General features: G+C 62.0%; 59 protein-coding genes and 1 riboswitch (2 of these 60 running past the window's edge). Of the genes, 41 read left to right on the plus strand and 18 right to left on the minus strand.

Going from position 1 to position 55,423, the window contains the following annotated elements; translation table 11 throughout:
• The 3 genes from V8J81_RS08685 to V8J81_RS08695 all read left to right on the plus strand — a co-directional run.
• Positions 1-377, plus strand: partial view of an RNA polymerase sigma factor gene (locus tag V8J81_RS08685; RefSeq protein WP_368475356.1) — the 3' portion only. 217 nt of this gene lie to the left of the window's left edge; only the last 377 of its 594 coding nucleotides appear in the window; its start codon lies beyond the left edge, outside the window; the stop codon is at positions 375-377.
• Positions 378-480: 103 nt separating this feature from the next.
• On the plus strand, positions 481-1,623 hold the full coding sequence (locus V8J81_RS08690; protein WP_368475357.1) for an aromatic ring-hydroxylating oxygenase subunit alpha: 1,143 nt from the start codon (positions 481-483) through the stop codon (positions 1,621-1,623).
• A 5-nt stretch (positions 1,624-1,628) separates the two neighbouring features.
• Positions 1,629-1,850, plus strand: coding sequence for a hypothetical protein (locus V8J81_RS08695; protein WP_368475358.1), 222 nt, complete (start codon positions 1,629-1,631; stop codon positions 1,848-1,850).
• A gap of 8 nt (positions 1,851-1,858) precedes the next feature.
• Here V8J81_RS08695 and V8J81_RS08700 read toward each other — a convergent pair whose 3' ends face one another.
• Complete coding sequence (locus V8J81_RS08700) at positions 1,859-2,476, minus strand: hypothetical protein (RefSeq protein ID WP_368475359.1); 618 nt, start codon at positions 2,474-2,476, stop codon at positions 1,859-1,861.
• The gene (locus V8J81_RS08705) at positions 2,460-2,978 is read right to left on the minus strand and encodes a lytic transglycosylase domain-containing protein (RefSeq protein ID WP_368477618.1); all 519 of its coding nucleotides are present in this window, start codon (positions 2,976-2,978) and stop codon (positions 2,460-2,462) included. The genes V8J81_RS08700 and V8J81_RS08705 overlap by 17 nt, the downstream gene beginning before the upstream one ends.
• Positions 2,979-3,212: 234 nt before the next feature.
• Between V8J81_RS08705 and ssb the strand changes: the two genes are divergently transcribed.
• The 4 genes from ssb to trpE all read left to right on the plus strand — a co-directional run bounded on the left by ssb (position 3,213) and on the right by trpE (position 8,470).
• On the plus strand, positions 3,213-3,725 hold the full coding sequence (gene ssb, locus V8J81_RS08710) for a single-stranded DNA-binding protein (protein WP_368475360.1): 513 nt from the start codon (positions 3,213-3,215) through the stop codon (positions 3,723-3,725).
• A gap of 113 nt (positions 3,726-3,838) precedes the next feature.
• Positions 3,839-5,029 (plus strand): aminotransferase, encoded by a 1,191-nt coding sequence (locus V8J81_RS08715; protein ID WP_368475361.1) that lies wholly within the window; start codon positions 3,839-3,841, stop codon positions 5,027-5,029.
• Between the two features lie 76 nt (positions 5,030-5,105).
• Positions 5,106-6,959, plus strand: a complete 1,854-nt coding sequence (locus V8J81_RS08720) for a peptidylprolyl isomerase (RefSeq protein ID WP_368475362.1) — start codon at positions 5,106-5,108, stop codon at positions 6,957-6,959.
• Entirely contained in the window at positions 6,959-8,470 is a 1,512-nt protein-coding gene (trpE, locus tag V8J81_RS08725; RefSeq protein ID WP_368475363.1) for an anthranilate synthase component I, read from the plus strand. The genes V8J81_RS08720 and trpE overlap by 1 nt, the downstream gene beginning before the upstream one ends.
• Before the next feature lie 171 nt (positions 8,471-8,641).
• Here the strand turns inward: trpE and V8J81_RS08730 are convergent, their stop codons facing one another.
• On the minus strand, positions 8,642-10,447 hold the full coding sequence (locus V8J81_RS08730; protein WP_368475364.1) for a divergent polysaccharide deacetylase family protein: 1,806 nt from the start codon (positions 10,445-10,447) through the stop codon (positions 8,642-8,644).
• Positions 10,448-10,598: 151 nt separating this feature from the next.
• Here V8J81_RS08730 and V8J81_RS08735 point away from each other — a divergent pair, with 151 nt between their 5' ends.
• The 7 genes from V8J81_RS08735 (at position 10,599) to lexA (ending at position 16,035) form a co-directional block, all read left to right on the plus strand.
• Positions 10,599-11,186 carry an anthranilate synthase component II gene (locus V8J81_RS08735; protein WP_368475365.1) on the plus strand — a complete coding sequence of 196 codons (588 nt, stop codon included), beginning with the start codon at positions 10,599-10,601 and terminating at the stop codon, positions 11,184-11,186.
• A complete protein-coding gene (gene trpD, locus V8J81_RS08740) occupies positions 11,183-12,208 on the plus strand; it encodes an anthranilate phosphoribosyltransferase (RefSeq protein WP_368475366.1) in 1,026 nt (341 codons plus the stop codon). Before V8J81_RS08735 ends, trpD begins: the two co-directional genes overlap by 4 nt.
• Complete coding sequence (locus V8J81_RS08745; protein WP_368475367.1) at positions 12,205-12,705, plus strand: DUF3592 domain-containing protein; 501 nt, start codon at positions 12,205-12,207, stop codon at positions 12,703-12,705. Before trpD ends, V8J81_RS08745 begins: the two co-directional genes overlap by 4 nt.
• A gap of 45 nt (positions 12,706-12,750) precedes the next feature.
• Positions 12,751-13,551: an indole-3-glycerol phosphate synthase TrpC gene (gene trpC / locus V8J81_RS08750; protein ID WP_368475368.1), complete on the plus strand. Its 801-nt coding sequence runs from the start codon at positions 12,751-12,753 to the stop codon at positions 13,549-13,551.
• Complete coding sequence (gene moaC / locus V8J81_RS08755; protein ID WP_368475369.1) at positions 13,551-14,030, plus strand: cyclic pyranopterin monophosphate synthase MoaC; 480 nt, start codon at positions 13,551-13,553, stop codon at positions 14,028-14,030. The genes trpC and moaC overlap by 1 nt, the downstream gene beginning before the upstream one ends.
• Complete coding sequence (locus V8J81_RS08760; RefSeq protein ID WP_368475370.1) at positions 14,027-15,226, plus strand: molybdopterin molybdotransferase MoeA; 1,200 nt, start codon at positions 14,027-14,029, stop codon at positions 15,224-15,226. Before moaC ends, V8J81_RS08760 begins: the two co-directional genes overlap by 4 nt.
• 113 nt (positions 15,227-15,339) lie before the next feature.
• Complete coding sequence (gene lexA, locus V8J81_RS08765; protein ID WP_368475371.1) at positions 15,340-16,035, plus strand: transcriptional repressor LexA; 696 nt, start codon at positions 15,340-15,342, stop codon at positions 16,033-16,035.
• A gap of 66 nt (positions 16,036-16,101) precedes the next feature.
• On the opposite strand, the gene V8J81_RS08770 is transcribed toward lexA, so the two are convergent.
• Positions 16,102-16,272, minus strand: a complete 171-nt coding sequence (locus V8J81_RS08770) for a hypothetical protein (protein WP_368475372.1) — start codon at positions 16,270-16,272, stop codon at positions 16,102-16,104.
• Positions 16,273-16,376: 104 nt separating this feature from the next.
• Here V8J81_RS08770 and V8J81_RS08775 point away from each other — a divergent pair, with 104 nt between their 5' ends.
• Both V8J81_RS08775 and V8J81_RS08780 read left to right on the plus strand, forming a co-directional pair.
• Entirely contained in the window at positions 16,377-17,009 is a 633-nt protein-coding gene (locus V8J81_RS08775) for a transglycosylase SLT domain-containing protein (RefSeq protein WP_368475373.1), read from the plus strand.
• A 90-nt stretch (positions 17,010-17,099) separates the two neighbouring features.
• Complete coding sequence (locus tag V8J81_RS08780) at positions 17,100-17,990, plus strand: transglycosylase SLT domain-containing protein (protein ID WP_368475374.1); 891 nt, start codon at positions 17,100-17,102, stop codon at positions 17,988-17,990.
• On the opposite strand, the gene V8J81_RS08785 is transcribed toward V8J81_RS08780, so the two are convergent.
• Positions 17,987-18,400 (minus strand): hypothetical protein, encoded by a 414-nt coding sequence (locus V8J81_RS08785; RefSeq protein WP_368475375.1) that lies wholly within the window; start codon positions 18,398-18,400, stop codon positions 17,987-17,989. The genes V8J81_RS08780 and V8J81_RS08785 overlap by 4 nt on opposite strands.
• Positions 18,401-18,570: 170 nt before the next feature.
• On the opposite strand from V8J81_RS08785, the gene V8J81_RS08790 reads away from it, so the two are divergent.
• Entirely contained in the window at positions 18,571-19,335 is a 765-nt protein-coding gene (locus tag V8J81_RS08790) for a heparan-alpha-glucosaminide N-acetyltransferase (protein ID WP_368475376.1), read from the plus strand.
• 14 nt (positions 19,336-19,349) lie between these two features.
• Here V8J81_RS08790 and pepN read toward each other — a convergent pair whose 3' ends face one another.
• Complete coding sequence (gene pepN / locus V8J81_RS08795) at positions 19,350-21,914, minus strand: aminopeptidase N (protein ID WP_368475377.1); 2,565 nt, start codon at positions 21,912-21,914, stop codon at positions 19,350-19,352.
• A gap of 102 nt (positions 21,915-22,016) precedes the next feature.
• Here pepN and V8J81_RS08800 point away from each other — a divergent pair, with 102 nt between their 5' ends.
• From V8J81_RS08800 to V8J81_RS08830, 7 genes are all read left to right on the plus strand, one after another.
• Positions 22,017-23,552: an FAD-binding domain-containing protein gene (locus tag V8J81_RS08800; protein ID WP_368475378.1), complete on the plus strand. Its 1,536-nt coding sequence runs from the start codon at positions 22,017-22,019 to the stop codon at positions 23,550-23,552.
• A gap of 146 nt (positions 23,553-23,698) precedes the next feature.
• The gene (locus tag V8J81_RS08805) at positions 23,699-24,223 is read left to right on the plus strand and encodes a hypothetical protein (protein ID WP_368475379.1); all 525 of its coding nucleotides are present in this window, start codon (positions 23,699-23,701) and stop codon (positions 24,221-24,223) included.
• Positions 24,224-24,314: 91 nt separating this feature from the next.
• Positions 24,315-25,826 (plus strand): Asp-tRNA(Asn)/Glu-tRNA(Gln) amidotransferase subunit GatB, encoded by a 1,512-nt coding sequence (gatB, locus tag V8J81_RS08810; protein WP_368475380.1) that lies wholly within the window; start codon positions 24,315-24,317, stop codon positions 25,824-25,826.
• Positions 25,827-26,120: 294 nt separating this feature from the next.
• Positions 26,121-26,834: a DNA helicase gene (locus tag V8J81_RS08815; RefSeq protein WP_368475381.1), complete on the plus strand. Its 714-nt coding sequence runs from the start codon at positions 26,121-26,123 to the stop codon at positions 26,832-26,834.
• Positions 26,835-26,957: 123 nt separating this feature from the next.
• Entirely contained in the window at positions 26,958-27,422 is a 465-nt protein-coding gene (locus V8J81_RS08820) for a GNAT family N-acetyltransferase (protein WP_368475382.1), read from the plus strand.
• Positions 27,423-27,572: 150 nt separating this feature from the next.
• A complete protein-coding gene (locus V8J81_RS08825; RefSeq protein WP_368475383.1) occupies positions 27,573-28,313 on the plus strand; it encodes a leishmanolysin-related zinc metalloendopeptidase in 741 nt (246 codons plus the stop codon).
• A 213-nt stretch (positions 28,314-28,526) separates the two neighbouring features.
• A complete protein-coding gene (locus V8J81_RS08830; protein ID WP_368475384.1) occupies positions 28,527-28,934 on the plus strand; it encodes a DUF4177 domain-containing protein in 408 nt (135 codons plus the stop codon).
• On the opposite strand, the gene V8J81_RS08835 is transcribed toward V8J81_RS08830, so the two are convergent.
• Complete coding sequence (locus V8J81_RS08835) at positions 28,896-29,156, minus strand: BolA family protein (protein WP_368475385.1); 261 nt, start codon at positions 29,154-29,156, stop codon at positions 28,896-28,898. The two genes, V8J81_RS08830 and V8J81_RS08835, sit on opposite strands and share 39 nt — an antisense overlap.
• A gap of 75 nt (positions 29,157-29,231) precedes the next feature.
• Here V8J81_RS08835 and V8J81_RS08840 point away from each other — a divergent pair, with 75 nt between their 5' ends.
• Genes V8J81_RS08840 through V8J81_RS08850 form a run of 3 tightly spaced genes read left to right on the plus strand, consistent with a single transcriptional unit; the run spans position 29,232 to position 32,125 of the window.
• The gene (locus V8J81_RS08840) at positions 29,232-29,867 is read left to right on the plus strand and encodes a J domain-containing protein (protein ID WP_339984315.1); all 636 of its coding nucleotides are present in this window, start codon (positions 29,232-29,234) and stop codon (positions 29,865-29,867) included.
• 4 nt (positions 29,868-29,871) lie between these two features.
• Entirely contained in the window at positions 29,872-30,897 is a 1,026-nt protein-coding gene (locus V8J81_RS08845) for a DUF1963 domain-containing protein (protein ID WP_368475386.1), read from the plus strand.
• A 40-nt stretch (positions 30,898-30,937) separates the two neighbouring features.
• Positions 30,938-32,125: a BaiN/RdsA family NAD(P)/FAD-dependent oxidoreductase gene (locus V8J81_RS08850; protein WP_368475387.1), complete on the plus strand. Its 1,188-nt coding sequence runs from the start codon at positions 30,938-30,940 to the stop codon at positions 32,123-32,125.
• Positions 32,126-32,183: 58 nt separating this feature from the next.
• On the opposite strand, the gene V8J81_RS08855 is transcribed toward V8J81_RS08850, so the two are convergent.
• Positions 32,184-33,632: a TrkH family potassium uptake protein gene (locus V8J81_RS08855; RefSeq protein WP_368475388.1), complete on the minus strand. Its 1,449-nt coding sequence runs from the start codon at positions 33,630-33,632 to the stop codon at positions 32,184-32,186.
• A gap of 185 nt (positions 33,633-33,817) precedes the next feature.
• Between V8J81_RS08855 and V8J81_RS08860 the strand changes: the two genes are divergently transcribed.
• From V8J81_RS08860 to V8J81_RS08870, 3 genes are all read left to right on the plus strand, one after another.
• Complete coding sequence (locus V8J81_RS08860) at positions 33,818-34,042, plus strand: hypothetical protein (protein ID WP_368475389.1); 225 nt, start codon at positions 33,818-33,820, stop codon at positions 34,040-34,042.
• 72 nt (positions 34,043-34,114) lie between these two features.
• Positions 34,115-34,435: a hypothetical protein gene (locus V8J81_RS08865; RefSeq protein ID WP_368475390.1), complete on the plus strand. Its 321-nt coding sequence runs from the start codon at positions 34,115-34,117 to the stop codon at positions 34,433-34,435.
• Between the two features lie 67 nt (positions 34,436-34,502).
• A complete protein-coding gene (locus V8J81_RS08870) occupies positions 34,503-34,811 on the plus strand; it encodes a hypothetical protein (RefSeq protein WP_368475391.1) in 309 nt (102 codons plus the stop codon).
• Positions 34,812-34,884: 73 nt separating this feature from the next.
• Here the strand turns inward: V8J81_RS08870 and folE2 are convergent, their stop codons facing one another.
• The 5 genes from folE2 to V8J81_RS08895 form a co-directional block, all read right to left on the minus strand.
• Positions 34,885-35,973 carry a GTP cyclohydrolase FolE2 gene (gene folE2 / locus V8J81_RS08875; protein WP_368475392.1) on the minus strand — a complete coding sequence of 363 codons (1,089 nt, stop codon included), beginning with the start codon at positions 35,971-35,973 and terminating at the stop codon, positions 34,885-34,887.
• 151 nt (positions 35,974-36,124) lie between these two features.
• Entirely contained in the window at positions 36,125-36,859 is a 735-nt protein-coding gene (locus V8J81_RS08880; protein ID WP_368475393.1) for a glutamine amidotransferase, read from the minus strand.
• Positions 36,856-37,350 (minus strand): GNAT family N-acetyltransferase, encoded by a 495-nt coding sequence (locus V8J81_RS08885; RefSeq protein ID WP_368475394.1) that lies wholly within the window; start codon positions 37,348-37,350, stop codon positions 36,856-36,858. The genes V8J81_RS08880 and V8J81_RS08885 overlap by 4 nt, the downstream gene beginning before the upstream one ends.
• Complete coding sequence (metZ, locus tag V8J81_RS08890) at positions 37,347-38,543, minus strand: O-succinylhomoserine sulfhydrylase (protein ID WP_368475395.1); 1,197 nt, start codon at positions 38,541-38,543, stop codon at positions 37,347-37,349. The genes V8J81_RS08885 and metZ overlap by 4 nt, the downstream gene beginning before the upstream one ends.
• A 56-nt stretch (positions 38,544-38,599) precedes the next feature.
• Positions 38,600-38,678, minus strand: a riboswitch (SAM riboswitch).
• Positions 38,679-38,715: 37 nt separating this feature from the next.
• Entirely contained in the window at positions 38,716-38,844 is a 129-nt protein-coding gene (locus V8J81_RS08895; RefSeq protein ID WP_368475396.1) for a hypothetical protein, read from the minus strand.
• A gap of 161 nt (positions 38,845-39,005) precedes the next feature.
• Here V8J81_RS08895 and V8J81_RS08900 point away from each other — a divergent pair, with 161 nt between their 5' ends.
• The 8 genes from V8J81_RS08900 to V8J81_RS08935 all read left to right on the plus strand — a co-directional run bounded on the left by V8J81_RS08900 (position 39,006) and on the right by V8J81_RS08935 (position 47,128).
• A complete protein-coding gene (locus V8J81_RS08900; protein ID WP_368475397.1) occupies positions 39,006-39,947 on the plus strand; it encodes a 5-bromo-4-chloroindolyl phosphate hydrolysis family protein in 942 nt (313 codons plus the stop codon).
• 5 nt (positions 39,948-39,952) lie between these two features.
• The gene (locus V8J81_RS08905; RefSeq protein WP_368475398.1) at positions 39,953-41,161 is read left to right on the plus strand and encodes a toxic anion resistance protein; all 1,209 of its coding nucleotides are present in this window, start codon (positions 39,953-39,955) and stop codon (positions 41,159-41,161) included.
• Positions 41,162-41,179: 18 nt separating this feature from the next.
• The gene (locus tag V8J81_RS08910; protein ID WP_368475399.1) at positions 41,180-42,115 is read left to right on the plus strand and encodes a DUF2927 domain-containing protein; all 936 of its coding nucleotides are present in this window, start codon (positions 41,180-41,182) and stop codon (positions 42,113-42,115) included.
• Positions 42,112-42,759: a DUF4241 domain-containing protein gene (locus V8J81_RS08915; RefSeq protein ID WP_368475400.1), complete on the plus strand. Its 648-nt coding sequence runs from the start codon at positions 42,112-42,114 to the stop codon at positions 42,757-42,759. Before V8J81_RS08910 ends, V8J81_RS08915 begins: the two co-directional genes overlap by 4 nt.
• Positions 42,756-43,364: a hypothetical protein gene (locus tag V8J81_RS08920; protein WP_368475401.1), complete on the plus strand. Its 609-nt coding sequence runs from the start codon at positions 42,756-42,758 to the stop codon at positions 43,362-43,364. The genes V8J81_RS08915 and V8J81_RS08920 overlap by 4 nt, the downstream gene beginning before the upstream one ends.
• Positions 43,361-43,990, plus strand: a complete 630-nt coding sequence (locus V8J81_RS08925; protein ID WP_368475402.1) for a hypothetical protein — start codon at positions 43,361-43,363, stop codon at positions 43,988-43,990. Before V8J81_RS08920 ends, V8J81_RS08925 begins: the two co-directional genes overlap by 4 nt.
• Positions 43,991-44,107: 117 nt before the next feature.
• Positions 44,108-45,223 carry an SPFH domain-containing protein gene (locus tag V8J81_RS08930; protein WP_368475403.1) on the plus strand — a complete coding sequence of 372 codons (1,116 nt, stop codon included), beginning with the start codon at positions 44,108-44,110 and terminating at the stop codon, positions 45,221-45,223.
• Positions 45,224-45,361: 138 nt separating this feature from the next.
• Positions 45,362-47,128 (plus strand): putative bifunctional diguanylate cyclase/phosphodiesterase, encoded by a 1,767-nt coding sequence (locus V8J81_RS08935; protein WP_368475404.1) that lies wholly within the window; start codon positions 45,362-45,364, stop codon positions 47,126-47,128.
• A gap of 75 nt (positions 47,129-47,203) precedes the next feature.
• Here the strand turns inward: V8J81_RS08935 and V8J81_RS08940 are convergent, their stop codons facing one another.
• Entirely contained in the window at positions 47,204-47,755 is a 552-nt protein-coding gene (locus tag V8J81_RS08940; RefSeq protein WP_368475405.1) for a cytochrome b, read from the minus strand.
• A 29-nt stretch (positions 47,756-47,784) separates the two neighbouring features.
• Between V8J81_RS08940 and V8J81_RS08945 the strand changes: the two genes are divergently transcribed.
• Positions 47,785-48,216 carry a hypothetical protein gene (locus tag V8J81_RS08945; protein WP_368475406.1) on the plus strand — a complete coding sequence of 144 codons (432 nt, stop codon included), beginning with the start codon at positions 47,785-47,787 and terminating at the stop codon, positions 48,214-48,216.
• Here the strand turns inward: V8J81_RS08945 and V8J81_RS08950 are convergent.
• The 4 genes from V8J81_RS08950 to V8J81_RS08965 form a co-directional block, all read right to left on the minus strand.
• Positions 48,213-50,351, minus strand: a complete 2,139-nt coding sequence (locus tag V8J81_RS08950; RefSeq protein ID WP_368475407.1) for a malate synthase G — start codon at positions 50,349-50,351, stop codon at positions 48,213-48,215. The two genes, V8J81_RS08945 and V8J81_RS08950, sit on opposite strands and share 4 nt — an antisense overlap.
• 83 nt (positions 50,352-50,434) lie before the next feature.
• On the minus strand, positions 50,435-50,557 hold the full coding sequence (locus tag V8J81_RS08955) for a DUF2256 domain-containing protein (RefSeq protein ID WP_368477619.1): 123 nt from the start codon (positions 50,555-50,557) through the stop codon (positions 50,435-50,437).
• Entirely contained in the window at positions 50,502-50,678 is a 177-nt protein-coding gene (locus V8J81_RS08960) for a hypothetical protein (protein ID WP_368477695.1), read from the minus strand. Before V8J81_RS08960 ends, V8J81_RS08955 begins: the two co-directional genes overlap by 56 nt.
• Positions 50,679-50,705: 27 nt before the next feature.
• Positions 50,706-52,841, minus strand: coding sequence for a ComEC/Rec2 family competence protein (locus V8J81_RS08965; RefSeq protein ID WP_368475408.1), 2,136 nt, complete (start codon positions 52,839-52,841; stop codon positions 50,706-50,708).
• A 108-nt stretch (positions 52,842-52,949) separates the two neighbouring features.
• On the opposite strand from V8J81_RS08965, the gene gltX reads away from it, so the two are divergent.
• Together gltX and gltA are read left to right on the plus strand one after the other, a co-directional pair.
• Complete coding sequence (gltX, locus tag V8J81_RS08970) at positions 52,950-54,365, plus strand: glutamate--tRNA ligase (protein WP_368475409.1); 1,416 nt, start codon at positions 52,950-52,952, stop codon at positions 54,363-54,365.
• Between the two features lie 80 nt (positions 54,366-54,445).
• Positions 54,446-55,423 carry the 5' portion of a citrate synthase gene (gene gltA, locus V8J81_RS08975; protein WP_368475410.1) on the plus strand. Its footprint extends 321 nt past the window's final position, so 978 of the gene's 1,299 nt are visible here — the first part of the coding sequence; its start codon is at positions 54,446-54,448; its stop codon lies beyond the right edge, outside the window.

The following is a 55,423-nucleotide window of genomic DNA, read 5'->3' on the forward strand; positions in this document are numbered from 1 at the left end:
ACGCCGCACCTATTGAAGACCTGCGAGCCTATGCTTTCGCCACGCTGCGCCACCGGGCCTTTGCGCGTTATTCCATCGCACGGCCTACGGAGGAGGCTGATGAGGAAATCGCCGCCCCCCGCGGCTCAGACGGGGTGACGCGGCTGGCTTGTGCCGAGGCGTTGGAGGCGCTGGCCGATCTGCCACAAGAACAGCAGGTTCTGCTGCGCCTGCGCGCGATGGACGGGCTGAGCTATGCCGAGATTGCGCGCAAGACCGGCCTGCCGCTTGGCACCGTCACCTCACGGCTGGCGCGCGGGCGGGCAACGCTGCGCGAAGTGCTCGACCTGCCGCCCGGTGCACCAGTGACGGACCTGTTGGGGGGAGAGCCGGGCTAGGCTCATGTCTTCATGGGCGTAAGAAATGTCGCCCATGGAAAAGCGGAACGGTGGATGGGGCGGCACCCTGTGCGCATAATTCGCTGCCGCAGGAGCCTTGCCCATGCCCGACGACCGGATGCGCCCCCTTGCCGATGTCATGGCCCCAATTGAGCGCGCCCATGGCCTGCCCAACGCCCATTATACCGACCCCGCCACCATCGCCATGGAAAACAAGGCAGTGCTGGAAACGACATGGGCAGCCCTTGCAGTAGGATCGGATGTACCGGAGCCGGGCGATGCGAAACCAATCGAGTTTCTCGGCCAGCCGCTCCTCCTGCTGCGCGACGATGACGGTGCAGTGCGGGTGTTCTTCAACATCTGCCGGCACCGGGGCATGATCCTTGTCTCGGAACCGCGCAAGATCGAAGGGGCGATCCGCTGCCCTTACCATTCATGGTGCTATTCTAAAGCGGGCCGCCTTGTGGCCACACCCCATGTCGGCGGGCCGGGCCAGAACGCCCATGACGGGATCGACAAGGCGACGCTTGGCCTGTCCGAAGTGCGCAGCCACATCTGGCGCGACGTGGTGTTCATCAACCTTTCAGGCGATGCCCCTGCCTTTGAAGAGGTTCATGCCGATTTAGTGCAACGGTGGGCCGAGTTCGACCAGCCGATCTACCATGGCGGAGCGGACAGCCAGTTCACGTTGGAGATCGAAACCAATTGGAAGCTCGCGGTCGAGAATTACTGCGAAAGCTACCACCTGCCTTGGGTGCATCCCGGCCTGAACAGCTATTCGCGGCTGGAAGATCACTACCATATCGAGCAGCCCGGCAAGTTCTCAGGCCAAGGCACCTACGTTTACCGCCAGCTGAAAGGGGAGAACGGCGCGATGTTCCCCGATTTCGCGGGCTTGAGCGACCATTGGGATGCGGGGGCTGAATATATCTCGGTCTTTCCGAACGTCCTGATGGGTGTGCATCGCGACCATGCCTTCGCAATTGTGCTGGAGCCTTTGGCGCACAACCGCACGCGTGAGCATATTCACCTGTATTATCCCGTAGCCGACACAGACGACGCGCTGCGCGCAGCCAACACCGCGCAGTGGAAGACCGTCTTTGAAGAGGACATCTTCGTGGTCGAAGGGATGCAGCGGGGCCGCGCGGCACAGGGCTTTGACGGCGGACGCTTTTCGCCCGCAATGGACGGACCGACGCATTTGTTCCACGCTTGGGTGGCGGGTCGGATCGAGGCTGCGGGCTGACTGGCTTGAAAAAGCCCGATCTGGATGCCGCGCTGCTGGCCGCCCATGAGGCTGGGGATCGGGCGCGGCTTGTGACGCTTTATGCAGAAGCAGCTGATGCGAATGCGCAGGCGGAGGCGTTCTACCTGACCCACGCCTATGTCTTTGCGCTGGAGGCCGGCGATGCACGTGCCCCTGCCCTGCGCGCCCGGCTTGTGGCGTTGGGGGCCGATACGCCGATTGCGTGAGGGACGCGCTAGCTGTCCCGGCTGGCCCATACGGATTGTCCGTACCGGAACAACCGCCAATTTATCAGGAGCATCCAGACCGCCCAAAGTGGCCAGAAGACGGACGTATAGTTCATAGGATGGCATCCGCGCGGGGCCTGCCAGCGGATTGCATCACGCAGAATGTCCCCGAACCCGTCATTGTTCGGCCCGGGCGCAATCGTCGCCGTTCCATCGCCCGGCCGGGTCATCGTGATCGTGCCACGGCTCTGGATCAGGTCGAGCATCCGATCGACACTCTCCTCAGTCGCGCGGTTTTGGAGGACGTCCGCTGCAAAGGCACAGGTATTGGCGGAGGAGAAGACAGTGAGCCCGTGCAGATCGAGCGTATCGGTATATTGCGACCAGACGCGGTCGCCGTAATCCTCAGGCGTGTCAGAGCACGCTTCGCCTTCGCAAATCTGAACCGTCACGGGATCAAAATCGATATTGCGGCTGCGATCCACGGCCCAGACCAGCATCAAAGTGGCGAGGCAACAAAAGGCGAGCCCTTCCACGAACCGCAAGGCGTTTGTCAGAGTGAAAGCGCTGTCGTCTTCCGGATCATCCTCCGGGCCGGGAGGCACCCCGTCAGCTGCGCGAGCCAAGGATCACGCGGACATAGTGCTGGGTTTCGGCATAGGGCGGCACGCCATCATGTTCCTCAACCGCGCCTGGGCCCGCATTGTAAGCGGCCAAAGCCAGACGCCAATTGCCAAAGCGGCGATATTGCTGCGCAAGGTAGCGCGCACCGCCATCAAGGTTGGCAACGGGGTCCAGCGGATCGACCCCCAACAGCGCCGCTGTGTCTGGCATAAGCTGCGCCAGGCCAAGCGCACCGGCATGGCTGACGGCCTCAGTGTTCCAGCCGCTTTCCTGCTGGACGAGGCGCAGGAACATATCCTCCGGAATGCCATGGCGCCGCGCGGCGGAGCGGGCAACCTCAAGAAACGGGCCGTCATAGCCGCCCTCGTAGTCCGGTAAGCCGCGTTCTGCATCACTCTCGGGACGCAGGCGGCTGGAGAATTCATATTGGGTGGCCGCCCGACCATCGAGCACGTTCATCATCCGGTCCAACCGGTCAAGCCCGCTTTGGGAATAGGCTGGCAGGGCAAGGAGAACAGCGGCAAGCGCAGGCGGCAGCAGACGAATACAAGACACGGGACAACATCAAGGCTGTGGATAATTGCGCATAACATAGCCCCTCGGGGCGCTTTGATCCAGACCGGCGGGAAATCCGCGCGGGATTAGGGTTTTCTTCACCAAGATGCGATGGTCTAACCGACGAAAGCGCTGCGGCCTGAATCACAGGGCCCGTGCAAGACTGATAGAGGGGGAATTCACATGGCAGGCTCGGTCAACAAGGTCATCCTGATCGGCAATCTGGGGCGCGACCCTGAAATCCGCAGCTTCCAGAACGGGGGCAAGGTGGCCAATTTCAGCGTCGCAACCTCTGAGACGTGGAAAGACCGCAATACCGGCGAGCGTCGCGAAAAGACCGAATGGCACAACGTGGCCATCTTCTCCGAAGGCTTGGTGCGGGTGGCAGAGCAATATCTGCGCAAAGGCTCCAAGGTCTATGTCGAGGGCAAGTTGCAGACCCGCAAATGGCAGGACCAGTCCGGCAATGATCGCTACACGACCGAGGTTGTCATTCAGGGCCTGAACGGCACCTTCACCATGCTCGACGGTCGCGATGGCGGCGGCGGCGGGGGTGGCGGCGGCTATGGTGGCGGCGGTGGCGGCTACGATGACCGTGGCGGCAGCTTTGGCGGCGATGATCGCGGTGGCCAGGGCGGCGGCGGCTTCGGCGGCGGCGGTGGAGGCTCGGATCTGGACGACGAGATCCCGTTCTAAGCCGGTTTTCCGCCTTTGCCGGCTGTGCGTGCGGCATGGCCCGGATGCCTCGGGCGGGAGTTTTTCCGGCAAGGTGAAAGGGGCCGCTGCGCCCTGATGATGGATCAATGCCCATGACTAAACCAATCAACCCGAGCTTCGCGGCCACCTTCCCGCCCCCGGTGATGGAGGCGCGGCGCTGGATCGCGGGGAAGGTTTTTCCCGCAGATCGCCCGTTGATGAACCTGAGCCAGGCGGCACCTGTTGACCCGCCACCTGAGCCCCTGATGCAGGCCATGGCGGACGCCGTTCTGTCGGATCCATCGGTGCACCTTTACGGCCCGGTGCTGGGGTTGGGCGCGTTGCGTGAAGAATTGGCGCATCAGTGGAGCGAGGGATATGGCGGGGCTGTGCGCACGGCGCAGGTGGCCATCACGGCAGGCTGCAATCAGGCGTTCACCTCTGTAATGTCGACGCTCGCGGGTGCAGGCGACGAAGTGATCCTGCCCCTGCCCTTCTACTTCAATCACCAGATGTGGCTGGATATGGGCGGCGTGCGTGGCGTGTACCTTCCCACCGGCGCGGACCTCTTGCCAGACCCCGAGCAGGCAGCAGGGCTGATCAACGAGCGGACCAAGGCCATTGTCCTCGTTTCGCCGAACAATCCGGCCGGCGTCGAGTACCCCGCGCCGTTGATGCGGGCCTTCTACGATCTGGCCAAAGCGCATGGGCTGGCCTTGATCGTCGATGAAACCTACCGCGATTTTCACTCGTCTGAAGGCGCGCCGCACGATCTGTTCACCGATCCAGACTGGGATGACACGCTGATCCACCTCTATTCCTTCTCCAAGGCGTACCGGCTGACCGGCCACCGCGTGGGCGCTGTCATGGCCTCCGAGGAACGCTTGACGGAGGTCGAAAAATTCCTCGACACGGTCGCCATTTGTCCGCCGCAGATTGGCCAGATCGGTGCTCTTTGGGGGATGCAGAACCTGGGCGACTGGCTCGCCGGGGAACGGCTGGAAATCCTCGCGCGCCGTGACGCGATACGCGCGGGGTTTCAGCGCTTGCCGGGCTGGGAGTTGCTCGGCTCAGGCGCGTATTTCGCCTATGTCCGCCATCCGTTTGAGGCCCCGTCAGACGTCGTGGCCAAGCGGCTGGTCGATGAAGCCAGCCTGTTGGTTCTGCCGGGCACGATGTTCGGCCCGCTCAAAGAACAGGGCGGCTCGGGTCAGGCCGAAGCGACCCTGCGCATTGCATTCGCCAATGCCGACGCGGCTGGCCTTGACGAAATGGTGACGCGGCTGGCCGCAATCACACCCTGAACCGCTTGCCCCCTGCCCGCCGATTGCTTATCGATCTGCGAACCAATCTGACCCGAACCTGAAGGGCCCTTGAGCAATGGCAAAAACCGCGGCGAAAAAAGTCGGCAATATCTTTGTCTGGATCCTGATGGGCCTGCTGTTTGTGGCGCTTGCGGGCTTTGGCATCGGTTCGTTCTCGGGCGGGGCCAGCCGGGTGGGCAGCGTCGGCGATGTTGAGATCACGGCGGACGATTATTATCGCGCACTCAACAACGAAATCCGCGCCCAGATTGCTGATACTGGTGAAGTTGTGACTTTCGCCCAATTGCGCGCGCGCGGTGTGGATGAACAGGTTCTGACCGGCCTGATCGCACGCGCGGCCCTGAACCACGAGGCGGCGCAAATGGGGATTTCCGTCGGCGACGAAGAGGTAGCCCGCCAGATACAACAGGTTCAGGCCTTCCAGGGCACATCCGGGAACTTCGACCGCGACACGTATGAATTCGTCCTCGCGCAGCAGGGCGCATCCCCGCGCGAATTCGAGGAAGACACCCGTGAAGACATTTCGCGCGCGCTGTTGCAGACCGCTGTTGTCGGCGGCCTGACACCCCCTGCGATCTTTGCCGAAACCATCGCCGCTTATCAGGGCGAGACACGCGATTTCACGCGCTTGACCGTAGGCCGTGGTGAGTTGGCCGAAGACCTTCCCGAACCAAGCGATGAAGACCTCGCCGCCTACTACGAGGAAAACCCGCAACGCTTCACCCGGCCCGAGGCACGCCGCATCACCTATGCCTGGATCACACCGGATCAGATCCTCGACGATGTGGACCTGGCCGAGGACGAATTGCGCGGCCTCTACGAGGATCGGTTGAGCCTTTACGTGCAACCCGAACGCCGCCTTCTGGAGCGTCTGGCCTTCGGCAGCGTGGAAGAGGCGCAGGCCGCCTTTGACGCCATCGCCGCAGAGGAGACGGACTTTGACACTCTGGTGGAAGAGCGTGACCTGACGCTTGAAGACGTCGATATTGGCGAAGTATCCGCCGATGATCTGGGCGCAGCAGCAGCCGAGGCGATCTTCTCGGACGATGAAAGCGAAATCATCGGGCCGGTCGAAACCGGGCTTGGCCCCACCCTTTTCCGCGTGAACGCCGTTCTCGAAGCCTCTGAAATCACGTTTGAAGAGGCGCGCGTCGACCTTGCCGCCGAGATGGCCGAAGATGCTGCCCGGCGTGAGATCGATGCAATGCGCGAAGAGATGGACGATATGCTCGCCAGCGGTGCCACGCTCGAGGAATTGTCCAACGACACGGCCATGTCGCTTGGCACCATCGACTATACCCTGGCGTCTGAGGACGGCATCGCAGCCTACGACAATTTCCGCGACGCGGCCGCGGAGGTTGAGGAAGGCGATTTCCCGATCCTTTTGGAGCTGTCGGACGGTGGCCTTTTCGCACTGCGTCTGGATGAAGTGGTGCCGCCCACCCTGCCCCCGCTTGAGGGGATTGAGGATGAGGTCGCCGAGGCCTGGACGATCAGCGCCCTGCGCGACGCCGTCGCGGCGCGGGCCACGGAATTACTCGGTCAGATGGCGACCGGCGCGACGCTGGAGGATCTCGGCGACACGGCTGAGGAACGCCTTATCCGGCGGCAGGATTTGCTGCCCGACCTGCCCCCCACCACTGTGGCACAAGTCTTCCAGATGGATGCTGTAGGCGATGTGGTGATGATCCCCGGCGCGGAAGCCGCCCATGTGATCCGTCTGGATGCGATCAACTCCGCAACCCGCGACGGGCCGGATACGTCGATCCTGTTGCTGATCCTGGAGCAGACGATCTCGCAGAGCATCGCGACGGACATCTTCGAGGCCTATGGCCAGGCCACGCAGGCCGAGGCCGGGTTTACGACGAATTCCGGGGTGATCAACTCAGTCCATGCAGCCTTCCCCTGATGGCAGAACTGAGCGACTTTGAAGCGTTCCGCGAAGGCTGGGAGCTCGGCGAAAACCAACTGGTGCACGCCCGTCTTGCGGCCGATCTGGATACGCCTGTCTCTGTCATGCTGAAGCTGACAGACGCGGGGCGGGATGCCTTCATTCTGGAATCTGTCACCGGCGGAGAAGTCCGCGGGCGCTACTCGATCGTCGGAATGAAGCCCGACTTGATCTGGCGTTGCAGGGGTGAGACGTCTGAGATCAACCGCGCCGCCCGCTATGATCGCGAAACGTTCGAGCCCTGCGTGGAGGCTCCCCTTGATGCGATCCGCGCACTTTTGGCGGAGTCGGCGATTGATATGCCGGATGACCTGCCTGCCGCCGCCGCGGGCCTGTTTGGCTATCTGGGATACGACATGATCCGGCTCGTCGAACATCTGCCAGACGTGAACCCCGACCCGCTTGGACTGCCCGATGCGGTTTTGATGCGCCCCTCGGTCATTGCTGTACTGGACGGTGTGAAAGGTGAGGTCACAGTTGTCAGCCCGGCCTGGACGTCTTCGGGCCTGTCGGCGCGTGCGGCCTATGCGCAGGCCGCCGAACGTGTCTCGGATGCTTTGCGTGATCTGGAACGCGCGCCGTCCGTGGCGGCCCGGGAAATGGGCGATGCGCAGCCGTTGGGGGAACCTGTCAGCAATTTCACGCATGAAGCTTACCTGCAGGCGGTCGAAACGGCGAAAGACTATATCCGCGCAGGCGACATCTTTCAGGTCGTGCCCTCGCAACGCTGGACCCTCGACTTCCCCGAACCGCCCTTCGCGCTTTACCGCGCCTTGCGCCGCACCAACCCCTCACCGTTCATGTTCTATTTCAACTTCGGCGGCTTTCAGGTGGTGGGCGCGTCGCCCGAAATCCTGGTGCGGGTGTTCGACAAAGAGGTTACGATCAGACCCATCGCCGGCACCCGTCCCCGCGGCACCACGCCTGAGGAAGACAAGGCGCTCGAAGCCGACCTGATGGCCGACAAGAAGGAACTGGCCGAGCACCTGATGCTGCTGGACCTTGGCCGCAACGATACGGGCCGTGTCTCCAAGATTGGCACTGTGCGCCCGACTGAGGAATTCATCGTCGAACGCTACAGCCACGTCATGCACATCGTCTCGAACGTGGTCGGCGAACTCAGCGACGATCACGATGCGTTATCCGCCCTGCTCGCCGGTCTGCCTGCAGGTACCGTCTCCGGCGCGCCAAAAGTCCGCGCCATGGAAATCATCGACGAGTTGGAGCCTGAAAAACGCGGCGTCTATGGAGGCGGCGTTGGCTATTTCAGCGCCAATGGTGACATGGACATGTGCATCGCGCTGCGCACAGCGGTCGTGAAAGACGGCAAACTCTACATCCAGGCGGGCGGTGGCGTGGTCTACGACAGCGACCCGGAAGCCGAGTTCATGGAAACCGTGAACAAATCCCGCGCGATCCGCAAAGCCGCCGAGGATGCCAGCCTGTTCTCCCGCGACGGCAACCGGTAACCCGCTCGGCCCCTCCTCCGGCCTGCGGCCATCCTCGCAGCCGCACCCTGCCTTCCGCTGGTCAAAAATACTCCGGGGGAGGCGCGCAAAGCGCGGCGGGGGCAGCGCCCCCTAGACACAGAGAAGGAATGCGCCGAAGGCGCGCCGTTCGACAGAAATTACTAGTCGGCCCTATGGCTCCGACGCGCGCAGAAGGACAGCGGACAGAGGCGCCAGCGCCACGCCTTCGGAGCGATCCCCAAGCGCCCAGGAAAACAGCGCCGTCACTGTATCGGGCCGCGTATGGCCCGCCACAATCACCGTGCCCTCCTGCGAGGCGGTGAAGGCCGCGCGCGACAGAAAGCGGGTGATCGTCGTGGCGCGTTGGTTTTCATCATCGAGCATCCGGAACAAGGTCGCCCCCGGCACGCCTGCCCGGCTGGCGGTTTGTTCCGCCGCGTTCAAACCACGCGGAAACGCGACAAGCCCATGGCCTGTCTCGGCCAAAAGCGCGACGGTTGCGTCCAGCACCGGGCGATCGCCCTGGATGCGGCTATCGGGCGTGTCCAACAAGGCGACCGCTTCCGGCAGGACCGATTGCGCCGCGCTCACAGCCACTTCTGTATCAACTGCCGTTGCCCCGTCTGGAAGCATCGTGCCCAACATCAAAACTTCAAAACCGGCCTCCCGGTAGATCGCCGCGCGAGCCGCCGCATCAGGGTGCAGGGGATCGATGGCGAAGGCTACGGGGAAGGTGAAGCGGGTCAGCGTTGCCTGTTCGATGCGGCTGTCCGGTTCATCAATCAGAACGACGGCCATAACTGGGCGTTCGTCGGAGGGGTCGAAGGGCGCAGCAAAGGCTTGGATCGCCGGCAGGTCTTCCGGTGCCGGTTCCGGCGCGGCGTCAGCCTCTGCCTCCACCTCAGGCTCATCCGGTGTCGTGGACCCGCCAGCTTGCGGCAGACGCGAGACCTGCGGGAACCGCGGCGTCGAGGTTTCCGATGGAATTATCTCCGGGCCGTCGTCTGCGGCGGCATCATCGCCGATGGTTGGAAATCTTGGCGAATTGAGCGCCGGTGTATCAGGCTCAGTCGCATCAAGAGCAGCGATTTCTTCGGCTGAGGCTGCTTCATCCGCCGGTTCAGCTTCTGGAGCCTCCGCTTCGATCTCCGCCGCAGCGCTGTCTTCGGCCTCCGGGGCCGGATCCGCCTCAGGCAATGGGGCCGTTGCGGTTTCGACCGCTGGAGATGCACTGACTTGCGGCAGGTTCAACGCCGCAGGGGCATCACCAGTGGCTGCGACGGCAGAGGGTCCAGCGGGCGCATTTGGGGCTGCACCGAGTGCAGGGGCAGCGGCGATGTTCGTGGGGGCCTCAGCGGTCACTTGCGGTTGCGCTGCGGGGGCGGTGTCGAAACTCGGGGCTTGCGAAACGCCAGCAAGCTGCGGTGCCTCCGGGGCGGCAGCGTTCGGGGCCGCATCCGTGGCGGGCAAGGTCGCTTCTTCTTCGGGCGGCGGGCGATTGAACTCAGATCCAGCGGGCAGTGGGATGTCCGTGGCGGGGGCGGCTGCGCCGGTTTCGTCCGTCTCAGCAGCCTCCGCCTCGTCTTCTGGCGCTGCGGTTTCAGCGGGCGCTTCCGCCTCGGCAGGAGCCGTTTCAGCCGCAGGGGCAGCGTCTTCGACCGCTTCTTCTTCCTCTACCGGGGCAGCGGCCTCTTCCTCTCCGCCAACCGTTTCAGCCGCGGTTTCTTCCGTTGCGGGCGCCTCTTCTTCAACGCCGTCTTCCGCGCCGGTCTCTTCGGTTGTGGTTTCGGCGGGCACCTCTTCAGCCACCGGGGCTTCTTCCTCCGCCTCCGCTCCATCGGCGCCCACAGTGACGTCCAAGGCCGGAGCCCCTTGCGTGCCCGGGCGTGGTGGCAAAGGCGTGCTTAGGGACACCGCCGCAAGGACGACGCCTGACACCAGAAGACCTGAAAGAATACCGACACTCAGACCGCCCATGGCCCATGCTCCTGTCTGCTCAGGCCCGGGTTCGACGCCCGGGCATTCGACGCCACGCGTTGGCCCACCTTGACCCGCGCGCGCGGCTTTGAAACATGTATAGCGCGGGCGCGCGGCGCCTTCACCCCTTTTCGCGTGAGGTCGCCTGACGATGCTGCTCCTGATCGATAATTACGACAGTTTCACCTACAATTTGGTGCACTACCTCGGAGAGCTTGGCGCGGATGTGCGCGTTGTGCGCAACGACCAGATCAGCGTGCAGGATGCGATGGCCTCAGGCGCCAGCGGCATCGTTCTCAGCCCCGGTCCCGGCACGCCTGAACAGGCGGGCATTTGCCTGAGCCTGACGAAAGCAGCCGCCGGTGCGCAAATGCCATTGTTCGGGGTCTGCCTCGGCCACCAGACGATTGGCGAGGCGTTCGGCGGCAACGTCCAGCAGCATTCAGACATCGTGCATGGCAAGATGGGTGTGATCCAGCATGAGGGCAAAGGCGTCTTCGCGGGCCTGCCCTCCCCGCTGGAGGCCACGCGCTATCACAGCCTAGTTGTCGATCGCGTCTCCCTGCCCGCCGAGCTAGAAGTGACGGCGCAGCTGGAGGACGGCACCATCATGGGCCTGCGCCACCGGGAGCTTCCCATCGAGGGCGTGCAATTCCACCCCGAAAGCATCCGCTCCCAGCACGGCCATGCCATGCTGAAGACCTTCCTAGAGACGACCCAAATGAGTGAACCTGCATGACCGACGCAAATGATGCGATGAAGCCCATTATCTTTGCGGCTTCCGAAGGCCCCTTGTCCCGCGCTCAGGCGGAGGAGGCGTTCGGCTACCTTTTCGACGGCGCAGCGAGCCCGGCACAGATGGGCGGGTTGATCATGGCGATGCGGGCGCGCGGCGAATCTGTCGCTGAATATGCCGCCGCAGCGCAGGTGATGCGGGAGAAATGCATTGCGGTGAACGCACCCGAGGGCGCGATGGACATTGTTGGCACCGGCGGTGACGGGATGGGGACGCTCAATATATCCACCGCCACGGCCTTTGTCGTGGCGGGTGCAGGCGTGCCGGTGGCAAAGCACGGCAACCGTAACCTGTCATCAAAATCCGGCGCGGCGGATGTGCTGACCCAGATGGGCATCGACGTGATGGTCGGCGCGGATGTGGTCGAGACCTCCATCAAGGAGGCCGGGATCGGCTTCATGATGGCCCCGATGCACCACCCGGCGGTCAAGCATGTCATGCCGATCCGACAAGAACTTGGGTGCAAGACGATCTTCAACATCCTTGGCCCGCTGACCAACCCGGCCGGCGTAAAACGTCAGCTGACCGGCGCTTTTGCCATCGACCTGATCTACCCGATGGCCGAGACGCTGCTGGAACTGGGATCCGAGGCCGCGTGGTTGGTCCACGGCTCCGACGGGACGGATGAGATTTCGATTTCCGGTATCACCAACGTGGTGGAGTTGAAGGACGGCAAGCTGCGCTCGCGCGAGGTGCACCCGGAAGATGCCGGCCTGCCCGTGCATCCGTTCAAAGATATCCTCGGCGGCACGCCGGAAGAGAACGGCCAAGCCTTCCGCGCGCTTCTGGACGGGGCTGAAGGAGCTTACCGTGACGCCGTTCTGATGAATGCCGCCGCGGCCCTGATCGTGGCGGGCCGCGTGACAGAGCTGCGCGACGGCGTGGAAATTGCGCGCGACAGCATCGACAGCGGGGCCGCCAAAGCGGCGGTTGAAGCCGTGGCCCGTGTGACCTCGGCCAAGTGAAACGCTACGCCTTGCCTCTTGGGTTCGGCTTTATCGGGCTGGCCATGCTGACGATTGCGCTCATCCTCTACCTGCACATGGCACGGGAGACGCGGATTGGAGAGCGCTTGATTGATGACGGCGTAGCCACCGACGCGTTGCTGGTCACTGCCGAATATGTCGAACGGCTGTCCTGCCGGGGTGGGACGATCAAGGTCTGCAACCGCTCGGACTACGCACTCGGGCAAATCGTCTATCTCGTGGACGACCGACGCGCCGTTAATGACGTGACGCTGAGTGAAGAGGATTTCGCCTCCTTTGAGGCCGGGGAAGAAGTGCGCATTTCCATCGTCTATCTGCCCGACGACCCACAAGAAATTGAAGGCAACCGCGGCGACCGGTTCATCTCGGCGCGCTCCGACGATCTGACAATCATCGTCAGCGCCCTCTTCGGTATCGTGTTCGCAGCCATCGGCGGGATCGCCGCGTTGGTGATCCGCAAACAAACGCCTGTCTAAGCGGCCCCTCTCGACAGCCCTGCCCCCCTTGCCTAAGACGGTTCCATGAGCACCATTCTCGACAAGATCAAAGCCTACAAGTTGGAAGAGGTCGCCGCCGCCAAAGCTGCGCGCCCACTGACTGAAGTCGAAGCCGCCGCGCGCGATGCCTCACCCGTGCGCCCATTCGGGGCCGCGTTGAAGCAGGCCCAAACCGAGGGTTACGGCCTTATTGCCGAAATCAAGAAGGCGAGCCCTTCAAAAGGCTTGATCCGCGCCGATTTCGACCCGCCCGCCTTAGCACGCGCGTATGAGGCCGGGGGTGCAACCTGCCTTTCGGTGTTGACCGATACGCCAAGTTTCCAAGGCGCGCCTGAGTTCCTGCAAGCCGCCCGCGCCGCCGTCACCCTGCCCTGCCTGCGCAAGGATTTCCTCTACGACACCTATCAGGTTGCTGAGGCCCGCGCATGGGGTGCCGATTGCATCCTGATCATCATGGCCTCGGTCAGCGACGCTCAGGCGGCGGAGCTGGAAGAGGCGGCGTTCGCCTGGGGCATGGACGCGCTGATCGAAGTCCACGATGGGGATGAGCTGGATCGGGCCCTTGCGCTGAAATCGCCGCTTCTGGGTATCAACAACCGCAATCTCAATACATTCGAGACAACGTTGCAAACCACGCGTGACCTGTCCAAACGAGTACCCGGCGACCGCATGTTGATCTCTGAATCAGGCCTGTTTGAACCGGCTGACCTCGCCGACATGGCCCGCCACGGCGCGCGCACCTTCCTAATCGGCGAAAGCCTGATGCGGCAGGACGATGTGACCGCCGCGACCAAGGCGCTGCTGGCCGAACCGGTGCCAGCCTGATGGCGGACCTCACGCATTTCGACCAAAGCGGCGCGGCCCATATGGTCGATGTCTCCGACAAGGCCGTTACAGATCGCATTGCGGTGGCCGAATGCTACGTGAAGATGCTGCCGCAAACTCTGGAAAAGGTTGCGGAGGGCACGGCCAAGAAAGGCGACGTTCTGGGCGTGGCTCGCTTGGCCGGGATCATGGGCGCGAAGAAATGTCCCGACCTGATCCCGCTCTGCCATCCGCTGCCCATCACCAAAGTGTCCGTTGATCTGGAGCTTGACGAAACGCTGCCGGGCGTGCGCATCACCGCAACCGTGAAGACCACAGGGCAGACCGGTGTTGAGATGGAAGCGCTGACTGCCGCCTCAACCGCTGCATTGACGGTTTACGACATGCTCAAAGCAGCTGAGAAAAGCATGGAGATCAGTGGCTTGCAAGTCGTTCTTAAAGACGGCGGCAAGTCCGGCAGATATGAGGCCACCGCGTGATCTCCGTTGAAGAGGCCCTCGCCAAATGCCTTGCGCTGGCCGAACCGGTCGGCACGGAAACCGTTCCACTGGCTGAGGCCGGGGGCCGCGTTCTGGCCGCACCTGTCACTGCCTACCGCGATCAACCGCCCTTCTCCGCCTCCGCCATGGATGGATATGCCGTCCGTGACGTGGAAGCGATCCCCGGCCGACGCCTGAAGGTGGTGGGCGAAGCGCCCGCAGGCCACCATTGGCCCGGCACAATCGGCCCCGGAGAGGCGCTACGTATCTTTACGGGCGCTCCCCTGCCCGCGGGCACCGACCGGGTTGTGATCCAGGAAGATGTGGAACGTGACGGCGACAGGATAATCCTCGGCCGTGACCTCGGCGCAAACACGAATGTCCGCCCGTCAGGCGCGGACTTCACCGCAGGCGCAATGCTCTCCGCGCCGCGCCGTCTTACCCCCGCCGACATTGCACTGGCGGCTGCGATGAACGCCCCTGAACTGACGGTCTCCCGCAAGCCCGAAATTGCCCTGATCGCGACCGGCGACGAACTGGTCAGCCCCGGCGAGGACCCCGCCCCAGACCAGATCATCGCGTCAAACACCTATGGCCTGAAAGCCCGTATTGAAGCGGCAGGTGGACATGCACGCCTGCTGCCGATTGCCCGCGACAAACGCGAAAGCCTGGAACAGGTGTTCGAGATGGCCAAAGGCGCGGACATCCTGGTGACGATTGGTGGTGCCTCCGTCGGTGACCATGATCTGGTGGGTGATGTGGCCGCCGATCTGGGCCTCGACCGCGCCTTCTACAAGATTGCTATGCGCCCCGGCAAACCCCTGATGGCCGGACGTCTGGGTGAGGCGACGCTTCTGGGTCTGCCCGGAAACCCTGTTTCTGCCATGGTGTGTGCAGAGCTGTTCCTGATCCCGATGCTGGATGCGATGATGGGTCTGCCCGCCGGGCCCCGTCCACGTCTCAAAGCACGCCTAGGCGTCGATCTTGATGCGAATGGCCCCCGTGAACATTACATGCGCGCGCGCTTGTCACCCGGGGAAGACTTACCCACCTTGACCCCCTTCGGCAGCCAGGATTCATCGCTTCTGACCATCTTGTCAGAGGCCTCGGCACTGCTTGTCAGACCCGTTGAAGACAGCCGCAAACGCACCGGTGATCTTGTCGAATACGTCCCCCTCTCACAGCTATTTTCCTGATTCGTTGACAAATTGTTCGGAACAGGGGTAGAACATACCCTGAACGGGCATGGAATATGCCCGCGTAAGTTGAGCAGTGGGCCATAGGTCCGATCATAATCGAGGAGACGGGGATGCTGACGCGCAAGCAAAGGGACCTTCTGGAATTCATTCACAAGCGGATGCAGAAGGACGGTGTGCCGCCATCCTTCGACGAAATGAAGGAGGCGCTCGACTTGCGCTCCAAATCCGGCATCCACCGGCTGATCACAGCCCTTGAAGAACGCGGCTTCATCCGCCGTCTGGCCCATCGTGCCCGCGCGATTGAGATCGTGAAGATGCCCGATGCCATGACCGATGGCGGCAGCAGCGGATTTACCCCTCGCGTCATTGAAGGCGACCGTTCCGACCCACCAGCGGGCGCGATGCCGGTGCAAGCCGCGCCGGCCACCGAACTGCCCGTGATGGGCAAGATCGCCGCCGGTGTGCCGATCGAAGCGATCAGCCAAGTCGCAGCCCATGTGGCCGTCCCACAGCAGATGCTGGGAACCGGACGCAGCCACTATGCCCTTGAAGTTAAAGGCGATTCGATGATCGAAGCGGGGATCAACGACGGCGACATCGTGGTGATCGAAGAAGGCGATACGGCCGATAACGGCGATATCGTTGTGGCGCTGGTCGAAGATCAGGAAGCCACGCTCAAGCGTCTGCGCCGCAAATCCGGCATGATCGCGCTGGAGGCCGCCAACCCGGCTTATGAGACGCGCATGTTCCGCGATGATCAGGTCAAGGTACAAGGCAAGCTGGTCGGACTGATCCGCACTTACTGATACGTGTCGCTCCGGGGCAGAGGGGGACGATCCGTCTCTGCCTCACCGCGCTGACGCGCAGCTCCGTCAGCCGGACCTGGCGCCGGGCCAGCCCGGCGCGGTCCTGTCAGCGAACGACGCAATGACAATCAGTTTGTCGGTGTCGTGCAACGGTTCTTTTCTGGTATTTGTGAGCAGCGAACCGCTGCGAGGACGATCGCTGGCCGGAGGAGGAACAGAAAAGTCCACCGCACCCATCAGCGAAAATCAGCCGTTTTCAGACGGTTGCGCAAAGTATTCCTTGCCGCAGCCCCTGCCCCTGCGATAGCCCGCCGCGTCTGCTAACGATTTCCGGTTCTTACATGCCTTCGCTTTTCGTCCGCGCCACAGGCGCGCTTACCACTGCATTCACACTCCTCGCCCTGCCCGCATGCGCAACGCTGGCCGATCTCGACCTGCCCGGCTTTGGCCGTAACGCGCCAGAGGTCACGCTCGAAGACGTCGCCATGCGTTGGGATCACCGACCGGAGGCCGGCGAATGGACCCGCACTGCTTTTACTGCACTCGAAACACATGCGGCCATCCTGCCGACGCTGGTGCCAAATGACATCGCCGAATGGTGCCCCGCCTACCCAGATGCCACACAGGACGAGCGGCAATTGTTCTGGACCGGCCTCCTCTCCGCCCTCGCCCGGCACGAAAGCACCTGGAACCCGCAAGCCGTTGGCGGCGGTGGTCGGTGGTTCGGTCTTGTTCAGATCAGCCCCGCCACCGCTCGCCATTATGCCTGCCAGGCCACCAGCGGATCGGCCCTGCAAAACGGCAGCGCGAACATCTCGTGCGCTTTGCGCATTTGGGCCCAGACCGTGCCGCGTGACGGCGTGGTGGCCGCGGGCCGTGGCGGGATCGCCGCGGATTGGGGGCCGTTCGTGCAGGCCAACAAGCGCGAAGAAATGCGGGCGTGGATTTCCTCACAACCCTATTGCGCTCAGTAACGTCACGGCGCGGCGGGACGTTTTTCTTGCCCATGCGCACCGGGGCAGGCTAAATGACCTGTCTGCTGCCAATCCGGGGGGATGGCCTTTATGGGCGCATTGCGTCTGATTTGTCTGCTCGGCGGTCTGTCCGCCGTACTGGTTACCACGCCAGGAAAAGGGTTCGCCCAAGCCGATGCGTCGGTTGGGGTCGAAGTCACGTCAGGCGTGATCGACGATGATGTGGCCCTCGATCGCCCGGAACTGGCCGAAGGCGATCTGACCGTGGCCCCACATATTCTTATAGAAGAGGACGCTGTCAGCGCGCTGGCCCCGGCCATCAGCCTGCGGCCCGTGGTGCGCGACACCTGGGCCATTCCAAGCGCCCGCTGGGACGACCATCCAAACGGCGCGCGGTGGACAGCGGCTGTCTTGTCCGCACTGCGCGGTCCCGGCGCCCCCCTATTGGAGGTTGAGCCGCGCGACATTCATGCTTGGTGTCCGGGTTATATTCAGGCCTCCCCCGCACAGCGCGCCGCGTTCTGGACCGGCCTGATCTCAACCCTCGCCTGGCATGAAAGCACCCATCGTCCCTCAGCCGTAGGCGGCGGCGGACGCTGGTTTGGCCTTGTTCAAATCGCCCCCGGCACCGCCCGCTGGCGCGATTGCGATGTGCAATCGGGTCAGGCGCTTCTGGATGGGTCGGCAAACCTACGCTGCGGCATCCGGATCATGGGGATCACCGTGCCGCGCGATCAGGTCGTGTCTGAGGGGATGCGCGGTGTCGCTGCCGATTGGGGTCCGTTCCATTCGCAGCGCAAGCGCGAGGATATGCGGCAATGGGTGCGCGGGCAGGATTATTGCCAACTGCCCCCCTCGCCCACTCGCCCTGTAATGCGCCCAGCCAATCTTGGCCAAGCGCCAGAAACAGAAATGGCCCCGGTTTCGGGGCCATCTATCGGGCTGGATACCCGGCCTGTTCTGCGACCCGAGGCCGCTTAGGCCAGGCCTTGCACCTTCACATTGCGCGCGGTCGCTTCACGGGCGAGTTGCTTGAGGTCAGGCAGGAACTCGGTTGGCAGACGGATCTCCGTGCCATCGGTCAGCATCAACCCAACGAGCGGCGCGCCGTCACGCTTCTGGATGCGCAGGTAGGAGATCTGGCTGGTGGGGACAACAAAATCATCCTCGATCCCAAGCAGCTGCCAGGTCGATGCCGTAATCCGGATGCCGTACTTCGGCAGGCTCATGACCTGCCAAATGCATGCAATCAAAGCCGGAATGGCCATCAGAAGGACGAAGCTGGGGGCAACTTGCCAAAGGAAGGCGGCTAGGACGCCAAGCCCCACAAAGCTCAAAACGCTAAGGGCGGTGCTACCGGGGCGGACGGAATGTTCAAATGTCTCTGTCATGCATTAGACCAAAGAGCCAAAAAGTGACGACAATTTGGAAAGCGTGGGACAGGCACGCGGCAGTTCAGGTGTTTTTTCGCGACGAGCGGGCTTGGGATTACGGCTTGGTGCGCAGTGCGACGACCTGCTAGGGTCGCACCAATGGATCACCGAATGGGACCAGACAGGCCGTGACACCAGCAGACATACCGCCAGCCGCAACGCAAGTCGCGGCCCGCGCCCGCATCCCCGCCCTCGACATCGCGCGCACCGGTGCACTGCTTGCGATGGTGATTTTCCACTTCACCTTCGATCTGGAGCTTTTCGGCTATCTCGCCCCGGGCACAACCACATTGCCCGGGCCATGGCGCGCATTGGCGGTGGCCACGGCAAGCGCATTCCTGTTTCTGGCCGGTATGTCGCTCTGGATGGCCCACGGATCAGGCATTCGGTGGCCCGCCTTCTGGTGGCGCTTTGGCAAGGTCGGGGTTGCGGCGCTATTGGTCACAATCGGCACTTACATGGCGTTTCCTGATGCCTTCGTCTTCTTTGGCATCCTGCATTCCATCGCGCTCTGCTCGCTTCTGGGTCTGGCCGCGTTGCGGCTGCCTGCGCTCTTGATCGTTCCGTTGGCCGCCGCCGTCTTCTTCGCCCCGGATTTCGCACGCTCTGATGCGTTCAATGCCCCGTGGCTGTGGTGGACCGGCCTGCAAACTCTTCCCCTGCGCACAGTGGATTATGAGCCGATCTTCCCATGGTTCTCAGCCTTCTTGCTCGGGATGGCCTTGGCCAAGGCTATGGACAAGGCCGGGCTATGGGCCCGCCTGTCCGATCCAGCGCCATCCCGTGCCATGCGGCTGTTGAGTTTCCCCGGCCAGCACAGCCTGATCATCTACCTGATCCACCAGCCGATCCTGATTGGCTTGGTCTGGGCTGTCACACAAGTGATCCGGTAGCGCGCACGCGGCCTTCACGCTCCGCGCATACGGCTCACCATCTCACCCAGATCGCGGCTCAACCCTTCTGCCGCTGCCATCCGTTCCAACTCTGCCAGCATCAGGGCTTGTCGGTCGGCATCGTAGCGTTTCCAGCTGTCGAACGCTGTCGACATGCGCGCGGTGGTTTGCGGATTGATCGCATCGAGCTTCAGCAACCAATCGGCGACAAACCGGTAGCCCGCTCCCGATGGGTGATGGAAACCCGCCGGATTGCCCGCCGTCAGCCCCGCAATGACCGAACGGAAGCGGTTGGGGTTCTTGTAATCGAACAGGGAATGCTCGGTCAGCCGCGCTGCGGTGTCCACCGCCGCATTCGGGTCGGCCAACGCCATTTGAGACATGAACCATTTGTCCATCACCAGCCGGTCGTCTTTCCATTGCGCTTCGAACCTGGCCGCGATGTCAGGATCGCCCGCTTCCACCAAGCGCCCAAAGGCCGCCATCTGATCGGTCATGTTCGTGGCGGCCTCATACTGCGCCAGCGCGCGCACAGGCCCTTCTACGGCCGTTAGGTATCCGAGGCAGGTGTTGCGTAAACTGCGTTGCGCCGCGGGCCCAGCGGCAGGGCTGTAGGGGCCGGCAGTCGCATTCGCCTCATACTGACGGATCAGTTCATCCGTCATGGCCTCTGCAATCGCGCGCTGCATCTCCTTGCGTTTGGCATGGATCAACGAAGGGTCCGGCACCATACCGGCATCCACACAGGCCTGTGCCAGATCATCCCCGGACGGCAGTGCAAACATCAGCGCCCGGAACGCCGGATCAACCGACGTATCGCGCAACACGATTTCAAGCGAGGTGAGCAGACCAGTCGCCACAAAGCCCTGCCCCCGGATCATGTTCAACAGATCCTCCCGCACCACGCTGCGCCCGGCTTCCCACCGGTTGAACGGGTCCGTGTCATCCCGCATCAAGGCCAGCCGTTGGCCAAACGTCGTCGGCGCATCAAGGATTACCGGGGCCGAAAAGCCCCGCAACAGCGACGGCGTGACATCGCCCGAACCAACCACGTCCAGCGGCCAACTCAGACGCATCTCAGGTCCATCAAGCACAGCCAAGGTCTCCCCCACGACCTCCTTGCCGCTGTTGTAAAGCGCGAGGCGCACGGGAATGACGGCAGGCTCTTTCATCGGCTGGTTGGGCGTTGGCGGCACCTCCTGGCTCAGGTGCAGGGCGAATTCGTCCCCTTCTGCGCCCCAGCGCGCGGTCACTTTCGGCGTTCCTGCCTGACTGTACCAGCGCTTGAACTGCGACAGGTCCGTCGCCGTGACCTCTTCGAAACAGGCCAGCCAATCCTCAATCGTGCAGGCCTGCCCATCATGTCGGTCGAAGTAGAGCGTGCAGCCCGCCTGATAGGCATCGTCCTCAATCAGCGTGCGCAGCATCCCGATGACTTCGGCCCCCTTCTCATAAACCGTCGCCGTGTAGAAATTGTTGATCTCCACATAGCTTTCGGGCCGCACATTATGCGCCAACGGCCCCGCATCTTCGCGGAACTGACGGGCGCGCAGCGTCAGCACGTCCTGAATGCGCTGCACCGGCGCGCTGCGCATGTCAGCGCTGAACTGCTGGTCGCGGAACACCGTCAGCCCTTCCTTCAGGCACAACTGGAACCAGTCCCGGCAAGTGATGCGGTTGCCCGTCCAGTTGTGGAAATACTCATGGGCGATGATCGCCTCGATACTGGCGAAATCGGCGTCCGTCGCGGTCTCAGGGCTGGCCAGAACATACTTGGAGTTGAAGATATTCAGCCCCTTATTCTCCATCGCGCCCATGTTGAAATCATCCACGGCCACGATGTTGAACACGTCCAGATCGTATTCGCGGCCATAGACCTCCTCATCCCAGCGCATCGACCGGATCAGGGCATCCATGGCATAGGCGCACTTATCCTCGTCCCCGGGACGGACCCAGATGTTGAGGTCAACAGACGCGCCGCTGGCGGTGGTGAAGGTATCGGAATGGGCCACCAACTCCCCCGCGACCAGCGCGAACAGGTAGGCCGGTTTGGGGTGCGGGTCGTGCCATTCGGCAAAGCCCTCGCCTGCGCCCGCCGGATTGCCGTTCGACAACAGCACGGGCAGGTCGGACTCGATGCGCACCTTGAAGGGCGCCATCACGTCAGGCCGATCCGGATAGTAGGTGATCTTGCGAAAGCCCTCGGCCTCACACTGGGTGCAATACATGCCGTTCGACATGTAAAGCCCTTCCAGTGCGGTATTGGCGGCTGGATTGACCTCCACCACCGCTTCCCACGTAAAGGCACTTTCGGGGACAGGCACGTTGATCCCGCCCTCAGTGGGGACAACGACCACATCCTGCCCGTCGATCTTGGTGGAGATCGGCGTCAAATCCTCCCCATGCAGGAACATCTGTGCAGGCGCGCCGGGTTTCGGCACGAAGCGTATGCGCGACGTGACCCGCGTGGCGTCCGGAGAGAGCGCAAAGCTGAGCGATACGGCCTCAACCTCCCACGGGAACGGCGTGTAATCCTCCAAGCGGATCGGCTGCGGGGCGGCGGGGGCTGCATCTTTCATCAAGTGGGCTCCTTGGCTTTCCCCACTAGCTAGAGCGCGACCAGAGGGCGCGCAAGCAACCGCATTGCTTGCAGTTGCAAACGGCCATGCTATCTCTGCCCCATGGCAAATGTTCTTGTTTGGTTCAAACGCGATCTGCGGGTGCAGGACAACCCGGCGCTGGCCCTGGCCGCCGCGCGGGACGGCTCCGTTTTGCCGCTTTACATTGCCGAGCCGGAGGCATGGGCGCAGCCTGATGCCTCCGCCCGCCAATGGCGTTTCATCGCGGAAAGCCTTGAGGGGTTGCGCAAAGATCTGGCCGCTATCGGCGCACCGCTGATCGTCCGAACAGGTGACGCTGTTGAGACCCTCGCCGCCCTTTGCGCCAAACATAGCATCGCCGAAATCATCAGCCATGAGGAAACCGGCAATCTCTGGTCCTATGCGCGTGACCGCAAGGTTGCGGATTGGGCGCGTGGTGCAGGCATCCGTTGGACAGAAGTGCCGCAAATGGGCGTGCACCGTCGCCTGCCCTCCCGCGACGGGTGGGCTAAGACGCGCGAGCAAGCAATGCGCCTGCCCCAGATCGAAATGCCATCCACATTGCGCGCATTGCCGGAGGAGCACGGTGCGATCCCCGATGCGCGCGATCTTGGCCTGCCTTTCGATCCCTGCCCGGGACGCCAGAAAGGCGGGCGAGCCATGGCACTGTCGACCCTCGGCTCGTTCCTGACTGAACGGGGGCAAGACTATAGACGCGCCATGTCGTCTCCGCTGGACGGCGCAACCGCCTGCTCGCGCCTCTCGCCCCATCTCGCCTTCGGCACCCTATCATCGCGTGAGGCCGTACACGCCAACGCAGCCCGCCGCGTGGAGTTGAAAGGCACGCGCTCAGGCTGGCTCGGCTCGCTCAAGAGTTTCGAGGCCCGCCTCGCTTGGCGCGACCATTTCATGCAGAAATTGGAGGATCAGCCCAGCATAGAGACCCGCTGCCTGCACACTGCTTACGAGGGCCTGCGCCCGCTTGAGGCAGACGCGACACGCCTGCACGCATGGGAACAAGGCGAAACCGGCATTCCGTTCGTCGACGCCTGCATGCGCTCCCTAAATGCAACCGGCTGGCTGAACTTCCGGATGCGCGCAATGCTTGTGGCCGTGGCCTCCTACCACCTCTGGCTGGACTGGCGCGCCACCGGCCCGCATCTGGCCCGACAGTTCACCGATTATGAGCCCGGCATCCACTGGCCCCAGGTGCAGATGCAGTCAGGCACCACCGGCATGAACACGATCCGCATCTACAACCCCGTCAAACAGGGCATCGATCAGGACCCAACCGGTGCCTTCACGCGAGCTTGGTGCCCCGAGCTGCGCGATGTCCCTGACGCGCACTTGCAATCGCCTTGGGCATGGGAGGGCGCGGGCCAACTTCTGGGCAAACGCTACCCCGCCCCGATCGTTGACGTCAAAGAGGCTGCAAAAGCCGCACGAGACCGGGTCTGGGCCGTGCGTCGCGGCGATGCGTTCCGTGTGCAGGCCGCGAAAATCGTTGAAAAACATGCCTCGCGCAAAGACAGCGGCGCGGGGCGGCATTTCGTCAATGACCGCGCGCCAAAGCGAAAGAAGGCCAAACCAGACAACCAGCTTTCGCTCGGCCTGTAATCGCCCCTCCTCCGGCCTGTCGGCCGTCCTCGCAGCGCCCATGTTCGAAACACTTTGTTCCGCTTCGGTAGGGAAAACAGGTGTTTGACGGCCCTTCCAATGCGCGTAGCATCAGGCCCAAAGACACGAACCTGACGGAGCCCTCCATGCATATCCTCATCGGCCTTGCCACGCTTGTCGGCGGCATTCTGTTCTGGGTCTGGCGCGCGCGGATGGCGGCGAATGCAGCGTCCGAGCTTGCTGATATCGCGGGCACCATGGCCGGTGCTGTGCGACGCTTCGGCTTTCGCCGCCGCCACGACATGCACCCAGTCGATTGCATCGACGACAACACGCTGGCCGCAGGCGCACTGACGGTGGCGTTCCTTGACCTCGGCACCTCTCAAACGGATGAGCTGCGCAACAAGCATCTCGTCGCCCTGCAATCCCATTTCGCCATCGAAAAGGCGGAGGCCGAGGAAATTCTCGTCATGGGCCATTGGATGGTCAATGAATGCAACGGCCCAGCCCCGGCGGTGACGCGACTTGGCAAGCGGTTGATGAAGTTGACCGGGTCTCATGGCCTCGACGCGCCGCTCAATGTGATCAACGATGTCGCCTCTGCCAACGGCGGGCTGACCGACAGCCAGCGAGACGCCCTGCACGATTTGCAGCGCATCTTCCGCCGCTGAACAAAGCACTCGCGGCCTACACGGCCAGTAGACGCTTGCCCGCCCCCGCGCCCTGCCCTAAACCCGGCCTCGCGTAAATGCGGAGGCCAAAATGCTCGACCTGACCTATGAGACCCCGAAACCCAAAGTGATCGCCGGTGCCAAGCACGATTGGGAACTGGTCATCGGGATGGAGGTTCATGCCCAGGTCGCTACCAACGCAAAACTTTTCTCCGGCGCCTCGACGCAATTCGGGGCCGAGCCGAACTCCAACGTCGCCTTTGTGGATGCGGGCATGCCCGGCATGTTGCCCGTCATCAACGAGGCCTGCGTCGCCCAGGCCGTCCGCACCGGCCTTGGCCTTAAGGCCGAGATCCACCTGAACTCCGCCTTCGACCGCAAGAACTACTTCTATCCCGACCTGCCGCAGGGCTACCAGATCAGCCAGCTCTACCACCCCATCGTGGGCGAAGGCGAAGTGTTGGTGGAACTGGGCGACGGCACCGCGCGCACGGTCCGCATCGAACGTATCCACCTCGAACAGGACGCGGGCAAATCGATCCACGACATGGACCCCGCGCTGTCGTTCGTCGACCTCAACCGCACCGGCGTCGCGCTGATGGAGATCGTCTCCCGCCCCGATATCCGCGGCCCGGAAGAGGCCGCCGCCTACCTCCTGAAGCTCCGCCAGATCATGCTCTATCTGGGCACCTGCGACGGCAACATGCAAAACGGCAACCTGCGCGCGGACGTGAACGTCTCGGTCTGCCTGCCCGGCGCCTATGAACGCTATCAGGAAACGCAGGATTTCTCCCATCTCGGCACACGGTGTGAGATCAAGAACATGAACTCCACCCGCTTCATCCAACAGGCCATCGAAGTCGAAGCCAAGCGCCAGATCGCCATCCTCGAAGCGGGCGGCAGCATCGATCAGGAAACCCGCCTCTACGATGTCGAAAAGGGCGAAACGCGGTCAATGCGCTCCAAGGAAGAAGCGCATGATTACCGCTACTTCCCCGATCCCGACCTCCTGCCGCTGGAAATCGAGCAGGCCTGGGTCGACGACATCGCCGCCCACCTGCCCGAACTGCCGGACGCCAAGAAAGCCCGCTTCATGGGTGACTTTGGCCTCGCCGATTACGACGCCTCCGTCCTGACCGCCGATCTCGACGCCGCTGCCTATTTCGAAGCCGTCGCTGGGAAGACCAACGGAAAACTCGCCGCCAACTGGGTCATCAACGAACTCTTCGGTCGCCTCAAGAAAGACGACCGCGAGATTGAGGACAGCCCCGTCACCCCCGACCAACTCTCGTCCCTCATCGCGCTGATCGAAGCCGACACCATCTCCGGTAAAATCGCCAAAGACGTGTTCGAGATCAGCTACACGTCAGGCCGCGACCCGGAGGAGATCGTCGAAACCGAGGGCCTGAAACAGGTCACCGACACCGGCGCCATCGAGGCCGCCGTGGATGAGATCATCGCCGCCAATCCCGACCAGGTCGCCAAGGCGAAAGAGAACCCCAAGCTCGCAGGCTGGTTCGTGGGTCAGGTGATGAAAGCCACCGGCGGCAAGGCGAACCCGAAGGCCGTCAACCAGATCGTGGCGAAAAAGCTGAACGGCTGACGAACTACCGAGATTGTAGGGCGGGACATGTCCCGCCGCGACGATCCCGCGATGCAGCCGCATCCGAAATCGGCTTCGAGCCCAACTTGAGCATTCGCCGGCGCGCTTCGAATGGCCGAAATCCGATTGAAAAATTCCATTGATCCGGGTACCGTCTAGCCACGGCCTGGCTCGGGCCTCCCCCCTCCATTGGGGCAGCATCTGACATGCGGAGCGAGATATCGTCGAACCTGTCCTGTTCGAGCACACGCATAAGGAGGGATTGCGGAAACCGCTCGTAAACGGAGGTTCAAGATGAGATTCTCATCCCCAATCTACACCCTCAAGCGTCATGCAAAGCAGCTTGCGCGTGACAATGACATCAAGCTCCACGAGGCCCTCGACCAGGTTGCCACAAAAGAGGGCTTCAACGATTGGAGCCACTTGGCTGCCAATTTCTCCAAAGCGACACCAGCCAGAAAAATCATGGGCCAGCTCAGGTCAGGCGATATGGTGTTGATCGGGGCGCGACCCGGTCATGGCAAAACGCTTCTTGGGCTGGAGCTCGCTGCGTTGGCTGAGAAAAACAATCGCAAAAGCTATGTTTTTTCATTGGAATACAATGAAGCGGACGTCTGGGACCGATTTGCAAAACTAGGCCTCGACCAAGAGGCCGGGACCCGTCCGATCGTCGTGGATACGTCAGACGAAATCTGCGCGGCCTATATCATTGAACGTCTCGGTTACAGGCCGGGTGAGGCGCTGGTCGTTATTGATTACCTTCAGCTTTTGGATCAACGGCGCAGCAATCCAGCGCTTGAAGACCAAATGCGGGCGCTCAAGACATTTGCCGTCGAAAGCGGGGCAATTGTGGTTCTGATCTCACAGATCGACCGCGCATTCGATCTGTCTTCCAGCGCCATGCCGGGCCTTGGGGACATACGGCTGCCAAACCCGCTTGAGCTGTCTCTTTTCGACAAGAGGTGCTTCCTGCATGACGGTGACATCCAGATAGAGACGGCCGCATAAGGCTGGCCCAATGGCTTTGCGGACATGCACGCAATGCCCGCAAAGTCGCGCGCAATGAACGCCATCGTCGGCTTGGTGACGCCCGGGGCAGTTCAAATGCATAAGGGGTCCTGAGGTCCTGACATGAACGACACCTTCACGTTGAGATGTGCTAAGATCGAGCATGCCGAAGGCATTGGCTCAGTGATCCGCGCCGCTATTGAACAGGTCAATGCGAAGGACTATCCGCCAGCGGAAATCAATCGTCTCTTGCAGAACTTCACGACTGAGAAAATTGCAGCTCTGCTCCAGCAGAGGCAGACTTTGGTTGCTTTGTTCGGAGAACGAATTGTCGGCACAGGGGCCATTCAGGGCGCCGAAGTAAAATCGGTTTTTGTTGCACCCGATTGGCACCGAAGGGGGATTGGTGCTGCCATTGTGTATGAGCTTGAGAAAATCGCCGCGAGAGACGGAATTGAAACTCTCGAAGTCTCTTCTTCACTCTCTGCCACGCAGTTTTACTCGGTCTTGGGATACATCGAAACGTCGCGGAACATCTTTGGAAACGAAGAGACAGTGCAAATGACGAAAGCTTTAGCGCGAACCTAATCGAGGTAGATTTCGAAGGTTGGCTTTGTCCCGCAAGGCCGTAGCTGCACCCTTTCATTAATCACCCTGGATCAGTGAAATCCCGCCGAACGCTCGCCGTTCCAAACCCAATTCTTCGCGCGCCAATCCGTCCCGGCTATTCTGCCGCCCATGATCCACCTCTCCTATGCCACCGACCTCTCCGACGGGCGCCGCGCCGTCTTCGACAGCGCCGCCACGCGCTGGAACGAGGTGCTCATCACCGACTTCCCCGAAGTCGACCTGAACGGCACACCGGAAACCGGTGTCCTCATCGAAGTGTCCATCACTCGCATCGATGGCCCCGAGGGTGTGCTTGGCCAAGCCGGGCCCACTCATCTGCGCCCCGATACACGCCTGCCCGCACGAGGCATCATGGAATTTGACGATGCCGACCTTGAACGCCTCGAACTGGCTGGCAGCTTTGAGGATGTGATCCTGCACGAAATGGCCCATGTCCTGGGCTTCGGCACGCTTTGGGGCACCTTCAACCTGATCGCCGCGTCGGGCTCCATGAACCCCGAATTCATCGGGACCCGCGCCGTGCGCGAGTATCGCCAACTCGTTGGCACCGACGCCGCCCTTGGCGTGCCCATCGCCAACACCGGCGGCCCCGGCACGCGCGAAGGCCATTGGCGCGAGCTGGTCTTCGGGGATGAGCTTCTGACCGGCTTCCTATCGGGCACCAACCGCCCCCTATCGCGCCTGTCGCTCGCCGCGTTCGAGGATCTTGGTTACGGCGTCGATTACACCAAGGCCGATCCCTATACCCTGCCCGAGTTTCGCGATCTCGCCATTATGGGCATCACCGAGGCCGTCCGCATTTGTGATCTGTGCCGCATGGGGCGACCTGAGCCGATCCTGCTCGATTGAGATAAGACCATTGTGGACCTGCGATTTGATGGCCAGGGCCGCACCCGCCAACAAAACGTGCCTCGTGCAGCCATTTCCGTGCGAGAATTGGTAACTACGGAATAACTACGGGTTCACTACAGGTTCTTTCCACGCGCTGCGTTGCCCCCAAACCTCTTGCTGCGGTCCGTACAAGCGGCCATAAGACCCGCCAAATCGCACGCGGAAAAACCCATGCCCAGCTACGAATACAAAGTCATTCCCGCCCCTGAAAAAGCCCGCAAAGTCAGAGGTTTGAAAGGGGCAGCCCTGTTCGCCCATGCACTGGAAGAGGCGATGAACGAACTGGGGGCTGATGGCTGGCAATATGTCCGCGCCGATGTCTTGCCCCAAGAGGAGCGTGCGGGCCTGACGTCGAAGACAACAACCTATCGTAACCTGTTGGTTTTTCAGCGTGAAACCACGTCCTCCGCCGAAGATTCTTCTCCCATCCCAAGCGCAAGATCGGAGCCAGAGCCGGACCAGCCCGAGGCGGAAGAAGACGATGTGGAAAACCTTTGGCAAGACGCCGAAACCGCAGAGGAAACTGACCTCGGCGGCGCGCTATTCCCGCACCGTGAGCGCAAGGGCGTGGATCTCTGACATCAGGTCCGCCCCAATCGCCCCGTGAACGGCGCGGTGCTTCGCGATCCGGCTGAGCCCCTCAAACGCCTCACTTTCCACGGTGACGCGGAAATGGCTTTCGCCGCCTTCCTGAAAGCCCGCATGGCCGCGATGGGCCTCACTTTCGTCGACCACCTCCAGAAGCCGGGGCGCAAAGGCCTCCCGCAGCGCCGCTTCAATTTTCTCTGCCCGTCCGGCCATTTTCTGTCCCTTCTGACCTTTCCCTCGCCAGCCAAAACCCTAAACTGCCATTCCCGAGTCGAGAAGGGCACGCACATGACCGACAAAGACCCGTTCAATTTTGACCTGCGCGTTTCTACGGACAAAAAGAAGCGCCGCACAGGTCGCCGCGGCATGTCCGGCGCGTTCGAGACATCGCAGCGCGTTTGCGAACATCCCGGCTGCGAGGAACAGGGCCAATATCGCGCACCGAAAGGCCCTGATAACCTTGAAGAATTTCGTTGGTTTTGCCGCGATCATGTCCGCGAATACAACCTGAAATGGAATTTCTTTGAAGGCACGACCGAGGCTGAGATGAACGCCCAGATGGACCGTGACCGCGTCTGGGACCGGCCGACCAAGCCGTTCAAGCAATCGGCCGAGGAAAAGGCATGGGCGCGCCTCGGCATTGAAGACCCGCATCAGGTTCTTGGCCAGAACGCTACGCAAAATCCGGGTCGTGCGGGCGGTGGCACAAAGGGGCGTCGCCTGCCCCCCACGGAACGTCGCGCCGTCGAGATCCTCGAGGTCAACGACAACGCCACCAAGCCTGAGATCCGCAAAGCGTACAAAGCGCTAATCAAGGTACTGCACCCGGATATGAATGGCGGCGACCGCTCCGACGAAGACCGCTTGCAAGAGGTCGTCTGGGCCTGGGACCAGCTCAAAGTCTCCCGCAACTTCGCGGATTAAGGACATGGGACTGTTTGCAGATCGCACCTTTGCAATCCGTGCCCTAGAGCAACACACGGATTTGGCAGAGGCTGACATCGCTCAGTTCATTGCCCGTGCACGACCGGCCCTCACCTTCCGGCGTCACATCACACCCGAAGACGAGGTGCCGCTTGGCGCGTCAAAGATTGGCGGTCGCCCGGATATGGGGGCCGATCTACCGTGGCCCATCCGCGCACCATATGAGGGCGTGGTCGAAGCCGTGGCAAACTGGCCCGAGGCACTGCGTAACATTTACAGCCCCGAATGGATTGACGCTTACATCGCCTACAACTCGGCGCCCGCACCCCTTGGTTTTATTGCACAATTCGACCTCGACACCCTATCGTCTCGTTCAGGCTTCGACCCAAACCTGCCGCGCACGGGTCGTCTGCTGCTATTTACGGATCCTTCCGGCCATCACAGCGCCGACGCTATGGCCTCAGCGCAATGGGTTCAGGTGATCCACGACACAACACCGCGCGACCAAATCATTCGCCACACCACGCCTGAGGCCCTGATCGAGCATTGGAGCACCAGCGTTCTGATGGACCAGAACCAATATTACGGCGGCCCCGAAGCGCCATGGTCGGAAACCGCCGATTGCGAGCGGCTGGACGCCGTCGACGCGATCAGCCTGCCCCATGACCGTGCCTGGCAAGCCCCTCAAAGTACCCTCGACATTCTGCGCGCGCTCAGAGTGGCAGACCCTACCGGGCTCGAAGATGCAACCGTCTCCGACTACGCCGCCGGTATCTCCTTTCACGGTGACCAACTGGGCGGCCATCCTATCCCGGTGCAAGACAGCGTTCCCGCTGAGATCGATCGCCTCACCGACGGCGCGCTTGGCCCGGTCGAGGGCTGGCGGTTCCTGTTCCATGTGCAAGGCGAAACCTACCTGCCGCAGTTGATGACCGATTGGCGGGATGGTGACCTCTATCTCATGGATCAGCCACCACCGGCAGGCACTGATAGCATCGGGGAGGTCTTCGGTGTTGCGCAGTCGACCTGAACCCCTTGCCCTGAGCTGGCCCGCGCCCTAACCCGCGTCCATGGTAAAGCACGTCAACACCCTGATCCTCGGCGCGGGCGCGGCGGGCCTGATGTGCGCCGCACATGCCGGGCCGGACACTCTGGTCGTCGACCATGCCAAGGCGCCGGGCGAAAAGATCCGCATCTCCGGCGGTGGGCGGTGCAATTTTACCAATATCTACGCCGGGCCAGAAAACTTCCTTAGCGAAAACAAGCATTTCGCGAAATCCGCGCTCAGCCGCTACACGCAATGGGATTTCATCGACCTCGTCGACCGCCACAAGATAGCGTGGCATGAAAAAACACTGGGCCAGCTGTTCTGCGACCAATCCGCCAAAGACATCATTGCGATGCTCTTGGCCGAAATGCAGCCCGCGCAGCTTTGGTTACAGACCGAGATTGGCGAGATCACCCATGAAGGAAGCCAATTCCGCGTTGGCCTGACCCGCGAGGGAAAGGTAATCAGCGTGACAGCCCGCAACCTGGTGCTCGCAACCGGCGGCAAATCCATCCCCAAGATGGGGGCAACGGGCCTCGCCTACCGCATCGCCGAACAATTCGGCCACCGCGTCACGGATACCCGCCCTGCCCTTGTTCCGCTAACCTTTGATGGACCCGCAAAGCAGCAGTTCGCCGCACTGTCCGGCACCTCCGTCCCCGCCCGCGTGGCCTGCAACGGCACCAGCTTTGAAGAAGGCATGCTGTTCACCCATCGGGGCCTGTCTGGCCCGTCGATCCTGCAAATCTCATCCTACTGGCGCGAAGGGGAAAGCCTGTCCCTGCACTTGCGTCCGGACCTCGACCTGCTCGACGCTCTGCGCACGCGCCGCCAAACCGGGGGCGCGAAGGCTGTAACCACAGTTTTGGCCGAAATTCTGCCCAAGGCGCTGGTACAGCATCTGGCTGAGGCTGTGCCAATGCAGGGCAACTTGGCCGATCAATCCGACGCAGCCCTGACGGCGTTAACCGAAAAACTGACCGCATGGCAGGTCACGCCAACCTCGTCCGAGGGCTACCGCACGGCGGAAGTCACCCTCGGCGGCATCGCGACGGACGGCCTGTCGTCCAAGACAATGGAGAGCAACCACGTGCCGGGCCTCTACGCGATTGGCGAAGCGGTCGATGTGACAGGCTGGCTGGGGGGCTATAATTTTCAATGGGCGTGGAGTTCCGCTGTCGCGGCGGGCCATGCCATCAGGGCGTCCTAAGCCACCCCTCCTCGGCCCGTCCGGGCCTCCTCGCAGCGGCACCACTATGTCAGACCGCTCACGCCCGCCAGAAAGCCGATGTGAACAAGACCATCACCGCCATCAACTCCAACCGCCCGATCAGCATGGCTGCCGACAGGATCCACTTCGCCGGGTCGTTAACAGCGGCATAGGTGCCGTCCGGCCCGATCATATCGCCCAGACCCGGGCCAATATTGCCCAAGGCAGCCGCCGCGCCGGAGACGGAGGTGATCACGTCCAACCCGGTCAAACCCAGCAAAACGGCCATGATGCCGAGGGTCACGAAGAACAGCACGAAGAAGGCCATGACGGAAGACAGCACCTCTTCCGCAACGGGGCGTCCCTCATAACGCGGCTCAAAGATGCCGTGCGGCGCGTAGAGGCGGCGCACTTGTGTGGCGACAGCGGCGAAGAGCAGTTGGTACCGGAACACCTTGATCGAGCAGGAGGTTGAGCCTGCGCACCCGCCGATCAGCCCCATGAAGAAGAAGGCAGGTACCGCAACCGCCCCCCAAACCTGATAATCCGTGCTGGCATATCCGGTGCCCGACACGATGGAGACAACGTTAAACAGCCCCTCGCGCAGGGCCACTTCCGGCCCGGTGCCGTTCGCAAAGACCCGGTAGAGCGCAAGCCCCACGACGATGGTCAGGATGGTCGCCAGATAGGCGCGGATCTGACTGTCGATCAGGATCGGGCGGGCTGTGCCTGCAACCAGCTGGATGTAGCGGACGAATGGCAAGCTCGCGAGCAGCATGAAAAACGCGCCTGCGTATTCCAATGGCCCCTGAAAGGCCCCGAAAGAGGCGTTGTAGTTGGAGAATCCGCCAGTCGAGATCGTCGTGAACGCGTGCATGATTGCGTCGAACGGCGCCATGCCCAAGGCGGAATAAGTCAGTGCACACAGGATGGTCAGTGCCACGTAGATTACCGAAATCCGGCTTGCGATCTCGCCCGCGCGCGGTAGGATTTTTCCAAAGGTATCAAAGCCCTCTGATCGGAAGATCTGCATCCCTCCCACCCGCAATTCGGGCAGGAACACCATGGCCACAACGATGATCCCGATGCCGCCAAACCACTGCATCAGGCCGCGCCAGAGGTTGAGGCCGACGGGCAGCGTATCGATATCGGTGATGATCGTGGCCCCGGTCGTTGTCAGGCCCGACATAGCCTCGAAGAACGCGTCCACAACGCGCAACTGGCTGTCGCCAAAGATGAACGGCAGTGCACCGAACAGCGGCAGCACCAACCACACGCCCGTGGTCAGGATAAAAGTCTGCTGGATGGTCAGCCCCTTGCTGACTCCATTGGCACAGGCGAGCGTCACGAACAGGCCCGTCAGCACGGTGATGGCGCAGGCTTCGGCAAACGCGCCCCAATGGCCGTTACCCGCCAGCACATCCGCCACCAGCGGCACCAGCATCGTGACCCCAAGGGTCAGGACCAACAGGCCCAGAACGTAGCCCACCGGGCGCAGATCGAACATGGGGCGGAGCGTTGGCTTGCCGCTTGCACGCTGTCAAGAACGCGAAGCCGTCGCGGCACAAGAAGGCCTGAAGTGAGACGCCACTAAATTATTGATTTGAAGTATCTTCCTGTCTACCGTGTGACGCAACGACAACCCGGACGCGCCTGCCAATTGCGCGAACGACACCAAGACCGGGACAGGGGATGGACGATATGGCCAGTGATGGCACGAAAACCAAAGCCACAAAAACGCTCAGCGATGGCGATATTTCCACCTATGCGCGCAGGGGCGGCCCTGCCGCGGGCGGGGCCGGGACGGATGCTGATGCCCATGCGCATACCGACGCCGATGCCGTCGCAACCGACCATGATACATTGGCACCGGCGGCGACCGATGCGGACGCGCAAGCCCATACTGATAAGGATTAACGGAACCGGGGCTGTGTCACAGCGCCGTGGACATTTTCTCACCCAGCCATTTCCAGCAAGGGAGACAGTCAAATGGACGAGAACAATCACGACAAGAAGAAAAAGGCCCCTTCTGCCGGGAAGCCTTTGACGGAAGATCAGATCAAATCGAAGCGCGTTGACCGCCGCACGGTCCTTCGGTCCGTCGGTCTTGCTGGCCTTGGCGCCGGTGCGATGGGCGTTTCGGGCTGCGTGGCGTACGGCGTGACAGACGTCGACAACGGCAACATCACTGATCCCATCGGTGCTGGTCGTGGCGCGCCGATCGCTTACCGCTCGGGGATCACCGATGCGGACTTTGGCGGCAACATCACTGACCCGATCGGTCGTGGCCGCGGACGCCCCTACTACTAATCTGCCCTTACACGGCGCGGCCTAAGCATCTCGGGCCGCGCTTAATGTCACTTGAAAGGTGTTTTCGATGACGGACCATAAGAAAAAGACGCTTGAAGCTGGCGACATCAAAAGCACGCGCATGGATCGACGCGCAATGCTGCGCACGGCGGGCATCGCTGGTCTGGCCGCAGGGGCGGCTGGCGTATCGGGCTGCGTCGCCGTTCCGGTCGGGCCGGGCTTTGGCACTGGCATCACGGATGCCGACAACGGACCGATCATTGATCCCGGCGGCTTTGGGCGCGGAGGCCTACGTTATAGCTACACGGGCTTCACGGATCGGGACAATGGCCCAATCTACGATCCCGGCGGTCAGGGCCGCGGTCCAGGATACTAAAGCCCCTCCATACAAAAAAAGCCCCGCCAGAGCGGGGCTTATTCTTTTAATACAATGCCTTGTCCAGCGATGCTCAACCAACGTGGATAAGCGACGGGAACAGCTTCGGATCAAGGCTGACGTCGGCGAAGGTATGCCCTTCGGTTAGCAGGCTGACCGCATCATGGCTGTGCAAGCTTTCCTGATGGCTCGCCATCACGCGGAAATCGCCCACACCGTCATTCGCCTGCAACTGCTCGGCAAACAAACGCGCAGCATCTTCCACGAAAATGGGATTGGCCGCGTTCAACTCTGCAAACGCCTGCTCATCCTCGCGCTTCACCATCACCTGCGTCTCGGTCGGCACGCCTTTGCGCGCCATTTCGATCAGGTCTTCGAACCACACGCCATCGCCCTTCAGCTCGACCGACAGCCGCGCAACGGAGCGCTGCGAATGCGGAGTCGCAAGCTGCCCGCGTGTCGCTCTGGCATGCTCTGACAGCTCCAGCGAACAGGGACAGGTTGACGAATAGACGTAGTCGAGGTGCACGATGCGCTGTCGCACTCCATTGGTCTCCACCAACTCCAGCGCAATATCGTAATATTGCCAGCCGGACAGACCGGACCGCAGGCTATCGACTTTCATCGGATAGCTCAGCCGCATCTGGATGCGCGCATCGAACGACTCGAGATCGGCCTTGTAATCATCCAAGGCCGCCTCGATCACGTCGAAGCCGAACTTCTCATCCGCATGCTTGTAGAACGACCGCATGATGCGGCTCATGTTGATGCCCTTCTTGTCGGCCTCAAGGCTGACAGTTCCGGTCACCGATGTCTCAAGCAGGGTCTCGCCGCCGCCCTGCACCGAATAACGGATCGGCAAGCGAAAGTTCGAGATGCCTACATGCTGGATGCGGCGGTTTTCACCCTTGATCAGGCTCGACGGGCCGTTTTGCAGATCGGGAAGTGTGGCCTTGTAAGCCTCATCGACCTTGAAATCGGCCGGATAATCCCGCGCAAAATCCGGGTAGCTTCGCGCGCGCACGAGGCGTGCCATGTCCGGGTCCAACGCGTCCATCCGGTTGCGCCCGGCAGCCGAGGCCCATTGTGTCAGAAGTGCCAGCGCTTCCTGCGCATCCGCATCGCTTGGCAATTCTCCGGCGGTCTTAACATGCACATTCATGCGCCACCCCTTCCCATTTCCTGTTCCGAGCTACCAATATGGAGCAATTGGAGAATATCAAAAGTCTTGTTTTACAATTGTTCTACGCTAGCAATCCGGCATCGGATCACTTTATTATTCATTTCCAGATAGTTAAGGGCGATTGGTGCGCCTACGCACCGAAGCGGCTCACGAAGGTGTGCAAAATGCGTTCCGGAACCGTGATCTCTTCGGCCAATACGGCATCCGTCAGCGTTTCAGCGTCTTCAGGCGCAAAATAGCCGCGATGTTTGTAGATTTCGATGCGTTGCGCGAAATTCTCACCCCGAGCCTCGGGGTGGAATTGCGTGGCGTAGACGTTTTCGCCTGCACGGATCATCTGAAACGGACAGGGGCTTGAGGCAACCAGATGCACCGCGCCTTCGGGCAGGTCCTCGACCGCTTCCTTGTGGCCCACCAACGCCCGGAATTGACCTGGCAGACCCTGCAACAGGGGGTCCTGCGCACCCTCGTCCGTCACGGTGCAATCGACGCCGCCAATCGCTTCGCCATAGCGGCCCTTGCCAACCGGTGCGCCCAAGGCCGCCCCGAGAATGCCCATACCGTAGCAGCAACCAAGAAACGGCATGTCGCGGGCGAGCACTTCAGGCATCAACCCCATGATGTCGGCTTCAATGCGTGCCTCTAACGGGTCTTTGTCCGCCGGATCATCGGACACACAGCCCGGACCACCGCCGACGATCACGCCGGAAAAATCTTCCAACGACACGGCCCGCAAAGGCCCGTGATCCAGCCGGATGCGCTCCACCTGCCCCGCAGCCAAACCTCCCCGCGCCAGGAACGCGCCGAACTCTTCATCCGCGGCCTCGTCTTCGGGGCGCAGTTGCAGGATCAGGAACTTGCTCATGCCGCTGCGAACCGCCGCACAAGCCGCTTTTCCATCACGGCGTTGGGGATCTTCACACCGCCGCGCTCAACCTCTTGCGCGCGGACCAGCTTCCAACCCTGCCGCTTGAAGAAGGGTTGCGCCAAAAGGCTCGCCTCCGTCTCCAACCGCAGCAAGCCGTTCACACGGGCGCGGCCTTCGATCACCGCGTAAAGCGCATCGGCCACGCCCTTGCCCATCGCCTCCGGCGCGACATAGGCGAAATCGAGATAGCCCGTGTCCATATCCATAGTCATGAAGCCCAGATGCGCGCCCTCATGCTCGGCCACAATCGTCTCGGCCTCCTCCACGCGCGCCCGCCACCCGGCAGAGGTTGGCGGCCGGTCGCACCATGCCTCGCGCTGTTCAGCCGAGTAATGCTCAACCGTCCCTTCCTGCACCGCGCGGTGGAACAGGGTGGCCAGCCCAATGGCGTCGGAGGGCCGGTAAGGCCTGATGATCAAACCATTCATACCTGCGCCAACGCCCCTCTGAGGTCTGTGATCAAATCGTCCGGGTCTTCCAACCCAATCGACAGCCGCACCAATCCACGAGAGATCCCCGCGGCATCGCGTTGTTCATCGGTTAAACGTTGGTGCGTCGTAGTGGCCGGGTGGGTCGCGATAGACTTCGCATCACCGAGGTTGTTGGAGATTTTCACGATCTCCAAAGCATTCAGGAACCGGAACGCCCCCTCCTGCCGGCCCGCGATGTCCAACGCGATCACCGTGCCGGGTTGCTCCATCAACTGGTCCGCCAACGCGTGCTGAGGATGGGAGGCCAAACCGGGGAAGATCACCCGGTCCAAGCCCTTAGAGCCATCCAACGCCTCCGCCACGGCCACAGCCGTCGCCGCCTGCGCGCGGACCCGCAAGTCCATCGTTTCCAGTGATTTTAGCATCACCCAGGCGTTGAACGGGCTCATCGCGCCGCCGGTATGCTTCAGATAAGGCTCAACTGTCTTGCGGATGAACTGCTCCGTCCCAAGGATCACACCACCCAGACAGCGCCCCTGCCCGTCTATGTGCTTGGTGGCGGAATAGACGACCACATCAACGCCTTGCGCGATGGCGTCCGAGAAGACGGGCGTGGCAAAGACATTGTCACAGATCACCGTCGCGCCGACTTTATGGGCAATCTCAGCCACGGCGGGAATGTCGATCAACTCCAGCGTCGGGTTCGACAGGCTCTCAAAGAACACCGCCTTGGTGTCGCTCCGCACTGCAGCGCGCCATTCATCGAGGTTTGTGCCGTCCACAAACGTCACTTCAACCCCATAACGTGTCAGCACTTCATCAAGGATGTAGTGGCATGACCCGAACAAAGCCCGCGACGACACCACATGGTCCCCCGCCCGCAACATCGACACCAATGCGCCATTCACCGCCGCCATGCCGCTTGCCGTCGCAAACGCAGCCTCCGCACCTTCCAAAGCAGCGATCCGGTCTTCGAACATGGCCACCGTGGGGTTGCCGTAGCGCGCATAAATGAATTCATCCGGCCCACTCTCGATGAACCGTTCCTCAGCGGCCTCGGCGCTGGGGTAGACGAAGCCCTGCGTCAGGAACATCGCCTCGCTCAACTCGCCATATTGCGAACGGCGCGTGCCGGAATGCACGGCGCGCGTGCGTTTGGACCATTGTTTGTTCTGGGCGGTGTCTTTCATGCCCCTCACTCCAATCTGCGGGCGATTGCCCATGATGCTGGTCGGGGGGTGCGCCTATGCTTGCGCCCTCGACCTCTTTAGCGGAATGTTTAACGTGGCCCGCAATCCGGTTCACAAATCGCCACGGGAATTGGCTTACGCCCGCCGCACTGCAGCGTCAAGCGGCGTCCGGTCACATCTGGGGAACCAAACCGCCCGCTTCCCCCTTGTGAAGCCACGCCGCGACCCCGATGTTCTCTATCAACGGCCAACCCTTGCCGCCCCGCGCGTCAATGGCTGGTTTTTGCAGGAAAACCTGCATATCGTTGCACATGACACGGCCCGCCCGATGTGGCAGGCAGGACGAAACGACATGGGGTGCGGACAATTATGTCATCCAGTTTTCTTCAAGGCGTCAGCTTTTTCGTGCTGATCCTTGTCATCATCGGCGCGATCTTCGGCGGCTTCGGGGCACTCTGATCCATGTCGAAACGCTTTGGCGGAGAATTCAGCCCCACAGGGCAGGCGCGCGACGGCGATACGCCCCGCGAAACAGTCACGCATGAGCGGATGGAAGTGGCCCCCTTCAAGGGCCGCAAGCCCATGCGCCATGGCGCCAAGATCAACATTCTTTTCATTCTGCCCCTGCTGACAATCTTCCCGGCCTTCTTCGGCAGCAGTGGCGTCACGCAGATGACACTCGACCTTGCTGGCGGCGCGCTTTTGCTACTGGGCGCATGGCTCACCCGTGACGGCGTGCGTGCGGAAGACGCGTACAACGAACGCAAAGTCGCCCGAAAACCGGCCATCCCCCGCAAGATCTTCGGTGCTATCGGCACCGGCATGGGCGTGGCCATGCTGATCCTCGGCGGATCGGGCTTCGGCGCGTCCGAGATTGTGGCAGCCAATATCGTGGGCTTCCTTGCGGCTGGCCTGCACCTGTTCTCCTTCGGGCTCGACCCGCTGAAGAACAAGGGCATGGAAGGCGTCGATACGCTGACCACCGAACGTGTCGCCCGCAAGATTGATGAGGCTGAGGCGCTGCTAACCCAGCAAAAAGACGCTATCCTGCGCGCCCGCGACCGCCAGTTGGAGGCGCGCGTGGATCAGTTCCAGGCCACCGTGCGGCAACTCTTCCGGCAGGTCGAAGAAGACCCCCGCGACCTCAACGCCGCGCGCCGGTATCTGGGCGTTTATCTGCAAGGCGCGCGCGACGCGACCGTGCAATTCGCCAGCCTCTACGCCAACAAACGCGAAGATCAGTTGCGCACCGACTACATCGCCTTTCTCGATGATCTCGAACAGAATTTCGCCTCCCGCAAGGAGACGTTGCTGATCGACGATCGCACCAATTTCGACGTGGAGATTGAGGTCCTGCAAGACCGTCTGCGCCGTGAAACGCAATACCTAGAACGTCAGGGATAGTATCAATGGAAACCAAAACGCATGAACAGGCCAAAGAGGTCGAAACGCTTGTAGAAGAGCTCAACGCCGTGGTCCTGCCCGAACCCTCCGCCGATTTGGTGCCCCTGCCCGCCGCAGATGAGCCCACGGCGGAAGAGATCCGCACGCGTATGGCCGAACTCGACATGGGCGATACCAACTCCATTGTGTCCTTCGGCTCTGCCGCGCAAGCGGAACTGCAGCAGATTTCTCAAGCGATGCTCGCTGGAGTGAAGAACGACGATGTCGGCCCGGCCGGTGACAGCCTGCGTGAAATCGTGGGCACCATTCGCGGTTTCTCGGTCGATGAGTTGGACCCCAACCGCAAGCGCAGCTGGTGGGAGCGTCTGTTCAGCAAAGCCAAACCCGTCCACGATTTCCTCGCCAAGTACGAGGATGTGCAGGAACAGATCGACAAGATCACCGACAACCTGCTTCAGCACGAGCACACGCTGATGAAAGACATCAAGTCGCTCGACAAACTCTATGAGAAGACCCTCGATTTCTACGACGAACTGGCGCTCTATATTGCTGCCGGTGAAGAGAAGCTGAAACAAATCGATGAAGAGGTGATCCCCGCCAAAGAGGCTGAGGTGAACGCCGCCCCTGAGGATGATCAGGTCATCAAGGCGCAGGAACTGCGTGATCTGCGCGCCGCGAGGGACGATCTGGAACGCCGCGTCCACGACCTCAAACTGACCCGTCAGGTCACGATGCAGTCCCTGCCATCGATCCGTCTGGTTCAGGAAAACGACAAGTCACTCGTCACCAAGATCAACTCGACCCTCGTGAACACCGTGCCGCTGTGGGAAACCCAGCTGGCGCAGGCCGTTACGATCCAACGCTCGACCGAAGCGGCCAAGGCGGTCAAGGAAGCCACCGACCTCACCAACCAGCTTCTGACCCAGAACGCGGCCAACCTGCGGGAAAGCAACAAGCTGGTCCGCGAAGAGATGGAGCGCGGCGTCTTCGACATCGAAGCGGTCAAGCAGGCCAATGCCGACCTGATCGCCACGATCAACGAAAGCCTTGAGATCGCAGACGAAGGCAAGCGCAAACGGGCTGAGGCCGAGGCTGAAATGGCCAAGATGGAAGCCGAGCTGCGCGACACGCTGGCCTCCGCATCGGCCCGGCGTCCGTCCGCGGACGCTGCTCCGGCAGAGGGCGACACACCGCCCGCTGCCCCGCAAGCCTGATCGTCAGGAGGGGACTTGGTGCGAAACCCCCTCCGCTTTGTGACCCCGGTTGTGACGCTGGCCCTTGCGGCCTGCGTTACAGCTGCGCCTGACACCTCCCCTCGCCCGGAAATCCGGGCGGAGGCCCCGCCTGAGGTCGTCGAACCTTCGGCAGAAAGCATCGCATTCGCCCGCTATTACGAGAACACGCAGGCTCGCCTGATCGGGAATGGCCTGTTGCGCACCGATGGCGGCGGGCCGGACACGCCATTCTCCGCCAGACAGCTGGCGCAGAATTTCGAACGCATCGCGCTTTACGATGAATATACACTGGAAAACGGGCGCTTCGTGGAACGCCAGACGTCTGCACGCCTGCGCCGTTGGTCCGGTCCGGTGCGATTGCAGGCTCATTTTGGCCCGACAGTGGATGAGGCCCAACAAGCAGAAGATCGCTCCGTTCTCGGAACATTTGCCACCCGGCTGGCCCGGGCGACAGGCCATCCAGTGCGCAGTGTTTCGTCCGGCGGCAACTTTCATGTGCTCTACATGAACACCGACAGCCTTTCGAATTCCGGTCCCTTACTTCGGCAGCTAGTGCCCGGCATCTCGGATGCCACCGTGCGCGAGATTGAGACGCTGGGGCGTTTCACCTTCTGCTCCGTCTATGCGTTCAGCGCGGCCGGAAGCTCGGACTATATCGCAGCCATTGCCGTGATCCGGGACGAGCATCCCGATTTGCTGCGCCGCTCCTGCGTGCATGAGGAAGTCGCCCAAGGCCTCGGCCTGCCCAATGACAGCCCGGCGGCGCGCCCCACGATCTTCAACGATGATGAGGAATTCGCGCTTCTGACCCGCCACGATGAGCTGCTGCTGCAAATGCTCTATGACCGACGCCTGACGCCCGGCCTGACGCCGGAAGAAGCGCGGCCAACGGTTGAGCTGATCGCGAATGAGCTGCTCGGCGGCCCATCGTGACAGCGCGCCTGCCCTTCCTCCGGCCTCTGGCCGTCCTCGCAGCTGTTTGCGGGCCAGCGCAAGCCCAGGATGCCACCAACTGGCTACGGCAAGGCATTGGGATGCCGACCGATCTGCACGTCTCGGACATGTGGCGTCCGCGTGGTGGAGAGATCTACGCCACCGATCCCCTGACACTATGGCAGACAGAAGGCGCGACGCTATCCGTGCCCGACGCACCGGCGCGCCTGATCGGCCTGTTGGAGCGTGACCAGGGCCGCGCCGCCCTTATGGCGCTGATCTGGTCAAACGCCGATGTCGTCTGTGGCGAAGACCTTTCGACCATCGGCGTCGATACCGGCCTTGCCGGGTTCGTCACCCCCGCCAATGTCCGCGCGCTGGATGCTTATGCGGCCAGCGAAGGCGACCTCTACGCGGGCACCTATGCCGAGCAACTGGACGACCCGATCCCAACTATCCCTTTCATCGCTCGCCTGCCCTCCGGCGCGACGTTCCCCGTCTCGGGTTCGGGCTGGGGCGACGGCGGCTATCCGGTCGCCAGCCTCTACGATGCCCAAGGCAACATGGTCGCGCTTTATGCGCATTTCATCCCGTCTGGCGATGAATGGCTTTTGCCGCCACCATGTGATGCGCCCACTGGATGACAATCGCGGCCCCTTTGGCAAAGAACGCCCTTGCCTGGCTGCAAGACGGAATCGCTATGCCAACGACGCTGTACGAGGCCGGGACATGGCGCGTGCCGGGTGGCGTTATCTTCCCAACCGATCCGCTGGGGCTGTGGCAAGCGTTTGAAGAACCGGGCATTCGCGTGCCGACCGACGCTGCACGCATCGTAGGATTGCTTGAGGAAAGCCAAGACCGCACAGCGATCCTAGCCTTTATCTGGTCCCATGCACCGGTATTCGGCGGCGATGATGTATGCACGATTGCGTCGGTCTGCGGGCTGGCAGGGTTTCTCACCCCCGAAGATGTGGACGCGGTGCAAACCTATGGCGATCCCGAAGGCACGCCTTACCATGGGATGTATAAAGACCAGCTGGACGCGAAACTGCCGACGCCCCCAACCTTGGTGTCGTTGCCAGCGGGCAACCGCTTTCCGATTAGCGGATCCGGCTGGGGCAACGGCAAATACCCTGTCGCAAGCCTCACCGATGCCGACGGCACCATGCTTGCCCTCTACACGCAATTTATCGGCGGCGGTGAAAACTGGCTGCTGCCCCCCGTCCGCGAAGATAAAGGGCCGACATGATTTTGATGCGTCTTGCCACGATCCTCGTAGCGGCGGGCGTTGGCGGCCAAGCTATGGCTGAAGATGTCGGAACCGTCCTGGGCCTGACCGGCCCCCATGGCGTGAACCTCGGCACTTGGTCCATGGACGGCGATCTTGTTGCCCCAGCCGACCTGTTCATTCAGCCCGATGTGGCAGCCACCGGCGTGCCGGTTCCCCACCGCACCCCGCAGGCCTTCACAAGACAAACGCCAGAAACTGGCGCACACGCGATCCTGGCCCTCGTCTTCTCCGATGCCCCAGTGAGCTGCGCAGAAGAGGTCGGGACCTTCCCCCTCGACACAAGCATGGCCGCGTTCATGACCGGGCCGGACGCCGACGCCCTTTACGCTTATGGGGAAAGCATCGCCGAGACAGGCGAAGACCCCGCTCAGTTCACCGGCAACCCCCTCGGGCCGGACCATGCCACGATGATCATGCTCCCGAACGGCGCAACCTTCCCCGCCGCAGCCGTGCAGTTCGAAGGCGATTTCCCGCTCTATGCCTTCTACGACGCGGATGGCGAGTTGACCGCACTTGCAGGCCTTTTCGGCCTCGAGATCCGATATGGGCCGGACCTGCCGCCCTGCACCGCGCCCATAAGCTGAGCCTTCGGAGAAAAAACCTCCGGATTTCCCCCAGACACAAACCTATGGCGACGCGGCCCGCGTCCCTATATGATTCCCTGAAACAGACCCAATTTCAGCAGGGGGACCGCGACAGCCATGCCCATTATGGATTTTCTCAAAGGCCAGTTCATCGACGTCATCGAATGGACCGATGACAGCCGCGATACCATGGTCTACCGCTTTGAGCGCTACGGCCACGAAATCAAGTACGGCGCGAAGCTGACCGTGCGCGAAGGCCAGGTTGCCGTCTTCATCCACGAAGGCCAGCTGGCAGACGTGTTCACCCCGGGCCTCTACATGCTCGAAACGAACAACATGCCGATCATGACGTCCCTCCAGCATTGGGACCATGGCTTCAGCAGCCCGTTCAAATCCGAGATCTACTTCGTCAACACCAACCGCTTCACCGACCTGAAGTGGGGCACGAAGAACCCGATCATGATCCGCGACGCCGATTTCGGCCCGACCCGCGTGCGCGCGTTCGGCACCTACACCGTCAAGGTGAAGGATGCGGGCCTCTTCATGACCGAGATTGTGGGCACCGACGGCGAATTCACCACCGACGAAGTCACCCACCAGATCCGCAACATCATCGTCCAGCAGTTCAGCCAAGCGATGGCGGGCTCGGGCATCCCGGTGCTCGACATGGCCGCCAATACCGGCCAGATGGGCGATATCGTAGCCGAAAAGATCTCGGAAACGATCTCCTCCTACGGCCTCACGCTGCCGGAACTCTATATCGAGAACATCTCCCTGCCGCCCGCGGTGGAAGAGGCGCTCGATAAGCGGACGTCGATGGGCGTTGTGGGCGATCTGAACAAATACACCCAGTTCCAGACGGCCGAAGCCATGGCCGCCGCTGCCTCCACCCCTGGCGGTGGTATGGGCGAAGGCCTTGGCATGGGCATGGGCATGGCGATGGCCAACCAGATGGCCAACAACATGAACCAGCAGCAGCAGCCTCATCAGGCCGCGCACGCAGCCCCCCCACCCCCGCCGGTCGAACATGTCTGGCACGTTGCCGAAAACGGCGCGACCAAAGGGCCGTTCTCCAAGGCTGATCTGGGCCGCATGGTCTCGGACGGGTCTCTCACCCGCGAAACCATGGTCTGGACCGCTGGCCAGGACGGATGGAAAACCGCTGGCGACGTGACCGAGCTGGCGCAGCTCTTCACGGTGATGCCGCCGCCTCCGCCTCCACCGCCGTCCTGATTACTCCTTCGAAAGCCCTGCCCTGAACCGGCAGGGCTTTTTCGTCATTCCGCAAAAATCGAACGCAAAATCTTAAATCTATGAAGATGCGCGACCCATAAGGTCCTCCCGATGAAGCCACCCCGCCGGAGAGGTTCTGTGAAACATCTGGACCGTGACACGCTTGCTGACAGCGAAGACCTCCTGAAGGTCATTGGTAAGCTGCAACTGGCCGTTGCGGCCTCGCAAATGGGTGTTTGGGAGTATGATGAGGCGTCCAACAGCGTCCACTGGGATGACCGGATGCTGGAAATCTACGGCATCACCGACGGCATGAACAAGCGCCCCGATGACTTCTGGGAACGCCACATCCACCCCGATGATATCGACGATATGATCGCTTATTCCGACGAATGTCGCCGTGAAAACAAAGACTTCAAGCGCGACTATCGGATCATTCGCGAAGACGGCAAAGTGCGCCACATTCGCAGTCTGGCGCGCAACATCTCAGCCCCGGGCGAACCCAGCAAGCTGGTCGGCGTCAACATCGACGTGACCGAGGATTATCGCCGCGCTGATGAACTCAAGCGGGCGCAAACCCAACTTCAACATGACGCCCGCCACGATGCGCTGACCGGCCTTGGCAATCGACGCGCCCTTGATGAAGTCACGTTGGAGGCATTCAGCCTGATGGGGGCGCAAGACAAGTTCTGCCTCGTCCTCATCGACCTCGATCATTTTAAGGAGGTCAACGATTCACTCGGTCATCTGGCCGGTGACTTCATCCTGACATCGGTGGGCGAAATCCTCCGCTCCACGGTCGCTAAGTTCGACACACCAGGAACAGCCTTTCGGATCGGCGGGGATGAATTTGCGATATTCTTCCCAACAGCGCCCGGCGATGAAGATATGATCACGCTTTGCGAAGCGTTGGTCTATCTCGTTGGCGCGCCGATGACTTACCAGGGTGAGGATTGCTACATCGGGGCAAGTATCGGCTACGCCTTTGGCATCGGACCACCCAAAAATCCCTCGACGATCTTCTCCGAAGCTGATGCGGCACTTTATGAAGCAAAGCGCGCCGGTCGCAGCGGCTATCGCGCCTACCGCAGGGAGTTTGACATCAAGCCTGCGGCCGCAACCAACACACGCCGCGACCTGCTCAATGCCTTGTCCAACGATGAATTCGTCTGCCACTACCAGCCGCAATTCGACGCCGAAACGCTGGCCATTGTAGGGGCTGAGGCGTTGGTGCGCTGGAACTGCCCGCAACGCGGCCTGCTTTCACCCGCCAAGTTCCTACCTGCCGCGATCGAAATGGACCTGATCGAAGACATCGACGATCACGTGTTCCGCCACGTCGCGCGGCAACAGTCCGGGTGGCATGACGAGGGGCTGGAATATCCAACCATTGCCCTGAATACTTCCGCCAACCGCCTGCGCGCGCCAGAGTTTGTGCCTGCGGTCGATCAAGTCCTGCGCCCGCACCACAAAATCGCCGTTGAGCTATTGGAAACCGCGTTCCTGGATGAGATCGACAGCGAAACGCAGGTCAATCTCGACAAGATCCGCGAACGCGGCATTCGCATAGACCTAGATGATTTCGGCTCCGGCCATTCCTCCGTGGCGGCCCTACAAGCGATCAAGCCGCATCAGGCCAAGATCGACCGAAGCCTTGTTGCCCCGCTTGAGGCGAACCCGCGCCAGATGATGACCCTGCGCGCACTCTGCCGAATTGCGCGCCTTGCGCAGGCCAAAACGGTAATCGAGGGGATGGAAAACGGGATGCTTCTGGCAGCCACCCGCTACCTCGATTGCGATGTCCTGCAAGGCTACGCGCTGCAACGCCCCATGCCTGCCGCTGACTTCGCAGCGTTACTGCGCCGCTCCGGCACGGCAGCACCGCAGAGCATTTCTCCGGATTGATTAATTCTTATACTATAACGCCTATTTCCAATTTAATCAGCGCGTTAGCTTGTCTGCTCACGCGTGATCCGACCCTCACATCATCCGCTTGATCAGCCCGTCCTTCTTCACCGCGCTGTGCCATAGCACCAGCCCGATATGACCGACCATCGCTGCCAACAGAACCCAGCCCGCCACGATATGCGCCCATTTGAACACGTCGCGTAGCGTGTCGTTGCGCGGCAACGGACGCGGCATTTCCCAGACCCCAAACAGGTTCACGCCGTAATGGCCGTACATCACGTAAAGCCAGCCCGTGATCGGCATGATCAGCATGGCCGCATAAAACACCTGCTCGACCCGGTGGATGAACTTCTGCTCGCCCGTGGTCAGCGTCGGCGCCCAGGGCGGCAACTCCCCAACCCGGCGGTTCAAGATCCGCAAAACCGCGACCAGCAGCGCCACCAGCCCCAGCGATTTGTGCCAGTTGTAATAGGTGTTGGTGCCGATGCCCGCGAACTCCGCGTTGAAGCCGATCGCCACCATGATGTTGCCGCCGATATACTGCGCGGCAAACAGGATCACGATCAGCCAGTGGAACAGCTTCGTCAGGCTGCCATATCCGGCGGCGGAATTGGTGAGGGGCATTCTGGGCATCTCCTGGATCGCGCGGGCCCATGCTGGTCCGGGAGGCCGAAGTTTTCCAGAAAAAACGTTCGATGCTCCCGCTTTCCAGGGTTCACTTCTTCATCATTCCTTCATCCGGTATCGGCAGGACTGTCAGCAACACGACAGATCAAGGCCCCTCCATGCACCCAATGAAGATAGTCGCATTCGAACGCGCCCGTCGCGATGTTGCTGAGTCCATCACCGCCGACCGCGCCTTCGACTTGCTTTACCATCTATGTGACGCGCTGCATAAGCAGCGCTTCGTTGCAACGTCGCGCATCCTGGAGGATGCGCTCGACAGTTACCTGGCTGAGGCCAAACACATCCACACACCGCTGGTGATTGAGGACAGCACATGCCCGCCCGAAGCCGGCGAACGCCTGCGCCGCGCCATCGCAAAGATGCGCGCCATCGAAGATGGGTTTGCCGTGGGCGATTAAGCCGCTTTCCACTCCAACCGGCGTGCATGCAGAACCGGCTCCGTATAGCCTGACGGTTGCTCCCGGCCCTTCAACACCAGATCAAGGGCTGCCGCATAAGCGATGCCGTTGAAGCCCGGTGCCATGGGCCGGTAGGCCGGGTCCGCCGCGTTCTGGTGATCCACCACCTCGGCCATGCGGCGAAACACCTCGCCCACTTCGGCTTCCGTCACCACACCGTGATGCAGCCAATTGGCGATATGCTGCGCCGAAATACGGCAGGTCGCACGGTCTTCCATCAGCCCCACACCATTCAGATCGGGCACTTTGGAGCATCCCACGCCCTGATCCACCCAGCGCACCACGTAGCCCAGAATGCCTTGAGCGTTGTTCTCCACCTCGCGGATCACCTGCTCCCGCGTCCAGCGGCGATAGGCGGCCAGCGGAATATCCAGAAGCGCGGTCACATAGGCGCGCCGCCCGCCTTGCTCCAGCTTCTCCTGAACCGCGCCCACGTTCACCTTGTGATAATGCAGCGCGTGCAACGTCGCGGCTGTGGGCGACGGCACCCAAGCGCAGTTCGCGCCCGCGCGGGGATGTTCGATCTTCTGCTCGATCATCTCCGCCATGGCATCGGGTTTGGCCCACATGCCCTTGCCGATCTGCGCGTGGCCCCGCAGGCCGCATTCAAGGCCGATGTCCACATTCTGGTTCTCATAGGCGCCAATCCACGATTTGCGCTTGATGAAGTCCTTGCGGCTGAACGGCCCCGCCTCCATCGAGGTGTGGATCTCATCCCCCGTGCGATCCAGAAACCCGGTGTTGATGAACGCCACCCGATGCTTCGCGGCGCGGATACATTCCTTCAGGTTGCACGACGTCCGCCGCTCCTCATCCATGATGCCAAGCTTGACCGTATACTGCTCCAACCCCAGCGCCGCCTCGACCCGCGTGAAGATCTCATCGGCAAACGCCACTTCCTCGGGCCCGTGCATCTTGGGCTTCACCACGTAAACACTGCCCGCCACGCTGTTCCCGCCCGGACGCCCCAGATCATGCTTGGCGATCAAGGCCGTGATCATCGCATCCATCAGCCCTTCATAGGCCTCGGACCCGTCGCGCAGCAGGATGGCGGGGCTTGTCATCAGGTGGCCCACGTTGCGCACCAACATCAGGGCACGGCCCGCAATCGTCACTTTCGATCCGTCCGGGGCGTTGAACACTTTGTCCTCGGCCAGCTTACGCGTCATCTGCGCGCCGTTTTTCTCAAACGTTTCCTCCAGATCGCCTTTCATCAGGCCAAGCCAGTTGGAATAGGCCAGCACCTTGTCCTCGGCATCTACACAGGCCACCGAATCTTCGCAGTCCATGATGGCCGAAATCGCCGATTCCATGCGCACATCGGCCAGCCCTGCCTGATCGCGGGCGCCGATGGCATGGGCGCGGTCAAAGAGCAGTTCCACATGTAGCCCATTGTTCACCAGCAGCACCGAATCCGGCGCCTTTGCACGGCCCGTATAGCCCGCGAATTGCGCCGGGTTGGCCAGCGGCTTGTCATCAACCAGTAGTGCGCCCTGATCCACATAGTAGCGCCGAACGTCGGCGTGGGACGCGCCCTCAATCGGGAAGGTGTCATCGAGAAACACCCGTGCGCGGGCGACAACACGTGCGCCCCGCCCCCGGTCATAGCCACCCGGCGTTGGCAGGCTGCCCATCGCGTCGGTGCCGTAGAATGCATCGTAAAGGCTGCCCCAGCGCGCATTGGCGGCGTTCAGGGCAAAACGCGCGTTGGTGATCGGCACAACAAGCTGTGGGCCTGCAACCGTTGCAATCTCTGGGTCAATTTTGCTGGTCTCGATGCGGAAATCGTCGCCTTCGGGAACGAGATAGCCGATCTCTTCCAGAAAAGCTTTGTAGGCATCGGGGTCGTGCGGCTGCTCACGGCGGGCAACGTGCCATTCATCAATCTGGCGCTGCAAATCCTCCCGCTTTTGCAGAAGCGCCCCGTTTTGCGGGGCCAGATCATGCAAAAGGGCTGAGAAGGCTTGCCAGAAATCGGCGGCATCCACGCCCGTCCCCGGAAGGGCTCGCGTTTCCAGAAAGTTCGACAGCTCTGCCGCGACCTGCAAACCGCTCCGCTCGACCCGTTCCACCATGCCGCATTCTCCTGTTGGTATGCCTTTGTATCCCGGATCGCTTAGGCAAAAAGTTTCCGATAGGCAACAAGACGGCTCAGTCTTTAGGACCGCTCGCTTTCAAGTTGAGAGGGGCGCGCAGATCGACATTTGTCCGAGCAATAGCGGACCTCATCCCAGACCTTCGCCCACTTCTTCCGCCACGCGAACGGACGCCCGCAGGTCACGCAAACTTTCTGCGGCAGATCGGATTTCTTGCGCATCTTGGCCATAGCGCAGCAGATAGGCAGGCAGATGCGCCTGTCGAGGGGCCGGATCTTGCATTTTCATGGAACAAAGATGGGCCATGCTCCGCGTCCTTGCGGGCAGAGCCGCTTATCGCGAAGGCGACCAAAGGCGATTGCCCTGCCGGGCCCGGGCGGTGTCGATCTCAAGCCCCTCTTCGGTTGGGATCAGCGCAATGGCACCTGTGCGGGACAGAACCATGGGGCTCAGAAGCAAACACTCCGAAGCCGCTTGCGCATTGGCGGCACCTGAAGGCAGGCCTGGCGCATTCAGGCGGGCCAGCGTTTGCGCCTCTGCCTCCACAAGACGCGCGGGCGGGTCTTCCGGCCATTCATTGACGACCACCACGGTGTGGCGTGCGCAGGCCTCCGTCGCCTCGCGCGCTGCCCTTCGTCCGGCCCCGTGCCAAAGGCTGAGCGTACCAAGCGTGGCCACCTGCCCTGCCCCGTCCTCAGTCCATCCACCGCGCGATGCGGCGCTTTCCTGATCCACGGCGTCGCCGTCATTTTCCAACCAAATCCCCGCAACAAAACCATCGCCGCGCGCCCGGCTCAGCGCGCGCGGGCCGTCCACCATCTGCCCCACCAGGCCGCCGCTTTCGGAAATCAGGACAGCGGGCCGCTCGGATGCGGTCCAGATCACAAAGCCCGCCAGCATCGGGAGGGTCATGGCCCACCGTCCCGGCCCCTTCCACAAACACAGGCCAATCCCGCCAATGGCAATCAAGGCAAGAACGGGCCCAGGCGGGCTTGGCACCATTTCCACGGCACCGGGCAAATCCGCCACCCGGGCGGCAACGCCGAGGATCCACTGCAGCGCCCTGTCCATGACGCCAAAGGCAATCCAGGAGGCTCCGAATGGCGCCAGTAGCAACGCCAGCACTGCAAACGGGATCACCACAGACCCCATCACCGGCACGGTCAAAAGGTTGGCGATCAACCCGTAGACGGCCAGCCGGTTGAAATGCGCCGCCGCAAACGGAGCCGTCGCCGCACCTGCGACTGCAGAAGACACAACCAAGGCCCAAAGGCCCTTGGCCCATCCCGGCCAGTTGCGCAGGAAAGCGGCCCCTTGCAGGCCGTTGAAGACCGCGACCAGCGCCGTGGTGGCCGCGAATGACATCTGGAAACCCGGCGACATCAGCGTTTCGGGCCGTCCGATCAGTACAATGATTGCAGCGATCGCAACCGACCGCAGAGTAATGGCACGCCGGTCCAACAGAACGGCCGTGAACATGACCGCAACCTGAATGAACGCACGTTCGGTGGCGACATTGCCGCCCGACAGCGCAAGGTAAAACGCCCCTGAGGCGAGCGCCCCAACCGCCGCCCATTTCCGGATCGGGTAGCGCAAGGCAAGCGCGGGGATGAGAGCAAGGCCCAAACGCATTGCGGCGTAGACGAAGCCCGTCAGCAGCCCCATATGCAGGCCCGAGATGGCCAGCAGATGCGCGATATTACTGTCGCGCATATCCTGTATCGGCCCCTGCTCAAGCCCTGACCGGTCCCCCGTTAGCACCGCCGCCGCAAACGCGCCCGGTTGGCCCGGGATGGCCGCTTGCACTGCCGCCGACATGCGCATTCGCAAGCTGAACAGCGGCTGGTCGCCTACCTCAGGCGGCGCCAGCAGCAAGGCGGGCACGCGGGTATAGCCGACCCCGCCGATCGACTGGAACCAGGCATGGCGCTGGAAATCGAAGCCCTCAGGCTCCGCCGCGCCACCGGGCGGGCTCAGATGGCCTGTCATGATCACAACTGCACCCGGCACGGGGTCCAGATAGCCCTGCTCGCCATGCAGGGAGACGCGGACACGCCGCGGCACGGCCCGGACATCATCCAACCGCACCCGGTCGAGCGTCAGCCGGATCGCATCGCTGGCCGAACGGTCGATGCCCACAATCCGCCCTTCAATCGGGCCGTAGTAGCGGAATTCCATCACCGGCCCCGCAACCTGATGTGCGCGCCAGCCCGCGACGCAAAGCCCAAGCGCCACAAGCGCCAGCGCAATGCCCAAGGGGCCAAAGACCTCGCGCCGCCAGAACACCAAGACCAATCCACACAGCCCGATCACGGCGGCAAGCGCATATCCGGGCGCGCCGGGCTCTACGGGCAAAGCAAAGTAAATCCCGACGCCAAGGCCAAGACACACGGCCGCCCACGGCATCAGCGCCCCGCGCTGGCCTTGCTGGACCGCGTTTACCGCACCAAAGATCGTGCTGGCCTTCACCCTTGTCGCCCCTCCGCAACAGGTTTAGTGACCCGCCAAAGCTGCCACGACGTGGTTTAGGAAAGGTTAACGCGGGACTGCGCCAGTAACCCGCCGGAAAGGGCTCCCATGTCCAACGACACGCAAATCGTCACCCGCATCGCCCCCTCGCCCACGGGGATGATGCATATCGGCACTGCACGCACCGGCCTGTTCAACTGGCTTTTCGCGCGCCGGCATGGCGGCAAGTTCGTGCTCCGGATCGAAGACACCGACCGGGAACGCTCTACGCCCGAGGCGACGCAAGCCATCCTCGACGGAATGGCCTGGCTTGGCCTCGACTATGACGGCGAGCCAATCAGCCAATCCGCCCGCTCCGACCGCCACCGTGAGGTCGCGGAAACCATGCTGGCAAACGGCACCGCCTACAAATGCTTCTCCACGCAAGAGGAAATTGCAGCCTTCCGCGACGCCGCGCGCGAAAAGGGCGAAAGCACCCTCTTCCTCAGCCCGTGGCGCGACGTGCCCGAGGCCGATCACCCCGATGCGCCCTATGTCATCCGCCTCAAGGCGCCGCGCAACGAACACGCGCTTGTCCTGACCGATGCGGTCCAGGGCGAGGTCATCTGGGGCGAACCCCTCGACGATATGATCCTCCTGCGCTCGGACGGCACGCCCACCTACATGCACGCTGTGGTGGTGGATGATCACGACATGGGCATCACTCACGTCATTCGCGGTGACGACCATCTGGCCAACGCGTTCCGGCAGGCGCAGCTCTATCGGGCTTTGGGCTGGTCGCAGCCGGTCTGGGCGCATATCCCGCTGATCCACGGCGAAGACGGCAAGAAGCTGTCCAAACGCCACGGTGCGACGGGCGTAATGGAATTCGCCGAAATGGGCATTCCGGCGGCGGCGATGCGCAATTACCTGGCGCGCCTGGGCTGGTCCCATGGCGATGATGAATTGTTCACAGACGAACAGGCGCGGGACTGGTTCGACCTCGGCGGTATCGGCAAATCCCCTGCTCGGCTCGACATGAAAAAACTCGCCAATGTCACAGGCTGGCACATCGCGCGCACCGACGACGATGAATTGGTTCAACAGATCACCGATTTCCTTGCCCTCACAGATCAGCCCGCTCTTTCGCAAGTGCAGAAAGATGGGCTGAAAACCGCGATGTATTGCCTCAAGGACCGCGCAAAGAACTTGCCGGATATTCTGGATAAAGCGCGGTTTGTATTGGAGAATCGGCCACTCGACCTTGATGAAAAGGCCGTGAACAGCCTCGATCCGGTATCCCGTGGTATACTGAATGAATTGACTGCGCAGTTGCAGAATGCTAGCTGGACCCGTGACACGCTGGAGGGTGTGCTAAACGCCGCCGCGGACTCCCATGGGTTGAAATTCGGCAAGCTTGCCGGACCGCTGCGCGCGGCCCTGTCGGGTAGGACTGTATCTCCGTCAGTGTTCGATATGATGCTTGTCTTGGGGCGCGAAGAAACCCTCGCCCGACTGACAGACGCGGCCTCCCTCGGCGACTGACGGCGGGAGGCAAAAGGGGGCCACCGGCCTCCGCCTCCACCGGCATCCCGCCGGTGTGCCAGTTGCAGGAAGGGACGCCTATGGCCGACGACCAGACCAGAACCGCCACCTTGACGATTGACGGCAATTCTTACGAATTGCCAATGCATTCCCCCACAGCCGGCCCTGATGTGGTCGACATTGGCAAGCTCTACGGCCAAGCCGGTGTGTTCACCCACGATCCAGGCTTCACCTCTACTTCGGCCTGCGAGTCGTCCATCACCTTCATCGACGGTGGCAAGGGTGAGCTTCTGCACCGTGGCTATCCGATCGACCAACTGGCCGAACAGTCGAACTACATCGAAGTCTGCTTCCTTCTTCTCTACGGCTACCTGCCCTCGAAAGCGGAATACGAAGAATTCGAATACACCATCACGCGCCACACCATGTTGCACGAACAGATGGCGAATTTCTTCCGGGGCTTCCGCCGCGACGCGCACCCGATGGCCGTTATGGTCGGTGTCGTGGGCGCGATGTCGGCCTTCTACCACGACTCGACGGACATCAACGATCCGCGCCAGCGCGAGATCGCCTCGCACCGCCTGATCGCCAAGATGCCCACCATCGCGGCCTGGGCCTATAAATACACGATCGGCCAGCCCTTCGTGTATCCGCGCAACGACATGTCCTACGCGGCCAACTTCCTGCGCATGTGCTTCGCGGTTCCGGCCGAGGAATACGTGGTCGACCCGATCCTCGAAAAAGCGATGGACCGCATCTTCACTTTGCACGCGGACCACGAACAAAACGCCTCGACCTCCACCGTGCGCCTCGCCTCTTCGTCTGGTGCGAACCCGTTCGCCTGCATCGCGGCTGGCATTGCTTGCCTCTGGGGCCCGGCCCATGGCGGCGCCAACCAAGCCTGCCTTGAGATGCTGGAAGAGATCGGGACCGTGGATCGCATCCCCGAATTCATCGCCCGTGCGAAAGACAAGAACGACGATTACCGCCTGATGGGCTTCGGCCACCGCGTCTACAAAAACTTCGATCCCCGCGCGACGGTGATGAAGAAATCCGCC

Origin of the sequence: Gymnodinialimonas sp. 202GB13-11, from assembly GCF_040932485.1 — a bacterium.
Taxonomy (GTDB): Bacteria; Pseudomonadota; Alphaproteobacteria; order Rhodobacterales; family Rhodobacteraceae; genus Gymnodinialimonas; species Gymnodinialimonas hymeniacidonis.

Bases quoted from the DNA above. Each gene is read 5' to 3' on its own strand.
- V8J81_RS08850 (WP_368475387.1), top strand. From the start codon at position 30,938: ATGGTAAAGCACGTCAACACCCTGATCCTCGGCGCGGGCGCGGCGGGC.
- V8J81_RS08730 (WP_368475364.1), bottom strand. From the start codon at position 10,447: ATGGGCGGTCTGAGTGTCGGTATTCTTTCAGGTCTTCTGGTGTCAGGC.
- V8J81_RS08820 (WP_368475382.1), top strand. From the start codon at position 26,958: ATGAACGACACCTTCACGTTGAGATGTGCTAAGATCGAGCATGCCGAA.
- V8J81_RS08870 (WP_368475391.1), top strand. From the start codon at position 34,503: ATGACGGACCATAAGAAAAAGACGCTTGAAGCTGGCGACATCAAAAGC.
- ssb (WP_368475360.1), top strand. From the start codon at position 3,213: ATGGCAGGCTCGGTCAACAAGGTCATCCTGATCGGCAATCTGGGGCGC.
- V8J81_RS08835 (WP_368475385.1), bottom strand. From the start codon at position 29,156: ATGGCCGGACGGGCAGAGAAAATTGAAGCGGCGCTGCGGGAGGCCTTT.
- V8J81_RS08930 (WP_368475403.1), top strand. From the start codon at position 44,108: ATGCCCATTATGGATTTTCTCAAAGGCCAGTTCATCGACGTCATCGAA.
- lexA (WP_368475371.1), top strand. From the start codon at position 15,340: ATGCTGACGCGCAAGCAAAGGGACCTTCTGGAATTCATTCACAAGCGG.
- V8J81_RS08895 (WP_368475396.1), bottom strand. From the start codon at position 38,844: ATGCAGGTTTTCCTGCAAAAACCAGCCATTGACGCGCGGGGCGGCAAG.
- V8J81_RS08925 (WP_368475402.1), top strand. From the start codon at position 43,361: ATGATTTTGATGCGTCTTGCCACGATCCTCGTAGCGGCGGGCGTTGGC.
- V8J81_RS08735 (WP_368475365.1), top strand. From the start codon at position 10,599: ATGCTGCTCCTGATCGATAATTACGACAGTTTCACCTACAATTTGGTG.
- V8J81_RS08770 (WP_368475372.1), bottom strand. From the start codon at position 16,272: ATGGGTGCGGTGGACTTTTCTGTTCCTCCTCCGGCCAGCGATCGTCCT.
- V8J81_RS08785 (WP_368475375.1), bottom strand. From the start codon at position 18,400: ATGACAGAGACATTTGAACATTCCGTCCGCCCCGGTAGCACCGCCCTT.
- V8J81_RS08815 (WP_368475381.1), top strand. From the start codon at position 26,121: ATGAGATTCTCATCCCCAATCTACACCCTCAAGCGTCATGCAAAGCAG.
- V8J81_RS08860 (WP_368475389.1), top strand. From the start codon at position 33,818: ATGGACGATATGGCCAGTGATGGCACGAAAACCAAAGCCACAAAAACG.
- gatB (WP_368475380.1), top strand. From the start codon at position 24,315: ATGCTCGACCTGACCTATGAGACCCCGAAACCCAAAGTGATCGCCGGT.
- gltX (WP_368475409.1), top strand. From the start codon at position 52,950: ATGTCCAACGACACGCAAATCGTCACCCGCATCGCCCCCTCGCCCACG.
- V8J81_RS08920 (WP_368475401.1), top strand. From the start codon at position 42,756: ATGACAATCGCGGCCCCTTTGGCAAAGAACGCCCTTGCCTGGCTGCAA.
- V8J81_RS08885 (WP_368475394.1), bottom strand. From the start codon at position 37,350: ATGAATGGTTTGATCATCAGGCCTTACCGGCCCTCCGACGCCATTGGG.
- metZ (WP_368475395.1), bottom strand. From the start codon at position 38,543: ATGAAAGACACCGCCCAGAACAAACAATGGTCCAAACGCACGCGCGCC.
- V8J81_RS08950 (WP_368475407.1), bottom strand. From the start codon at position 50,351: ATGGTGGAACGGGTCGAGCGGAGCGGTTTGCAGGTCGCGGCAGAGCTG.
- V8J81_RS08945 (WP_368475406.1), top strand. From the start codon at position 47,785: ATGCTGGTCCGGGAGGCCGAAGTTTTCCAGAAAAAACGTTCGATGCTC.
- folE2 (WP_368475392.1), bottom strand. From the start codon at position 35,973: ATGAATGTGCATGTTAAGACCGCCGGAGAATTGCCAAGCGATGCGGAT.
- pepN (WP_368475377.1), bottom strand. From the start codon at position 21,914: ATGAAAGATGCAGCCCCCGCCGCCCCGCAGCCGATCCGCTTGGAGGAT.
- trpC (WP_368475368.1), top strand. From the start codon at position 12,751: ATGAGCACCATTCTCGACAAGATCAAAGCCTACAAGTTGGAAGAGGTC.
- trpD (WP_368475366.1), top strand. From the start codon at position 11,183: ATGACCGACGCAAATGATGCGATGAAGCCCATTATCTTTGCGGCTTCC.
- moaC (WP_368475369.1), top strand. From the start codon at position 13,551: ATGGCGGACCTCACGCATTTCGACCAAAGCGGCGCGGCCCATATGGTC.
- V8J81_RS08880 (WP_368475393.1), bottom strand. From the start codon at position 36,859: ATGAGCAAGTTCCTGATCCTGCAACTGCGCCCCGAAGACGAGGCCGCG.
- V8J81_RS08690 (WP_368475357.1), top strand. From the start codon at position 481: ATGCCCGACGACCGGATGCGCCCCCTTGCCGATGTCATGGCCCCAATT.
- V8J81_RS08840 (WP_339984315.1), top strand. From the start codon at position 29,232: ATGACCGACAAAGACCCGTTCAATTTTGACCTGCGCGTTTCTACGGAC.
- V8J81_RS08805 (WP_368475379.1), top strand. From the start codon at position 23,699: ATGCATATCCTCATCGGCCTTGCCACGCTTGTCGGCGGCATTCTGTTC.
- V8J81_RS08720 (WP_368475362.1), top strand. From the start codon at position 5,106: ATGGCAAAAACCGCGGCGAAAAAAGTCGGCAATATCTTTGTCTGGATC.
- V8J81_RS08960 (WP_368477695.1), bottom strand. From the start codon at position 50,678: ATGGCCCATCTTTGTTCCATGAAAATGCAAGATCCGGCCCCTCGACAG.
- V8J81_RS08715 (WP_368475361.1), top strand. From the start codon at position 3,839: ATGACTAAACCAATCAACCCGAGCTTCGCGGCCACCTTCCCGCCCCCG.
- V8J81_RS08775 (WP_368475373.1), top strand. From the start codon at position 16,377: ATGCCTTCGCTTTTCGTCCGCGCCACAGGCGCGCTTACCACTGCATTC.
- V8J81_RS08780 (WP_368475374.1), top strand. From the start codon at position 17,100: ATGGGCGCATTGCGTCTGATTTGTCTGCTCGGCGGTCTGTCCGCCGTA.
- V8J81_RS08825 (WP_368475383.1), top strand. From the start codon at position 27,573: ATGATCCACCTCTCCTATGCCACCGACCTCTCCGACGGGCGCCGCGCC.
- V8J81_RS08800 (WP_368475378.1), top strand. From the start codon at position 22,017: ATGGCAAATGTTCTTGTTTGGTTCAAACGCGATCTGCGGGTGCAGGAC.
- trpE (WP_368475363.1), top strand. From the start codon at position 6,959: ATGGCAGAACTGAGCGACTTTGAAGCGTTCCGCGAAGGCTGGGAGCTC.
- V8J81_RS08900 (WP_368475397.1), top strand. From the start codon at position 39,006: ATGTCGAAACGCTTTGGCGGAGAATTCAGCCCCACAGGGCAGGCGCGC.
- V8J81_RS08905 (WP_368475398.1), top strand. From the start codon at position 39,953: ATGGAAACCAAAACGCATGAACAGGCCAAAGAGGTCGAAACGCTTGTA.
- V8J81_RS08845 (WP_368475386.1), top strand. From the start codon at position 29,872: ATGGGACTGTTTGCAGATCGCACCTTTGCAATCCGTGCCCTAGAGCAA.
- V8J81_RS08940 (WP_368475405.1), bottom strand. From the start codon at position 47,755: ATGCCCCTCACCAATTCCGCCGCCGGATATGGCAGCCTGACGAAGCTG.
- V8J81_RS08865 (WP_368475390.1), top strand. From the start codon at position 34,115: ATGGACGAGAACAATCACGACAAGAAGAAAAAGGCCCCTTCTGCCGGG.
- V8J81_RS08830 (WP_368475384.1), top strand. From the start codon at position 28,527: ATGCCCAGCTACGAATACAAAGTCATTCCCGCCCCTGAAAAAGCCCGC.
- V8J81_RS08855 (WP_368475388.1), bottom strand. From the start codon at position 33,632: ATGTTCGATCTGCGCCCGGTGGGCTACGTTCTGGGCCTGTTGGTCCTG.